Here is a 57,671-nt window from a genome sequence, read left to right as displayed (position 1 = left end):
GCGGCAGCATGACGCTAGTCTGTCTCGACGCACCACCGGCCATGTGCCGCTAAACTCATTATTGCCGGGCGCTCAAGGCCGCACCGGTCCGCTCATCAGGAGACTCGCACCATGGCATTGCCCGCCGTCCTGCAAAAACTCGCGCTGCCCGTCGTCGCTTCGCCGATGTTCATCGTCAGCTATCCCGATCTCGTGTTGGCTCAATGTAAGGCTGGCATCGTCGGCTCGTTCCCCGCGCTGAATGCTCGCCCGGCCGAACTGCTCGACGAATGGCTCACGCAGATTCAGGCAAAGCTCGCCGAACATAAGGCGGCTAACCCCGATGCGATCATCGGACCGATCGCCGTCAACCAGATCGTCCATCAGTCGAATACGCGGCTCGAGCACGACGTGCGTGTGTGCGTCGAACACAAGGTGCCGATTTTCATCACCAGCCTGCGCGCACCGGCGCGTGAGATCGTCGACGCGGTGCATAGCTACGGCGGTATCGTGCTGCACGACGTGATCAACCTGCGGCATGCGCAGAAGGCGCTGGAAGCGGGCGTCGACGGGCTGATCCTGGTGGCGTCGGGTGCCGGCGGCCATGCGGGCACGACCTCGCCGTTCGCGCTGGTCGGCGAAGTGCGGCGCATCTTCGACGGCCCGATCGTGCTGTCCGGCTCGATCGCCAACGGCGGCTCGATTCTCGCCGCGCAGGCCATGGGCGCGGACCTCGCCTACATGGGCACGCGCTTCATCGCGACCCAGGAAGCGCACGCGGTCGACAGCTATAAGCAGGCAATCGTCAATTCCACGGCGTCGGACATCATCTACACGAACCTGTTCACCGGCGTGCACGGCAACTACATCCGCGAAAGTATCCTGAACGCGGGGCTGGACCCGGACGCGCTGCCGGAATCAGACAAGACCGCGATGAACTTCGGCAGCGACAAGGCGAAGGCGTGGAAGGACATCTGGGGCGCAGGTCAGGGCGTCGGCCTGATGGACGACGTGCCGAGCGTCGGCGAGCTGGTTCGGCGTTTGACGAATGAATATAACGACGCGAAAGCGCGGCTCGGCATCGCGCGGTAAATGCCTGGTTAAGACGTTTTGCTGCGGCTCGATTCTGACGCCGCAGCATGTCCAGTACTCACACTCGGGCGTTGTACGCGGCCTCTTAAGCCTGCCTCGCATGCAGGTCTCGCATACGGGCAACACGCCTGAACTTCACATATTGCGGCGGTACTGCCCGCCCACTTCAAACAACGCGTGCGTGATTTGCCCGAGTGAGCAGACACGCACGACGTCCATCAGCACCGCGAACACGTTGTCATCGTCGATCACCGCGCGCTTCAAGCGCTCAAGCGCCGCGGGCGCTGCGTCACGGTGCTGCGCCTGAACATCGCGTAGACGCTTCAACTGACTCTGCTTCTCTTCGTCGGTGGAGCGGGCCAGCGCGATCGGCTGCGGCGCTTCATGCGGATGCGTGCTCAAAAACGTGTTCACGCCGACGATCGGATACGAGCCGTCGTGCTTGCGATGCTCGTACAGCATCGACTCGTCCTGAATGCGCCCGCGCTGATAGCCGGTTTCCATCGCGCCCAGCACACCACCGCGCTCGGTGAGTCGATCGAATTCCGCCAGCACCGCCTCCTCCACCAGATCGGTCAGCTCCTCGATCACGAAGCTGCCCTGATTCGGATTCTGATTCTTCGCGAGACCCCATTCACGGTTGATGATCAACTGGATTGCCACCGCACGGCGTACCGAATCCTCGGTGGGCGTGGTGATCGCTTCGTCGAATGCATTGGTGTGCAGCGAATTGCAGTTGTCGTAGATCGCGATCAGCGCTTGCAGCGTGGTGCGGATATCGTTGAAGTCGATCTCCTGCGCATGCAGGCTGCGGCCCGAGGTTTGCACGTGGTACTTGAGTTTCTGGCTGCGTTCGTTCGCGCCGTAGCGTTCGCGCATGGCGATGGCCCAGATGCGTCGCGCGACACGGCCGAGCACCGTGTACTCCGGGTCCATGCCGTTCGAAAAGAAGAACGACAGATTCGGCGCGAAGTCGTCGATCGACATGCCGCGCGCGAGATAGGCTTCGACATACGTCAAGCCGTTCGCAAGCGTGTAGGCCAGCTGCGAGATCGGATTCGCGCCCGCCTCGGCGATGTGATAGCCGGAGATCGACACCGAATAAAAATTACGCACGCCGTGATCGACAAAGTACGCCTGAATATCACCCATGACTTTCAGGCTGAACTCGGTCGAGAAGATGCACGTGTTCTGGCCTTGGTCTTCCTTCAGGATGTCGGCTTGTACCGTGCCGCGCACGTTCTCCAGCGCGGTGCGGCGAGCAGCGGCGAGTTCGTCTTCCGTGAGCGGATGGTCTTGTTGCTGCGCCATGCGCGCGATCTGCTGATCGATCGCGACGTTGAAGAACATCGCGAGAATCGTCGGCGCCGGGCCGTTAATCGTCATCGATACCGACGTCTCAGGCGCGCACAGATCGAAGCCGTCGTAGAGCGTTTTCATGTCCTCGAGCGTGGCGACGGAGACGCCCGAGTTGCCCACTTTGCCGTAGATGTCGGGCCGCTCGTGCGGCTCTTCGCCGTACAGCGTGACCGAATCGAACGCCGTCGAAAGACGTTTGGCCGGCATGCCCTCGGAGAGCAGTTTGAAACGACGGTTGGTGCGGAACGGGTCGCCTTCGCCGGCGAACATCCGTGTCGGATCTTCGTTTTCGCGGCGGAATGGAAACACGCCGGCCGTGAACGGAAAGTAGCCGGGGAGATTGTCGAGCATCAACCAACGCAGGATTTCGCCATGGTCAACGAACTTCGGCAGCGCGACTTTGCGGATCTCGGAACCGGATAGTGTCGTCACGGTGAGTGCGGTATGAATTTCGCGGTCGCGAATACGGACGATGTGTTCGTCGCCGGAATAGGCGGCAACGGTTTGCGGCCACGCTTCGAGCAGCTTGCGTTCGCGTTCGCCGAGGGCGGCGGTGCGTTGGGCGATGAGTGTGTCGAGTTGGGTGAGGAGGTGAGTCGCTGTAGCTGCACTTGGAATCGCTGCGGCGTTCGCGGTCGGACCTCCCGTGCCTGTGCCTGTGCCTGTGCCTGTGCCTGTGCCTGTGCCTGTGCCTGTGCCTGTGCCTGTGCCTGTGCCTGTGCCCGCATCAGCTTCGCCGAGCATCCGGCGCGCTTCGGTGAGTTGCCAGCGCTCACGCGCCACGCGTGCTTGCGCGTCGGCACGCTCGCGGTACGTGTGAACGGTCTGCGCGACATCCGCCAGATAGCGCACGCGCGCAGGCGGCACGATGGCGTTGCGGCCGCTCGAAAAACGCAGGTGGTCGAGCACCGGCAGACGGCCTCCGCCTGAACGCAAGCCGTGCGTGCGCAGCGCCTCGGCAACGTGCTGATACAGCGCGGTCACGCCGTCGTCGTTAAAGCGCGAGGCGATCGTGCCGAACACCGGCATCGCGCCGGGCGCCTTCGCGAAGTCGCCGCGATTGCGCTGCACCTGCTTGGCGACATCGCGCAATGCATCCTGCGCGCCCTTGCGATCGAACTTGTTGATCGCGACGAAGCTGGCGAAGTCGAGCATGTCGATCTTCTCCAACTGGCTGGCCGCGCCGAATTCCGGCGTCATCACGTAAAGCGATTCGTCGACGAACGGCACGATCGCCGCATTGCCCTGCCCGATCCCGGACGTCTCGACGATGATCAGATCGAAGCCCGCCGCCTTGCATAGCGTAAGCACGTCAGACAACGAGTCGGTGATTTCACTCGACGCTTCTCGCGTCGCCATCGAACGCATGTAAACGCGCGCGCCGCCGCCCCAATTGCCGATTGCGTTCATGCGGATGCGGTCGCCGAGCAGCGCGCCGCCGGATTTGCGGCGCGACGGATCGATAGCCAGTACGGCGATGGTGAGGGCGTCGCCATAGTCGAGGCGAAAGCGGCGGATCAGTTCGTCGGTGAGTGAGGATTTGCCGGCGCCGCCGGTGCCGGTGATGCCAAGCACGGGGGTCCCAGCCGCTTCAGCGAGGGCAGATAATATTTCCTGCTCTGCTGATTTGACGCGGCCCGCTTCGTATGCGCTGATCAGTTGCGCAAGGCGGCGGAAAGTGAAGCCCGCAGGGTCTGGCTGTTCGGCGGTACTGGCGGTACGGGGGGAGCTGACTGTGTCGGTAGTACTGACGGTGTCCGCGATCTGGCGGACGTAGAGGTTCTCGCCTGCCCGGCGCGCCGTGCCGGAAAGATAGTGCGCGTTGACGTGATCGTCGGCACGCGTCTCGACGTGCGACGCTGCGCGCGGCTCGAAACGCGGCAGCCCACACGCAGACAAATCGGCCACCCACTCGCCGATCGGACTCTCCCGTGCGCCAGCAGCGGCACGCGCGACTTCAACGCAGCGCGCAATCATGTCGTCGATCATGCCTTGCAGGCCGAGCCGCTGACCGTCATGCGGCGAATAGATCTTCTCGACGCCGTACCGTTCGAGTTCGGCAATTTCGTCGGGGACGATCACGCCCCCGCCGCCGCCGAACACCTTGATGCGCTCGCCGCCCCGCGCACGCAGCAGATCGACGAGATAACGGAAGTATTCGTTGTGGCCGCCCTGGTAGCTGGACACGGCGACGCCGTCGGCGTCTTCGTGCAAGGCAGCGGTGGCGACTTCATCGACCGAGCGGTTGTGGCCGAGGTGGATCACCTCAACGCCGCTCGCTTGCAGGATGCGCCGCATGATGTTGATCGACGCGTCGTGGCCGTCGAACAAGGCAGCAGCAGTGACGAAACGCAGACGCCTGCCCGCGGGTAGCTTGTGGCCACCGGCGCGCTGCGGCGTGGACAGATCGGTCATGTCTCCCCCAGATCGTTACGCGTATGGGTGCTGGCAACCAGTATAGCTAAATGGGGCCTGGCGCCTATCGCACCGCCAGCGCCTTGATCTGTTCGAGCGAAGGCCAAAGCGATTCGTTCGCAAACCGCTCGGCCAGGAAGTCGACAAACGAGCGCACCTTGGCCGACAGATGCCGACGGCTCGCGTAGACCACATGGATCGGTAACTCGCGCGGCGGCACATCGTCCACCAGCAGCGGCACAAGGCGCCCCGCGGCCAGATCGTCGCCGATCACCTCGGTGCCGAGCATTGCGATACCCGCGCCTTGCAGCACGATCACGCGCTGCGCCTCAAGGTGGTTGACGATCAGATTGCCGGTGAGGCGCACGCGCGGCGTACCGTTGCCGGTCGCGGTCGCGATTTCCAGAGGCGCTACGCCCGCGTATTGCAGATAGTTATGGCGCGCCAGATCGGCGACGGTCTTCGGCGTGCCGTGCCGGCGCAGATAGGCCGGCGACGCGCACAGCACCAGATGGGCAGTCGCAATCTGCCGCGCGATCAGCGAAGACGACTTCAGCCCGCTCGGCGAAGCCCGGATCGCGACGTCGAAGCCTTCATCGATCAGTTCGACCACGCGGTCCGAGAGGGTCATGTCGACGGTGACCTGTGGATACTGCGCGGCGTAGTCGGCCACGGCGGCCATCACGTGGCTCAAACCGAACGCCGACAGCGACGACACCCGCAAGCGCCCTTGCGGCACGACGCTCGCCGCACCGACCACCTGCTCGGCTTCTTCGAGTTCGGTGAGCACCTGGCTCAAACGCTCGTAGTATTCGCGGCCCGCCTCGGTCGGCGCGACACGCCGCGTGGTGCGGTTCAGCAAACGCGCGCCGAGCTGCTGTTCGAGGTGCATGACGTGCTTGCTCGCCATCGCCGCCGACATCTCCATGCGTTCGGCCGCGCCGACGAAGCTGCCGACCTCGACCACATGGCGGAACACTTTCATGCTGACGAGGGTATCCATCTCAATCGCTCGCTTCAGGAATCAATCGACGTCATTTTGCCGGGTTTATCAAAAATTGGGCGGCAAATCAGGTAGGAACGCGCGCCAGAAGCGACAAAGCCCACCTTCCGGAGAAGGTGGGCTTTGCAGGTGTTGCCGGGTGCGGCAGGGTTGGCGTCACGCGACACCTGCTCGCAGGTGTCGCTCGCCTTGACCCCAGACGCTTAGAACTTCGCGCGCAGACCGACGCCGTAAGTGTCGCCGCTCGACTGGCTGCTGATCTTGTCGTACATATACGCGGCGTAGATATCCGTGCGCTTGGACAGCGGATAGTCGTAGCCGATCGAAGCCGTCTGACGGGTCTGGTTGAGGCCGCCACCATCGCGCGAATAGGCGTACGACGCCATCACCGAGCCCGGGCCGGCCGGTACCGTCACGCCGCCCTGCCCCGTATTCACGTGCCAGCTCGAAATGGTTTGCTGGTTATACGTGTACATGTACTGGCCATAGAACTTCACGAATTTCATGTCGTACGAGACGCCGGCTTGCGCCACGCTCTGGCTCTTCAGGCCCGGAACGCCCGACGTATCGAAGCTACCGAGGTCGCCCGGCACGCTGTTGAAGTTCACGTACTGGTACACCGCGGTCGCCGCGAACGGGCCGTGGAAGTACAGCACCTGGCCGCTCCACTTCTTCGCGCCGTTCTCACCCGCCGTGTTGCCGAGGGCATACATCGCTTGCGCGGTCAGGCCATTGAAGTTCGGCGATGAGTACGACACCGCGTTGCTCCAGCCCGAGTCGCCGGTCACGCCCATATCGGTCGAGTAAGTCGGGAACGTGCCGAGGCCGAGATAGGTATGCCATACCATCGGCGAGAACTGGTACGAGTCGACGAACGGGTTGAACAGAATCGTCGACACGAACAGCGGCGTGGTCAAACGGCCTGCCGTTACCGTGCCGTAGGGCGATTCGATACCGACGTAGGCGTTACGCGAGAACATCGTGTCGCCCGTGAAGCGGCCATACTGGCCGTTCTGCGCGAGGAAGAAGCCTTCAATCGTGAAGATCGCCTTGTAGCCGTTGCCCAGATCCTCAGCCCCCTTCATGCCCCAGTACGACGTCGACATGCCGCCGCCGGACACCTCAGCCGCCGACTTGCCGTCCGGGAATTTCTGCGCGCCGACCCATTCGTCGACCTGACCGTAGAGTTGCACGCTCGATTGCGCAAAAGCAGACGATGCACTGGCCAGCAGGGCGGCACACGCGGTTGCCTTGAGGGTGGTCTTCAGCGCACTGCTGATGCTTGTTTTCATGGGTTCTCCTGTCTTTGTCAAAAGGGGTGTGGCTGTTCGAAAGGGGGAGCTCGCGAACCGTTGTTGTTGTCTGTGCGATCAGCGAGTCAATCTGGGCAGGATCATCTTTGCGGACCATTTTGATGGACAAAAATATCGTGGCTTATTGCGGGTATAGCGGTCTGATTAGTTTTGTCGCATATCGGCGCTGATAAAGCCCTGGCCGCGCCGTCATCGCCGCATCACCGCGGACCTCGTGGTTCGGCGCAAAGCGTTACTGACATTGCACCCGACTGGGTGATAACGGCTCAGATGACAGGCGGATGACGCGCTGCGGCAGGTGCGACCAAATTTGACGACGGGAGGGGGTTTGCTGCCGAGTGTTTTCAAAAAAGTGTGGCGTCAAAACGTCACATTGACGCGGGCTCTTTGAACGGCAGTGACGCGGAATACCGCAGCAAACCGGTTTGAAAGCCGGAAAGGCGCATTCTGCGAAGCGTGGGAGGGAAATCTGGCGAGACGAGGGGTGAGACGAGGACCGCGTATTTAGTTACGGTACGGCACTTCCTGCTGACGCGAATCGTCAGGCTGGCGCTGCATTGCACGGGAGGAGCCGCGCTCTTCGTTATAGCGGGCGACGTCGGCGCGAATCGAGCCGGTGCGAACCGGCGCGTTGGGCGGCGGCCGCGGCACCGCGCGCGATTCCGCGCTGACAGGGGTGATAGCGCCGGCGTACTGCATGCCACTGCGGCCGTTGTCAGGATACCCGGCCGGTCCGGCGACACGATGCATGCCCGGGTTGTAGCCGCCAAAGCCGTTAACGTAATTGCCGGCGGCGAAGTTCGCGCCGCCATGCGGCACGCGCGCGTAGTTGTTGGCCACGTTGTTACGGGCCGGCCTGACATTGGCGCCGCCAAAGTAATGGCCGCCGTTGCGCGCATCACCTCGCATTGCGTGGCCCGCGGCGGCACGCGAATACCCGCCGCCGCCGTGCGGCATGTCCGGCACTTTTGCGTAGGCGAACGAGCACAGCGCAGCGATAACCGCGCCCAACGCCCAGTGCTTCGTTCTCGACAACCCGTCCACCAAGTGACTCACACGCCCGAAGACTTGCCTGAAGCCCACCGTTCGAGCTGCGATGGACTTGTACTGGGACCGGCACGAGCGCTGCGTATCTGCCGCGGCGCGGGGCATCCCGATGGCCTCTGAGCAGTAATTTATGGGCGCCGGCAAAGGGTGTCGAGCCAAAAAGTGTTAGGCCTCGACCGCTGTTGTAACACCTTGTTACTGCGACGTTTTTCCGCGACAGAGCCCTTGCGCGAAAGCCCCGTAACGGCTTGATTAAACGGCTATATCGAGATTCGCCGAACGCGCCACCGTATGACGAATCCCAGCCGGATTATTCGCCGGATTGTCAAAACGGCAGTAGACCAAACAGATCCCGTCGCCAATACTGGAACTGGCCTCAGGCATTGCCCGAAGGTTGCCGACACAACGACTTGATGCGCAAAGTTCATTAATCGATTCGGCAAATGAATTTGCATATTTAATCAGTTTTCAACAACAATAGCCGTTTTCCATAGCCTGAGGCGGTGCATTCGCGCGCGCCCTCTGCTTTCCGCGTCACCGAATCGAGATTCCGCCATGGCTCGCCCGAAACTGCTTCCCGACAACTTCACCTTGTGCCTCGTGGGCACCGTGATCTTTGCCAGCTTCCTGCCAGTTCACGGGCAGGCCGCCGTCGGGTTCAACTGGGTGACGAACGTCGCGGTCGGCCTGCTGTTTTTCCTGCACGGCGCCAAACTCTCACGCGAAGCGATCGTTGCGGGCGCGACGCACTGGCGTTTGCATCTGGTCGTGCTGCTCAGCACGTTCGCGCTGTTTCCGCTGCTCGGCCTCGCGCTTAAGCCGCTCCTTTCGCCACTTGTCACGCCGGCGCTCTATGCGGGGGTCCTCTTCCTCTGCACGCTGCCGTCGACGGTTCAATCGTCTATCGCGTTCACGTCCATTGCCAAAGGCAACGTGCCGGCCGCGGTGTGCAGCGCGTCGGCCTCGAGCCTGCTGGGTATCTTCATCACCCCCGCACTCGTCAGCCTCGTCGTCACCAATCAGGCTGCGAGCGGCGGCGCTTCGCCATGGCATACGGTGGGCAACATCGTTCTGCAACTGCTGGTGCCGTTCGTGGCCGGGCAATTGCTGCGCCCACTGATCGGCAAGTGGATCGAGCGCAACCGCGGTGTGCTGAAGTTCGTCGACCAGGGCTCGATCCTGCTGGTGGTGTACGGCGCGTTCAGCGAGGCCGTCAACGAGGGCCTGTGGCACCAGATCCCGCTGTCCGCACTCGGCGGCCTGCTGTTGATCAGCGTTGTGCTGCTCGCGCTCGCGCTGGCCGTGACGATGTTCGTCAGCAAGCGGCTCGGTTTTAGCCGCGCCGATCAGATCACGATCATCTTCTGCGGCTCGAAGAAAAGCCTCGCGGCCGGCGTGCCGATGGCCAAGGTGATTTTCGCCTCGCATGCGGTGGGTGCCGTGGTCTTGCCTCTGATGCTGTTCCACCAGATCCAGTTGATGGTGTGCGCCGCGCTCGCGCAACGCTGGGGGGCTCGCGACACCAGCGGCGAAACCCACGCGGCCGCGCGCGAGCGGCCCGCCGCCGCTGTCGCGCGCCGGTGAATACGCGCGCAATGCAAACAGGACATTCATAAGCGCCCTCCCTGAGCGTCATTTGAAGAAAGCCGCCTCGTGCGGCTTTTTTGTTATTTCACGCTCAAACGCCGCCGCTGTCGCCTCAGCCGGATGGCATAGGCAAACTCCTGGCCGTGGCAGAACCCGCCAGCAGCACACCCCAAGGCCGCGACGCACCATCGCAGTGCAACGTTTCACTAAAAGTTCACTTAATTCCAGACAGGATGGGTCGATAAGCCGAAGGTCGATCGCTCCGCCTAACTGCCATGCAACCTCGTTCGCCCTCCCGATCCGCTACGCCGCGCATCGATGAGTTGATCGCCCGGCGTGAGTTGTCCGCCGTATTCCAGCCGATCATCGATTTCGACGACGGCGCGATCCTCGGCTACGAAGGTTTGATCCGCGGCCCGGCGGGCACCTCGCTCGAAGCGCCGTTCGCCTTGTTCTCGCAGGCGCTCGCCGAAGGCTGCACGCTTGATCTCGAGCAAGCCGCCGCGCGCACCTGCATCGACGCGTTCGCGAGGCTCGATTTCGACGGCAAGCTGTTTCTCAATTTCAGCGCGGGCGCGATCCGTCAGTTGGCCGAAGCACGCGACGACACGCTCGCGCTGCTGCGTCATCGCGGTGTGGATCCGCAACGGATCGTGATCGAGCTGACCGAGCAAAGCACGATTCCGGATGTCGCCAGCTTTCTGCCGGTGATTTCGGCGCTGCGCACAGTCGGCGCGCAATTCGCGCTGGACGACTACGGCACCGCGAACGCCAGCATGAATCTTTGGGTGCGCCTGCAACCGGACGTCGTGAAGATCGACCGATTCTTCATCCACGGCATCTCCAGCGATTCGCTCAAGTTCGAAGCCGTGCGTGCGATGCAGCACTTCGCCAACGCAAGCGGTGCGCGGCTGGTGGCCGAAGGCATCGAGGACGAAGCCGATCTGATCGTGGTGCGCGACATGGGGATCGGCTGCGGGCAGGGCTATTTCTTCGGCCGGCCGCATGCGCAGCCGGCCCGCCGCGTCACCGACGACGCCCATGACGCCCTGCGCGCGGGCCACATTGCGGTGTTCCCGGAGACCACACGCACGGTGAGCAGCGCGTCGCCGTCGGGCGGCACGGCGTCGGCGAAGATGATGGTGCACGCGCCCGCTCTGCCACGCCACGCGACCAACAACGACGTATTCGAACTGTTCAACCGTCTGCCCGATCTGCATGCGGTGGCGGTGGTCGAGCACGACGAACCGGTTGCGCTCATCAACCGTCGCGGCTTCATGGACCGCTACGCGCTGCCGTATCACCGCGAGCTGTTCGGCAAGCGTCCATGCTTGCAGTTTGCGAACGCATCGCCGGTGATCATCGAGCAATCGATGACCGTCGAGCAGATGGCCAAGCTGCTCGCAAGCGACGACCAGCGTTATCTCGCCGACGGCTTCGTCATCACCGACAACGACGGCAAATACGCCGGTCTCGGCACGGGCGAGAATCTGGTGCGCGCGGTGACCGAGGTGCGCATCGAAGCCGCGCGCTACGCGAACCCGCTGACCTTCCTGCCGGGCAACATCCCGATCAGTTCGCACATCGCCCGCCTGCTCGGCAACGACGCCGGCTTCTACGCGAGCTACGTCGATCTGAATCACTTCAAGCCCTTCAACGATCAGTACGGCTACTGGCAGGGCGACGAAGTGCTGAAATTCGCGGCCGCCGTGCTCGCGGACGTCTGCGACCCGACCCGCGATTTCCTCGGCCACGTCGGCGGTGACGACTTCCTGATCCTGTTCCAGAGCGAGGACTGGCAGGACCGCGTCCTGCGCGCGATCCATCTGTTCAACGAAGGCGCGCAGCGTTTCTACGCGCCCGCCGACCGGCTGGCCGGCGGCATCCATGGTGAAGACCGGCGCGGCAACCCGACCTTCTTCGGCTTCGTGACGATGGCGATCGGCTGCGTGCGCGTCGAGTCGGACGGCGGCCCGTCGTTTTACAGCAGCGAGGAAATCGCGTCCGTCGCGGCGCTGGCGAAGCGGCGCGCGAAGCACGAGACGAGCGGCTTCGTGCTGATCGATGCGGATGAGAGCGTAGCGCTGTTACGTGGACAGGCCGACGTGGTGGCGATGCCTTTCGACTGAGCGAGCGAGCGTGACGACACCAATATCAAGCTTGTTTAGCAATTTTTACTAAACAACAAAAATCAGGCCAGCGCCACTGTCTACGGGTATCTCCGGGTATGGATCGCGCGATAGCGAAGCGGCTTTAGCCAAGTTTTACTATACAATCGCCCGAACCCAAACACCGTGCGGCCCGCCCTCTTGCGGCCGCTTCATTCGATGGCCACAACCATCCGCGACGTCGCCCGCGCGGCCAGCGTGTCGATCGGCACCGTCTCACGCGCCTTGAAGAATCAGCCCGGCCTGTCCGAGGCCACCCGCGAACGCGTGGTCGAAGCGGCGCGGCAGCTCGGCTATGACGCCGCCCAACTGCGCCCGCGCATCCGCCGCCTCACCTTTCTGTTGCACCGCCAGCACAACAACTTCGCCGTCAGCCCGTTCTTTTCGCACGTGCTGCATGGCGTGGAAGACGCGTGCCGCGAACGCGGCATCGTCCCTTCCGTGCTGACCGCCGGTCCGACCGAAGACGTGATCCAGCAGATGCGCCTGCATGCGCCGGACGCGGTGGCGATCGCCGGCTTCGTCGAGCCCGAAACGCTGACCACGCTGGTCGCGATGCAACGCCCGCTCGTGCTGATCGACCTGTGGGCGCCGGGCCTGCGCTCGGTGAATCTCGACAACGCCGCGGGCGCCACGCTCGCCATGCGCCATCTGTTCGCGCAGCAGCGCAAGCGCGTCGCGTTCATCGGCGGCTCGCTCGCGCACTTCAGCATCGCCCAGCGCGCGCTCGGTTACCGGCGCGCGTTTTTCGAAGCGGGATTGTTGTTCGACCCCTCGCTGGAAGTCACGATCGACGCCGGCCTCGATCCCGACAGCGGCGCCGCGCGCGCGATGCACAAGTTGCTCGACGCGCCCGGCCCGCGGCCCGACGCCGTATTCGCGTACAACGACGCCGCCGCGCTCGCCGCGCTGCGCGCGTGCCTCGCGCGCGGCATCCGCGTGCCCGAGGACATCGCGATCATCGGCTTCGACGACATTCCCGCCGCCGCGCATGCCACGCCGCCCCTATCGACCATTTCAGTCGACAAGGAAGCGCTCGGCCGGCGCGGTGTCGAGCTGCTGCTTGAAGACGCCCCCGCCGAACTCGAAGTCCGCTTGCCCGTCCATCTCATTGCCCGTGCCAGTACTTTGGTAAAAACGCCATGACGCAATCCGATCCGCTTCACCCCGCCAACGGCGCCGCTGCCGCGCCGCCCGTCGACAGCTTCCGCAAGCGCGACTTTCTGCTCGCTCATGTGCAGGACACGCTGCGCTTTTACGCGCCGAACGTGCTCGATCCGAGCGGCGGCTTCTTCCATTTCTTCCGCGACGACGGCTCGGTCTACGACAAGACCACGCGGCATCTGGTGAGCACGTGCCGCTACATCTTCAACTACGCGATGGCGTATCGCCAGTTCGGCGACCCGCAGCATCTCGAGTACACGCGCCACGGTTTGCGCTTCCTGCGCGAAACGCATTGGGACGCTGAGCAGCAAGGCTACGACTGGGAGCTCGAATGGCGTGACGGCAAGAAACACACGCTCGACGCCACGCGCCACTGCTACGGCCTCGCGTTCGTCCTGCTCGCGTATTCGCATGCGGCGATGGCCGGCATCGAGGAAGCGAAGCCGATGATCGGCACGACCTTCGAGTTGATGGAACACCGCTTCTGGGACGCCGCCGCCGGCCTCTATGCCGACGAAGCAACGCCCGACTGGCGCGTCAGTTCGTACCGCGGCCAGAACGCGAACATGCACACCACCGAGGCCCTGCTCACCGCGCACGAAGCGACCGGACACCTGGTCTATCTGGATCGTGCGGAACGGGTAGCGTCGAACATCACGCTGCGGCAGGCGAAGCTGTCGCAAGGACTCGTGTGGGAGCACTTTCACGCGGACTGGTCGGTCGACTGGCATTACAACGAGGAAGACAGCTCGAACATCTTCCGCCCGTGGGGTTTCCAGCCGGGGCATCAGACCGAGTGGGCCAAGCTGCTGCTGATTCTGGAGCGCTATCGTCCGTTGCCGTGGTTGCTGCCGCGCGCTATCGAGCTATTCGACGCCGCGATGACGCACGCCTGGGACGAAGACCACGGCGGCCTCTATTACGGCTTCGGGCCGGACGGCACCGTGTGCGACCACGACAAGTATTTCTGGGTTCAGGCGGAGACGTTCGCGACCGCGGCGCTGCTCGGCAAGCGCACCGGCAACGAACGCTTCTGGGACTGGTACGACGAGATCTGGCGCTACAGCTGGGCGCATTTCGTCGATCACAAGTATGGCGCGTGGTACCGCATCCTCACGTGCGACAACCGTAAATACAGCGACGAAAAGAGCCCTGCCGGCAAGACCGACTATCACACGATGGGCGCGTGCTATGAGGTGCTGGCGCACGCACTGCCTGACGGCGTGGCCACTGCGTCCGAATCCGCGGAGTAAGCAAAATGAGCGCTAACACCGAATTCCCCTTCTTCGTTTCAGCCGGCGACATCCTCACCGACCTCGTGCGAACCGGCGCCTCCCAATGGCTCTCGCGTCCTGGCGGCGCCGGCTGGAACGTCGCGCGCTGCGTGGCGCGGCTCGGTTTGCCGACGGCCTGTGCCGGGTCGCTGGGCGTCGACAACTTCTCCGACGAACTGTGGAACGCAAGCGTTGCCGCTGGGCTCGACATGCGCTTCATGCAGCGCGTGGAGCGCCCGCCCCTGCTGGCGATCGTCCATCAGACGCATCCGCCTGCGTACTTTTTCATGGGTGAGAACGGCGCCGATCTGGCGTTCGATCCGGCGCGCCTGCCAGCTGGCTGGATCGAGCAGGTGAAGTGGGCGCACTTTGGCTGCATCAGCCTGGTGCGTCAGCCGCTTGGGGCTACGCTTGCCGCGTTGGCGGCCGAGTTGCGCGCGCGCGGCGTGAAGATCAGTTTCGATCCGAACTACCGGAACCTGATGGAGCAGGGGTACGAGCCCACGTTGCGGAAGATGGCCGCGCTAGCCGATCTGATCAAGGTGTCAGACGAGGATTTGCGCATGCTGTTCAAGACGGACGATGAGGCCGGCGCGCTTGCACAGTTGCGCGCCATGAATCCTGCCGCCACCGTGCTGGTGACACGCGGGCCGGAGACGTCCATGTTGATCGACGGCGCCATGGTTGTGGAGGCTCGGCCGCCTCGGGTCGAAGTGGTCGATACGGTTGGCGCGGGGGATGCTTCTATCGGTGGTTTGCTGTTCAGTTTGATGACCGCGCCTCAGCGAACGTGGCCGGAACACCTCGCCTTTTCGTTGGCCGCCGGCGCCGCGGCTTGCCGCCATGCTGGTGCGCATGCACCTTCTTTGGACGAAGTTGTCGCGCTGCTGTAGTTTTTTTGCCTTGTGCGGCGCGTATTGTTGTAGACATCGGTTGCCCACATCGGTCCTTGCCATCGGGCGCCGCGCAGGCGAACAGCCGAATCTCAATCATCGTGCTAGGATGAAAAATCCAACCCTTTGGAACAAGGAGCGTCGCCATGGATGACATCACCTACACCAAAGGCATCTATACGGCCACCGCGTCGGTAAGAGAAGTACAAAGCGACACGTGGCAGGGCTTGGTCACCCTTTCCCGCGACGAAGGCGAAGCATCCGAAGACCAGGAAACCACGGTCTACGAAGTCGAATCCTCCTCGTCCACGCCCGAGGAAGCCCTCGAGGAAGCCAAGGCCCTCGCCCATCGCATCCTTGGGGAAATCGAACTCTAGGCAACCCGGCGCCGCGCCCAGCGCACCGCGCCACTTCTGAATCAACCGGCTGGAGGCGACCATGGCTGAACAGCTCTTCCTCTACGGCGTGTACTCGATTCACGTCCGTCCGCTCGAACTCAACGGTGCACGCTGGGACGCGGAATACGAAATCCGGCATCGCGAGAAAGCCGTCAAGCCGTGGACCACCGTCGGCGGCGACAACGGCTACGCGGATGAAGCCGAAGCTATCGCCGCAGCGCACCAGCAAGGCGTCGACGACATCGAACACGGCGCCGGCATTCCGAAGCCGCGGGCCTTTCCGTAGCCCTACGGCGGGCGCATTGATGGAGGCGTGGGCGTCAAGCGAGCGGAATCGGCGCATCTCCTGCACACTCGCCCAAAGTACCGCAGGCGGGTGTTGGAAGCGCCACCTCGGCGCCCGTGCAACACGCCGTTTGCGCCACCTCGACGTCTGTGCAACCCGCCGTTGAGGCACGCTCTCCAACGTCCCTTCAGCGCGCCGACAATCCCCCTCCGCGCGCTAACCGGCGTGCTACGCTTTACGCGTTCTTCCTCTCTACGGGCACGCGATGGCGACCGAATCACCAGACCATCTTTCCAGCATCGGCGACGACGAAACGCGTACGCAAAAACGTCGCACGCGCGGCAGCCGGGAATTGCGCCTGGATGATCGCGTCGTTATCGCGCACGGCATGCCGACGCCGCTCTGGCAGGATCTCTATCACCGCGCACTCATGGTCCGCTGGCCGACTTTTTTCGTCTCGCTCGGGGTCTTGTTCCTGCTGCTCAACACCGTGTTTGCCGCGCTCTACATGCTCGGCAACGCACCGATCGCCAATCAGTTTCCGCCAGGCTTCGGCGGCGCGTTTTTCTTCAGCGTCGAAACGCTCGCGACGGTCGGCTATGGCGACATGCACCCGCAAACGGTCTACGCCCACTGGATCGCGACACTGGAGATCTTTGTCGGCATGTCCAGCATCGCGTTGGCGACCGGGCTGATCTTCGCGCGCTTCTCACGCCCGCACGCCAAGATCATGTTCGCCCGCTACGCGGTCGTGCGGCCGCTCGAGGGCCGCATGACGTTGATGGTGCGCGCCGCCAACGCACGTCAGAACGTGATCGCCGAAGCGCGTGCGAAGCTGCGCATCATGCGGCTGGAGACCACCGTCGAAGGTTTTACGCTGCGCAAGCTCTACGATCTGACGCTGGTGCGCGACCAGCATCCCGTGTTCAAGCTAGGCTGGGTCCTGATGCACGTCATCGACGAAAGCAGCCCGCTGTTCGGCGAAACCGCCGAAACGCTCAAGGGCCGCGACATGTCGCTGCTGCTCACGCTCGAGGGGGTCGACGAATCGACCTCGCAAACCATGCAGGCGCGCTACACGTGGCCCTGCGAGCAGATCCGCTGGCAACACCGGTTCGTCGACATCATGCGCGAGGAAAACGGCGTGAGTCACATCGATTACTCGCATTTCAACGAGGTCGTGCCGCTCGACTCGGCGCCGGTCGCCGCGTCCGCGGCGAAAGCGCCCGCGCCGTAGAGCGCGCGGGCGGTGCCCGCTCAGAACTTGTGGCGAATCCCAACCACGCCCACCACCTGCGTGCTCGAACTCGACGGATTGCTGATCCCTTCAACGTCCGCCACCGTATTCGACGACGAGCGCTGATAGATCGCGTTCACATACAGATCGGTGCGCTTGGACAGGTAGTACTGGACACCCGCGCTGGTTTGCAGATAGTGCACGCTCGGCTTCGTGCTTTGCGTCGTAAGAACCTGCGTGTACGTTTCGCCGATTGCGAACATCACGGCCGGCGTGAAGCGATAACGGAAGCTGCCTTCGTAGTTGTTGAAGCGCTGCGATGCGCCCGTCTGCAAGTTGAACAGCGAGCTCGTGTACAGCATGCCGAACGTCGCATTGCCGAAGTCGTACGTGCCGGCCGCGCCCCATATCTGCTGCTTCGTGATGCCCTTCAGGAACGTGTAGTAGTTGTCCGACGGAATCGCGCCGGTCGTGTCGAGCGCCGGATTGTCGAGCACCACGTAGGCAATGCCGAGATGCAACGGACCCTGCGCATACGTGCCCCCGACGCTCCAGCTGCGGTTCGCCGCGAAGTTGGTCGCGTTGGAGAAACCGTACATCGCGTTGCCCTGGAAGCCCGCGAACGTCGGCGTGACGTATTTCACCGAGTTGTCGGTGCGAAACGAGTTGTTCAGGTCGTCGGTATCGAACGGATGCAGCGCGTACTGCGTCAGCGACGTGCTCGCGCCAATCTGCAACGGCGCCAGCGAATCCTGCGCGGCGTTGTACTGGCGCCCCATCGTGAAGGACCCCCAGCGCTGGTTCGCCAGACCCACCCACGCCTGACGGCCGAACATGCGGCTATTCGCGCTCGCCGTGCCGGTCTCGATGTTGAAGCCGTTCTCCAGTTTGAAGATCGCCGTGGTGCCGCCGCCCAGATCCTCGGTGCCCACCATGCCCCAGCGCGTGCCCTGTTCGTTTCCGCCGGTCGCCTGCCAGGTCGTGCTGCCTTTCTGGTTGCTCGTGTAGGTGATACCTGAGTCGACGATGCCGTACAACGTCACGCTCGACTGCGCCGCGGCGTTGCCACTGGACACCGCGAGCACCGCGCCGATCCCCGCGCCCGCAAGCGCCATCGCCAAACCTGTCCTGTTCATCTGCGTTTCCTTGTTGTGAGTGTGTGAACCTGGTCCGTCGAAGCCGCCCGGCTGCTGCGTGGGCGCCCCGATCTCTTTGTTTTATTGAATAAAACAATGTATCGTTTATTATTCGAAACGCAAAATTACTTGGTCAAGCTGACGCAGAGATACTGGTTTGCCCGCATTGACGACACAACCCGGCGCTGGGGGTTTTACTGGCCAACACAGCGTAAATCCTTGACCAGCAAGGATTTCAAAATGAACGACCCGGATAGCAAGGCTTTCAACGAGTCACTTGACCATTCATAAGGTTCGTCGTTAAATATTGATACGCTGTTTTATTTAATAAAACACACGAGCCATTGACTCTGGCCACGACGACCTTTAAAGCGCGTCGGCCACCAGAAAGGAATTTGTTTTGACGCCCGATAACAACACTTTTGCCGCGCCCGCCGACGCGCCGTTCTTTATCGCGCAACCCACCGCGGCGGCGCTGCCGATCCTGTTCGATTCACCGCACAGCGGCATCGCGCTGCCGGCCGATTTCGGTACGTCCGCGCCGGCCGCCGCGATTCGCACCTCGTGGGATGCGTTCGTCGACGAACTGTGGGCCGGTGTGCCGGCGCAAGGTGGGGTACTGATCGGCGCGCATTTCCCGCGCGCCTACATCGACCCGAATCGCGCGATCACGGATATCGATGCGCAATTGCTCGCCGAGCCGTGGCCCGAACCGCTTGCCCCACAGAAGTACACGCTGCGCGGCATGGGTCTGATCCGGCGCGACGCGCTGCCGAACGTGCCGATGTACGACCGCAAGCTGTCGGTCGCCGAAGTCCAGCACCGCATCGACGCGTACTACCGCCCCTACCGGGCGGCGCTCAGTGCCGCAGCCGAGCGCGCTTATGCGCAGCACGGCGCGCTGTGGCACGTCGACTGTCATTCGATGAAATCGCGCGGCAACGAGATGAACGTCGATGCCGGCGAGGCGCGACCCGACTTCGTCGTCAGCGACCGCCGCGGCACCACTGCGGATCCTGCCTTCACACAATGGGTGGCGGACTATTTCAGCGGCGCGGGCTATCGCGTGCAGGTGAACGAGCCCTATCAGGGTGGCGATCTGCTCGCGGCCGTCAGCGATCCTGCGCAGCGTAGGCACAGCATCCAGATCGAACTGAAGCGCGGGCTGTATATGGATGAGGCCGAGTTCGTCAAACACGCCGGCTTCCACACGCTCAAGCGCGACCTCGACGCCTTCGTCGCCGCGCTCGCCGACTACGTCCGCGCTCAACTTGCCGCGCCCCGCCCGGCTTAATGACGCAACCTAGGAAGGAACAACCGTGAACTACATCGTCGATTCCGTCGACAGCGCGCTCAAGCTGCTGAGCCATGTCGCCGAACATCCGGGTCTCGGCGTCACCGAGCTCGCCAATCAACTCGGCATCAACAAGTCGCGCGCTTACCGCATGTTGTGCACGCTCGAATTGCATCGCTTCGTCGTGCAGGACACACGCGCCTCGACCTACGCGCTCGGTCCGCAGGCGTTCGTGATCGGCGTCGCGGCCGCGCAGCAGAACACACTGGTGCGCTCGGCGCAAAAGCACATGCTCGCGCTCAATCAGGCGATCAACGAAAACGTCGTGCTGCGCGTGCGCGAAGGGCTGGAAACGGTGTGTGTCGCGCGTTGCGAAAGCACGCACGAGATGCGTATGATCGGCGCGGTGGGCAACCGGCGCTCGCTCAACAGCGGCGCGTCCGGCAAGATCCTGCTCGCGTTCGCACCGGACGCCGTCAGGACCGAATACTTCGCGCACCTGAAGAAACTGCCGCAGCCGCCGGACCTGATGAAGCTCGTCGACGAACTCGATGTGATCGTGCGCAGAGGCTATGCGGTGAGCGTGGGTGAAGTCACGGCGGGTGCGGTGGCCATCTCGGTGCCGGTACGCGATATGAGCGGCCAGGCAGTGGCCGCGATCAGCGTCTCGGGGCCAGAGATGCGCATCAGCCGGATTGAGATTCCCGATTACCTCGAACGTCTGCAAGCGTGCAGCCGCACGATCTCCGCCGAACTCGGGTACACCGCGCCGCAGATGAATCCGCAGCCGGCATGACAGGAACCCGCCCATGACCACGCTCGCCCCACCCACGGCGCCCACCGCCGACGACGACCATCCTCCAGGCAGCCATCCCGGCAGCGGCAGCGATGAAAAGAAGCCCCACGGCAAGATGCTGCATCCGGTGGTGATGATGATCTGGGTCGTGCTCGCCGCCGTGGCGATGACCTATCTGATCGACGCCGGGCACTTCGAGCGTCACGACAAGCTGGTCGTGCCGGGCACCTATCAGGTGGTGCCGAAGAGCCACAGCCTTGCCACGCTGATCGCACCGAGCGTCACCCAAAGCACGCCCGAGCAGGCCGCGCCCGCGAGCCTCGTGTCGGCCTTCGTCGCGGTCCCCAATGGCCTCATCAAGAACGCGCCGCTGATTTTCATGGTGATGTTCGTCGGCGGCATGTTCGGCGTGATGCGCAAGACGGGCGTGGTGGATGCAGGGATCGACCGGCTCCTGCAACTCACCGCGGGCAACGTCTATGTGCTGGCGCCGCTGCTCATGGTCCTGATCGGCCTCGGCAGCACGCTGCTCGGCTTCATCTCCGAATACCTCGTGATCATTCCGATGGTGATGGTACTGGCACGGCGGCTCGGTTTATCGAACCTGTTCGCGGTGGGGCTCGTCGCGATTGCCGCGAAGGTCGGGTATATCGCCTCGGTGACCAATCCGTTGTCGCTCGCCGTCGCGCAGCCGATCGTCGGTGTGCCGCTCTTTAGCGGTATCGCGATGCGCATCGGTGTGTTCGTCGTGTTCCTGACGCTGGGCATTCTGTATCTGCTGGCTCACGTGCGTTTGAGCGGCTATCGGTTGGCCGTCGCACGCGCGAGTCTGGACGAACACCCGCAAGCTAAGCTCTCGGGCCGCCACAAGGCGACGTTAATCGTGCTGACGATCGCCGCTGCGATGCTGGTGATCGGCACGCGTGAATTGCATTGGGGCAACGTCGAGTTGTCCGCGTTCTACGTGTTCATCAGCATCGTGACGGCGGCCGTGGGCAGGCTCGATTCGCGCAGCGCGGCCGACGCTTTCGTCGACGGCATGAAGGGGATGATTCTGGCGGGTTTGCTGATCGGTCTCGCGGCATCGGTCGAACTGATTCTGCAGAACAGCCTGGTGCTCGACACGCTGATCGACCATTTCACGCGGCTCGCGCGCGGCCAATCGGCGGTGTGGGTGGCGAACGGCCTGATGGCCGTGCAGATGGTGCTCGACGTGTTCATTCCGTCCGTGTCCGGCAAGGCCGCGGTCAGCATGCCGATCATTGGGCCGATTGCGCAGTTGTCCGGTGTTAGCGGGCAAACCTCGGTGCTCGCCTTCGTGTTGGGCGGCGGCTTGACGAACATGGTGACGCCGACCTCCGGAATGCTGCTCGCGTATCTCGCCACCGCGCGGGTCGGCTTCGGTCAGTGGATCAGGTTCATCCTGCCGCTGTTCGTGGTGCTGCTGGTGCTGTCGGGTGGCGCGCTGGCGTTGGCCGTCTGGACGGGGTATTAAAAGGCGGATTTCACCCTTGCGCGGCGCACCAGGGCATACCCGAATCCGCCCGCCGCGTGGCAGATCCATCTCAAAACTTCATTAAAACGCGCGGCCCGTCGCGCTGTTTCGTTGAACGCCTGACCAAGTAGAAAAAATTCACTCCAATCGGCGCTAAAAAATAGAGTCTCTTTCGCCGCGTCACCTTTTGTGGTCCCCACCCACGGCGCGCGGATGCAAAACAATGGAGACTCACCCATGACCGCTCGCCTGCCCATCGACGGCACGCCCGCTCTCGCCGACTACAAGCTGTCCGACAACCTCACCGCCACGCGCGGCCGAATCTTCCTGACCGGTACACAGGCGCTGGTGCGCCTTGCGCTGATGCAGCGCGCAGCCGACCGCGCGCACGGCATGAACACGGCCGGCTTCATTAGCGGCTATCGCGGCTCGCCGCTCGGCATGGTCGACCAGCAGTTGTGGAAAGCGCAGAAACTGCTCACGGCGAGTGATATTCGCTTTTTGCCGGCGATCAACGAAGAACTCGGCGGCACCGCCGTGCTCGGTACGCAGCGGGTGGAATCGGACCCGGAGCGCACCGTCGAAGGCGTGTTCGCCATGTGGTACGGCAAAGGCCCCGGCGTGGATCGCGCGGGCGATGCGCTGAAGCACGGCAACGCGTACGGCTCGTCGCCGCACGGCGGCGTGCTGGTGGTGGCGGGCGACGACCACGGCTGCGTGTCGTCGTCGATGCCGCACCAGAGCGACTTCGCGTTGATGGCGTGGCATATGCCGGTGGTGAATCCGTCGAACATTGCCGACATGCTCGAGTTCGGCCTGTATGGCTGGGCGCTGTCGCGCTTCTCGGGTGCGTGGGTCGGGTATAAGGCGATTTCGGAAACCGTCGAATCCGGCTCCACTGTCGATCTGGATGCGCTGCAAACCGAATGGGCGACCCCGCAGGATTTCGAAGCACCCGCAGGCGGCCTGCATAACCGTTGGCCCGATCTGCCGAGCCTGACGATCGAAGCGCGGATGCACGCGAAGCTCGACGCGGTGCGTCACTTCGCACGCACCAACAGCATCGACAAATGGATCGCGCCGAGTCCGCATGCGAACGTCGGTATCGTCACGTGCGGCAAGGCGCATCTCGACTTGATGGAAACGCTGCGCCGGCTCGATCTGACAGTCGCGGATCTGGAAGCGGCCGGCGTGCGCATCTACAAGGTTGGCCTGTCTTTCCCGTTGGAGATGACGCGCATCGACGCGTTCGTTTCCGGTTTGTCAGAAGTGCTGGTGATCGAGGAAAAGGGCCCGGTCATCGAGCAGCAGATCAAAGACTATCTGTACAACCGCACGCAAGGCACGCGGCCGATCGTGGTCGGCAAGAACGCCGAAGACGGCACGCTGCTGCTGTCGTCGCTCGGTGAATTGCGGCCGTCGCGCATTCTGCCGGTGTTCGCGAACTGGCTCGCGAAGCACAAACCCGCGTTGGATCGCCGCGAACGTGTGGTCGATCTGGTTGCGCCGCAAATCCTCTCGAATGCGGCGGATAGCGTGAAGCGGACGCCGTATTTCTGCTCGGGCTGCCCGCACAACACATCGACCAAAGTGCCTGAAGGTTCTATCGCGCATGCGGGGATCGGCTGTCACTTCATGGCGTCGTGGATGGAGCGCGACACCACCGGTCTGATTCAGATGGGCGGCGAAGGCGTCGATTGGGCCTCGCATTCGATGTTCACGAAAACGCGCCACGTATTCCAGAATCTCGGCGACGGCACCTACTTTCACTCGGGTATTCTCGCGATCCGCCAGGCGGTGGCCGCGAACACCACCATCACCTACAAGATCCTCTATAACGATGCCGTCGCGATGACGGGCGGCCAGCCGGTCGACGGCAGCATCTCGGTGCCGCAGATCGCGCGTCAGGTGGAAGCCGAAGGCGTGTCGCGTTTCGTCGTGGTCAGCGACGAGCCGGAGAAATACGACGGCCATCACGACCTCTTCCCGAAAGGCACGACGTTCCACCATCGCAGCGAAATGGACACGGTGCAGCGCGCGTTGCGCGATATCGACGGCGTGACCGTGCTGATCTATGACCAGACCTGTGCGGCGGAAAAACGGCGTCGCCGGAAAAAAGGCGAGTTTCCCGATCCGGACAAGCGTCTGTTCATCAACGAGGAAGTTTGCGAAGGCTGCGGCGATTGCGGCGTGCAATCGAACTGTCTGTCGGTCGAGCCGCTTGAAACCGCGTTGGGCCGCAAGCGCCGCATCGATCAATCGTCCTGCAATAAAGACTATTCCTGCGTGAACGGTTTCTGCCCGAGCTTCGTCACGGTGGAAGGCGGCAAGCTGAAGAAAGCCGCAGGCGCCGCGTTCGATCCGGCAGCGCTCGCTGCACGCGTCGACACGTTGCCGATTCCTGCGACACATCTCGATGCCGCGCCGTACGACATCCTGGTGACCGGCGTTGGCGGCACGGGGGTCGTGACCGTCGGCGCATTAATCAGCATGGCCGCGCATCTGGAAGGCAAGAGCGCCTCGGTGCTCGACTTCATGGGCTTCGCGCAAAAGGGCGGCTCGGTGTTGTCGTTCGTGCGCTTCGCCGCGCGCGACGAGTGGCTCAATCAGGTGCGCATCGACACGCAACAGGCCGACGTGCTGCTCGCCTGCGATATGGTGGTGGGCGCGAGCGCCGATGCCTTGCAAACGGTGCGTCATGGCCGCACGCGCATCGTCGTCAACACGCACGCCATTCCGAACGCGACCTTCGTGCAGAACCCGGATGCAACGCTGCATGCCGACGCGTTGATCGACAAGATGCGCCACGCCGCGGGTGAAGACCGCATGTCGACGTGCGACGCCCAGGCGCTCGCCACGCGCTTCCTTGGCGACACCATCGGCGCGAACATCCTGATGCTCGGTTATGCCTGGCAACTCGGTCTGGTGCCGGTGTCGTTCGCCGCGATGATGCGCGCGATTGAATTGAACAACGTCGCGGTGCAGATGAATCAACTGGCGTTTTCAATTGGGCGTGTGGCTGCGGAAGACCCGGCCGCGCTGGAATCGCTGTGGCAAGCACGGCATCTGGCGAAGCAGGCGGTGCGCGTCGATACGCTCGACGAACTGATCGCGCATCGCGAAGGCCGTCTCCAGACGTACGGTGGCGCGAGCTATGTGAAGCGTTATCGCGCGCTGGTCGATGCGGCGCGCCGTGCCGAAACCGCGGTCGATGCAAAGAGCGAGCGCATCACGCGCGCCGTGGCGACGACGTTCTATCGTCTGCTCGCGGTAAAAGACGAATACGAAGTCGCGCGGCTGCATACGGATGCGGCCTTCCGTGAAGCGCTGGAAGCGCAATTCGAAGGCGTGGCGGGCAAGGACTTCGGCATCAAGTTCAACCTCGCGCCGCCGACGCTCACGCGTCCTCAACCGGGCGTCAATCCGACCAAGAAGACGTTCGGTCAATGGATGTGGCCGGTGCTCGGCGTGATGGCGAAATTCAGCGGTCTGCGTGGCACGATGCTCGATCCGTTCGGCCGCACGCTCGAACGTAAGATGGAGCGCGAACTCGCCGACGACTATGAAACCACGCTGCAACGCGCGTTCTCGAAGCTCAACACGAGCAATCTGGAAGACGTCGCGAAGCTCGCCGATCTGCATGCTCGTGTCCGCGGTTATGGTCACGTGAAGCTGGCGAATCTGGCGGGTGTGAAACGCGGCGAGCGCGATCTCGCTGCGCGCTTGCAGATCGAAGCAGCGACGAGCCCATCGGTGAAGAAGTCGTTGGAAGAGGTGAAGGGCGCCGGGCAGTTGCGCGGTATTCCGGTGGTCGTCGCGAAGTAGTTCTTTCGCGGGTGAATGAAGAACGCCGCTTCGAGTTGAACCTCGAAGCGGCGTTTTTTTGCCTGATGGAATGGTGACGCGTTGCGTCTGGTAGCGTTGATTTTCCGCCGGATCGTTTTGCTACGCGCTGCGTCCAATAGCGCTGGTTATCTTCCTGACGAATCAGCTACGCTTTGCGTCCAGTAGCGCTCTCACCTGCGCGACTTTCGCCGCGTCAACGGGCGCAAGACCGTTGACGCCAACGCGCACCCCCGAACCGAAGTGAACCGCTTGAACTTGCGTCGCGCTCAGGAAGCCGGCAACCGCGTCGATGGTCAAACCCGCGCCCGCCAGCACCGTGCAACGTGAGCCGGACGCTTGCCGTACCAGGTCACGCATGATCGACTCTGCCTGCAGTACAGAAGGTTTGCCGCCCGAGGTCAGCACATTCGTCACGGCATCGAAACCGAGCAGCACGTCGAGCGCTTTTTGCAGATCACGCGTTTTGTCGAATGCACGATGGAAGGTGATCGCCAAGCCATCCGCCGCATCGATCGCACGCGCGAGGCCTTCGCGATCGATCTCACCGTCTGCCGTCAGCATGCCGATCACTACGCCGTTCGCGCCGGCCGCTTTGACGGCACGCACGTCGCGCAGCATCACGGCGTAGTCGTCGGCGTCGTACACGAACGAGCGGCTATGCGGCCGCACGATCACGTTGACGGGGATATCAACCGCGGCAACCACCGCTTCGATCAACCCAAGACTCGGCGTCAAACCGCCCTCGCCCATTGCCGTGACGAGTTCGAGACGGTTCGCACCGGCCTGCGCGGCAAGCCGGGCGTCGGCAACGGTGGTGGCGATGATTTCGAGTAGGACGGACATGAGCGCGGCTGTGTGTCGTTGAAAACGACATGATCTCAGAACCGCCACTCACCGTTCCGATCTATACCATCAGAGCCACTACTCGCCCTTCCAATCTGGACCACCAGGACCGCCGCTCACCCTCCCGAGCGACCCATCAGAACCGCTATTCTTCGACCCAATCAATATCGCCGCAGAGCACACATGTCTGCTCACCGACACGCGTCGCCACCGACAGCGTCACACACGGCAATGCCTCGTTGATTGACAGATACGGGCGCGTCACATGCACGCGTTCCGGCGCATTGATCGCCGCGCGGAAATACGGACGACGCAGCCAGTTCGCCCCTTGCGCATCAGCCAGCGGCAAAAAGCGCGTCTCATGTGCCGCGCGATCGGCGCGCAATACGACGTTGCGGCCCGCCTGCTTGCCCTTCGCGTCAAGCAGGAAACAGCGCGCGGCATGGTCGAGCGCGAGGAAATTCCAGCACACTTCCTCGAGCGGTTCGCCGGCGGCGAGCCGTTCCGCTGCGCGCTCGAACGCCCGCAGGTACGGTGTGAGACGGCTCCCATTGCGGCGCTCGCGCGCTTCGGACTGGTCGCGATAGCGGTCGGTGACTTCGCTGATGCACGTCGTGGCGTGCGCTGCGTCGGCCGCGCCGGGATTCGGTCGGCCGAAGAAAAATCCCTGCACGAAGTCCGCGTCGCAGCCGAGCGCCATCTGCGCTTCATGCTCCGTTTCGACACCTTCGATCAGCACCAGCTTGCCCGCTTCGTGCAGCAACGCCACCAGCCCCGGCAGAATCGTCGCCATATCGGCACGATGTGCGGCGTGCGACAGCATGATGCGGTCGAGCTTCACGATATCGGGATTCAATTGCCAGATCCGTTCGACGTTTGAGTGGCCCGCGCCAAAGTCGTCGAGTGCGATCAGGAAACCGCGCTCGCGAAACTGGCGCACCGCGTCGACGAGCCGTTCGAGATCTTCTGCGCCCTGTTCGAGTACCTCGAGCACGATCCGCCGCGGCGACAGATCGAGTCGCTTCAGGTTGGCCAGCAAGGCGGCGGCGAGATACGGATCGGTGAGCGCGCCGGGATGGACGTTCAGAAACAGCCATTCGCGCTCGGCGCCGAGTACCTTGAAGTTCTCCAGATGCAGGGTCTGGGCGAGCCGGTCGACTTGCAGCACATCACCCAGGCGCGCTGCTTCTCCAAATACGTCGAGCGGCGAAACGGGGCGGTCGAGCGCGTCGTGCGCGCGCAGCAGCCCCTCGTAGCCAACCGCCCGCATATGCGACAGGCTGAAAATCGGTTGAAACACGCTGGTCAACGTCAGCTCGCCATGCTGCGCCGAAAAACGTTCGAGCCCCGACGTCACCTCGACATCGAAGCCATGCGGCGCAATGGCCGTCCTTTCCTGTTGCGCAATCGTCATGCAATCCTCTCACGCGAGAGCCGGGCCGGTCCGAACGCGGAAGCGAACAACCTCGGCACCGTTTCCCAAAATGTGCGTCATCGATATTCCTTAAGCAAGCTCCATGCGCACGCTGGCGCACATTCGAATGAAATTTGCAGGTCCGGTTGCACCGGTGGAAGGGACGATGCGCCGCGCACGGGCGTGACGCGCACCATAAAGGTGCAACGTCTCGCCGCGACACTTCCTGGCCGTGCTCGCGGGCGTCTTGCCGGGGTGGCGATGGCGCGATGCGTCGTCGGGCTAAACTTCGGCCTTGTTCCTTACACACACCTCACGACCGATATGCGGCGACATCGTCGACGATCGAAGAGGAAGCACCGTTATAGCGCCATAAATAGATCGATGGATATTGTCTTTACCGTACTGATACTTCTGCTCGCCGTCGCCGCTTCCGGCGTCGTTACCCGGATACTGCCGATCGCCTTGCCGCTGCCGCTCGTCCAGATCGCGATTGGCGCATTGCTCGCGTGGCCGAGGCTCGGACTGCATGTCACCTTCGATCCGGAAATTTTCATGATGCTGTTCATTCCGCCGCTGCTGTTCGCGGATGGATGGCGCATTCCCAAGCGCGAATTGTTCATGGCGCGCCGCTCCATTCTGATGCTGGCGCTCGGCCTCGTTTTCATGACGGTGCTGGCAGTCGGCTACTTCGTGCATGCGCTGGTGCCGTCGATCTCGCTGCCGGTCGCGTTCGCGCTTGCCGCGGTGCTGTCGCCGACGGATGCGGTGGCGCTAACAGGTATCGTCGGCAAGGGCAGAATTCCTGGACGGCTAATGCACATCCTCGAAGGCGAGGCGTTGATGAACGACGCATCGGGCCTTGTCGCCTTGAAGTTCGCAATTGCGGCGGCGCTGACGGGTGTGTTTTCGCTGCGCGACGCATCGATCAGTTTCGTGATCATCGCGGTGGGCGGTCTCGCGACGGGCGCGGCGGTGAGCTGGCTGTTCAGCTTTGTATCGGCGCGCTTTCTGAGTCTTAACGAAGAGGGTGATCCGGCGCCCGGCGTGGTGATGACACTGCTGATTCCGTTCGCCGCGTATCTGATCGCCGAGCGTTTCGAGTTGTCGGGCATTCTGGCCGCCGTCTCGGCCGGCATGATGATGAACTACGCGAGCATTTGGAATGCCGGGCCGGTGTCATCGCGAGTGCGCGCGAACAGCACGTGGACGATGATCGAGTTCGTCTTCAACGGCATGGTGTTCATTCTGTTGGGGCTGCAGTTTCCGCACATTCTTGGCCGCGCGTTGTTTGACGCGCACGAGACCAGCAACGCGCAGGTGTGGTTGCTGATCGGCTACATCGCCGCGGTGGCGGTGGCGCTCTACGCGCTGCGTTTCGTGTGGGTGTGGCTGCTACGCTGGTTCGCGAGCCGCGGCGCGGCGAAGCACGGCGTAGCCAACGCGGTGCCCGGCCTGCGCACGGTCACGGTGACGACGGTGGCCGGCGTGCGTGGCGCGGTGACGCTGGCGGGTGTGTTGTCGCTGCCCGAGGTTTTGCCCGGCGGCGCACCGTTACCCGGGCGGGACCTCGCGATTTTCATTACCTCGGGGGTGATTCTTTTATCGCTGCTGGTGGCCGTGGTGGCGTTGCCACTGCTGCTGCGTGGCTGGCGGCGAGGAAAGGATCCGCATGCCGCAGAGGAAGTGCTGGCGCGCACGACGGCTGCGCAAGCAGCGATTCGTGCGGTGGACGAAGTGCATGATGTCGAGTGTGCGGATCTTGATGAGTCGGCATCGGCGTATGCCGCGGATGTCACGGCGAGGGTGATGGACATTTATCGGCGAAGGCTTGCCACGCTGGGCGACGAACAGGAGCCACGGGAGTTGGCGCGCCGTGCCGATGCGCTGGAGTTCCGGATGAAGTTAGCGGCAATGCGCGCCGAGAGGAAGGCGCTGCTCGCGCTGCGCAGTTCTCAGGAGATTAATGATGAGACTTTGAATAAGCTCATGCGGGAGGTGGATTTGTCGGAAACGGCGCTGACTGTTCGGAGGAAGTAAAAGGGGTGTTGTTTGCCTGCGGCGCGCTTTTTTCTGTTTGCCTGCGGGGTTGGACTTTGCTTGGTTTTTTTGCCTGCGCGGCGCTTTTTGGTTGTGCCCTTACGGCGTTGGCCTTTCCTTGATTTCTTAATCTTACTGTGTCAGCTAAAAGCGATACCTGGTAGTATGAAGTAATAGCGACTACGGGGTATCGGAATGGCAGACGATCTCGATGAATTTGACGCGTATCTCGACCATCTGGCACAGGAGTTAGGGCACGCTAATCGCCACGCCGGCCTTAAAGGCTACTGTTCCGGTCTGGTGATGCCACTGTCACGCAAGAGCGTCGAACCAATGGCCGCGCATATCGATCCGCTTCATGCCAGTGCGAAGCATCAGTCGCTCCACCACTTCGTTGCCAAGGCCGAGTGGTCCGACAAGGCGATCATGCAGCGGGTGCGCGAATGGGTGATGCCGGCGCTAGGCGCGCATGCCGCTGAAGAGGCCGGCTACTACTGGATTATTGACGACACAGGCTTTCCAAAGAAGGGCCGCCATTCGGTGGGCGTTGCACGTCAGTACTGTGGCCAGCTCAACAGGACAACTGTCAGGTCGCAGTGAGTTTATCGATCGCAACGCAACGCGGCAGCCTGCCTGTCGCCTGGCAACTGTATGTCCCCAGGGAGTGGATTGACGATCGGGAACGTGCCCGTCGCGCCGGCATTCCTGACGATCAGGCCTTCGCAACCAAACCACAGATTGCACTGGCCCAACTGCGCGAAGCGATTGCATCCGGGATTGTGCCGGGTATCGTGCTGGCCGATGCAGGATACGGTGATGAAACGGCCTTTCGGGAAGGGATAAGCGCGCTGGGTTTGTTATACGCCGTGGGGATCCGTCCGGGCACCTCAGTATGGGCACCAGGTACGGCGCCGCTGCCGCCCAAGCCGTGGAATGGGCGTGGCAACCCACCTACACTGCTGCGTCGCGCACCCGGCCACGAACCGCAAGCGGTCAAGGCGCTGGCCATGCAATTACCTGCGAACGCCTGGCAGACCGTCACCTGGCGAGAGGGCAGCAACGCGGCACTCTCCTCGCGCTTCGCCGCCGTGCGGGTTCGTCCCGCTCATCAGGACTATTGGCGCAGTACCCTGCGCGCGGAAGAGTGGCTACTCATCGAATGGCCCGAGGGAGATAAGGAGCCGCTCAAGTACTTTCTCAGTACCGCTCCCGGGGAGGCGACACTTGAACAACTTGTATCGGTAACCAAGATGCGCTGGCGCATCGAGCGCGACTATCAGGATCTGAAGCAGGAATTCGGACTGGGTCACTACGAAGGTCGCGGCTGGCGGGGCTTTCACCACCACGCCACGCTGAGTATTGCCGCCTATGGGTTTCTGATGGCCCAGAGACTCAGGATGGGATCAGGCAGCGGCGATTAAAAAACTTCATCGAACGCGCGCTGCCTGCGCTTCCCGCGGATTACATCGCACGCGGCAGTCCAGCGCGCACAACGCCACGTTCCTGATTCCATCACTACCCTGCGTATCTTGCTCGGACTGCGCCTCACGCAACGCTTGCACCATTCATTAATGCAGTAACCTCGAAATTATATGACACAGTAGTACTAGTTAAGTCCTTGAAGAAAATCAGGGACCGCACTTCCTATCGAGGCAAGATATTCCGCCATAGCACCGGCAACTTTTCGCACGGCAGGACGTGCGATCATCCGCTCGCGCCAAGCCAGCAGGTTGGGTGTCTCTCCTGTTATCGGCGCACCCTTGCGCGCGCCGAACAGCTGCGCCATGTAAAACGCAATGTCGGCATAGGAATAGGTCTCGGCCAGAAATTCTCGATTCGCAAGAACGCGTTCCATGCGTCGATAATATTGCAACGCTTCGTTGCGCGCAGTCTGCGCCGCAGGATCATCCGGCGCATCTTCAAGACCCATCAGTCGGACAATGTGCGGAAAATAGATTTCATCGCAGCAGTGTTCAAGCTGACGCGCCATGGCGCGCGCCTTTGGATGCGCCGGCCATAAGGCGGGATTGGGCTTCAGGTCTTCAAGATACTCAAATATTTGCGTGGAATCGAAAATCTCCAGGTTGCCGTCTATCAGTACCGGCACCTGATGTTTCGGATTGACGCGCAATACATCTGGATGTTTGGGGTGGTAACCGCGCAACTGGTCAAACGGAGCCATCACCAGTTCGAAGTCGATGCCCTTCTCGTGCGCCGCGATCTCGACCTTGGCGCCGAACATGCTCAGGGGGCCGGAAATTATTTTCATTTGTCTCTTGCTCTCGTCCATGTTTGACCTTCGCATTGATCGAGCAGATTAGGGATGTGGCAGATAATAAGTCCGTTAACATGACACCTTATGTCATGTATTTGAGGTGAGGTGTCATTTATGAAAGCCAGCCGCCTTTTGTCGATCATGATGATGCTGCAAGCGCGCGGGCGTATGACCGCACCGGCTTTGGCTGAAGCACTGGAGGTTTCCGAGCGCACGATCTTGCGCGATATCGATCAGCTTTCCACTGCTGGCGTGCCGATTTTGGGGGATCGAGGTCGCAATGGGGGATTTCAATTGCGCGAGGGTTGGAGTACCGATCTCACAGGGCTCACGGAGTACGAAGCGCACGCGCTGTTTCTGGCAGGTTTGCCTGGGCCTGCGACAGAACTGGGCTTGGACGGCATGGCAACCTCTGCGCGGCTAAAGATGATTGCCAGCCTGCCTCCGGACTCGCGCGAGCAGGCTGATCGTGTCGCCAGCCGACTGCACATTGACACTGTGGATTGGTACCGTGCGCAAGAAACGCCGTTATTTCTGCGTGAAGTCGCCAATGCCGTGTGGAGCTCGTACCGTATCGAAGTGAAGTATGAGAGTTGGCATGGTTTATCCCGCCGCGAACTTGAGCCGCTCGGTTTGGTGCTCAAGGGAGGTACCTGGTACCTGATTGCCAAGGTGGTGGGCAGGCCCGGCGCACTGACCTTTCGGCTAGCGAATATTAGTGAACTCAAGTCCTCCCGCCGCCGTTTCAAGCGTCCTGCGCGATTTGATCTGGCGAAGCACTGGCGCGACGCCATGAACCGGTACGAGACCGATCTTTATCGGTTGACGGCACATATTGCCGTGTCGCCGCGGGGCGAGAATTGGTTGGCCAACGCGCGTATTGAAACCGCTCCAGTTTTGCAGGGTGCAGGTAGTGCGGAGGTGCCATCAGGATGGAAAGAGTTTTTGATGCCCATCGAATCCATCGAGCACGGCGCGCGGAAGCTGCTGGGATACGGTTCAAATTTGAAAATCGTAGGGCCGCAGGAACTTAAGAATAAATTTATGGAAGAGTTGTCACAGTTGAAAGCGCTCTATAAGAGGGGAGCATAAATTTTGGTATATGCGCAGGCAAACACTCAAGCGTCCGCTCCAGGACAGATCGCCGACTTTCGCCTATACGTGACGCAAAACGTCGTGAGCCGCCGATTCACAGGCCCTTAAACAGTTTCGCGCACATGAAATCGACGAACACCCTAAGCTTCGGCGACAACTGCCGACTCGATGGCCATAGGATCGAGAACTGTCCTGGGGCGATCCGATGTTCGTCGAGCAACGTCGTGAGCTTGCCCGTCGCGAGCGCGTCGTGTGCCAGAAAGTCCGGCATGTACCCAATGCCGAAGTCCGCGATGACAGCCTCGCGCAGCGCTTCCATGTTGTTGCAGGTGATCGCGGTGCGCAGGTTCGCAGGCTCACCACCATCCGCCAACAGTTCCCACGGCTGAAGCTTCCCCGTTGTTGGAAAACGGTAGCGCACGCACGCGTGCACTTCCAGGTCGCGCAGCGTGCGCGGCACGCCAGCTTGCGCGAGATAACCAGGCGAAGCGCACAGCATGAAGCAGAATGCGCCGAGACGGCGTGACATCAGGCTCGAATCTGTCAGCGTGCCGCTGCGAATGACGGCGTCGAAACCGCCTTCGACGACGTCCACGAGCCGGTCGTTGAAATCCAGATCCAGTTCGACATCAGGATAGAGCCGCGTGAATTCCGGCAGTGCGGGCAACAGGAATCGATAGCCGATCGCGGGTAGGCTGACGCGCAGCTTGCCGCGTGGCGTTTGTGCCGCCTCCGACAGCACATCCTGGGCATCGCGTAGATCTTCCAGTATCCGGTGACAGCGATCGTAGAAGTGACGTCCCTCATCGGTGAGCGTGACCTTTCGTGTGGTGCGGTGAAAGAGCCGCACGCCGAGCGATTGCTCCAGCTTTGCAATCGTCTTGCCGACCGCCGAAGCCGAGACGCCAAGCTTGTGGCCGGCGGCGACGAAGCTAAGCGCCTCCGCCGTGCGCACAAATGCGACGATTCCGTTGAGGTTATCCATCCCGCTCCGACACCCATTAAGCCGACTCAATTCAGGAATTTAACTCCTTTATCAGCGGAATTCCACATGGTTTTTATCTGATTGAATCCGGATTATCGTTGATCGCTCTGCCGGGAGTGCGCGTCGAGGAGACGTAGCGCGGACCGGCTTTCTTTGGGGAGCGTCGATGAGCCACACTTTTTCTTCCGTTTCATTGGGGCGGCCGGTCGCCATTCTCACGGCCGTTTGTCTCGCTGCGCTCGCGTTGCCGCTCAGTTTTTCGGCGGGTGCGCTGGCAACGCCCGCGATCGGCCGGGAACTCGCGGGTGGCCCGGTCGAGATGAACTGGATCACGAACGCGTTCATGCTGACCTTTGGTAGCTTGCTGATGGCGGCGGGGGCGCTCGCGGACCGGTTTGGACGCAAGCGCTTATTTGCGATCGGCGTAAGCGGATTCGCGCTGGTCTCGCTGTTGCTCGGCTTCGCACCGTCGATCCTGGTTGTCGATCTGCTGAGCGCCACGCAGGGCGTTGCCGCCGCGGCCGCGCTGGCGGGTGGGACGGCGGCCCTCGCGCAGGAGTTCGATGGCCGCGCGCGCACCCGGGCATTCAGTCTGCTCGGCACGACCTTCGGGCTTGGGCTTGCATTCGGGCCTGTGCTAGCGGGGTTCATGATCGAGCGCTTCGGTTGGCGAGCGATCTTCGCGACGGGTGCCGTGGTGGGCGTCCTGTCGCTGTTGTTCGGCGTGCCGCAGATGCGTGAATCGCGCGACCCGGACGCGCAGCGTATCGACTGGGCGGGAATCGCAACGTTTACCGGCGCATTGTCGTGCTTCACGTTCGGCGTGATCCAGTCCTCGGAGAGTGGCTGGTCGAACCCACTCGTCGTCGGATTTCTGTTGGGCGCGGCACTGCTGGCTGCCGCGTTCTGGATCATCGAAACGCGCGTCGCGCGGCCCATGCTTGATCTGTCTTTGTTCCGTTATCCGCGTTTTGTCGGCGTGCAAGTGCTGCCTATTGCGACCTGCTACTGCTACATCGTGCTGCTCGTCGTGCTGCCGCTGCGTTTCGTGGGTATCGACGGCTACAGCGAGATCGACGCGGGCTTGCTGATGCTCGCGCTGTCCGCACCGATGCTCGTCGTGCCGCTTGTCGCCGCGACACTAACGCGCTGTATGTCCGCCGGTGTCATCTCGGGTATCGGCCTGTTGATCGCCACGGCCGGCCTGTACTGGCTGACCATGGTGTTGGGCGGGGGTGCGAGCAATGCAGCGATCGCGCCGTTGCTCACCATCGGTGTTGGTGCAGGGATGCCTTGGGGATTGATGGACGGACTGTCGGTGAGCGTCGTGCCGAAGGAGCGTGCCGGGATGGCGACGGGTATTTTCAGCACCACGCGTGTTGCGGGCGAATGCATTGCACTCGCAACGGTCAGCGCAATTCTGGCCGCGCTCACGCAGGCACGCGTGCAGTCGACCCTGAGACCCCATGCTTTATCCGGCGAGGTGGGCGAAGCCGCTGCACGATTGGCTGCAGGCGATCTCAATCGCGCATCGGCGCTCCTGCCGGACGTCCCTCGCGCAGCGTTGCTGCACATCTATGCCGATGCGTTCGGTCTTCTGCTGGGTGGGTTGACCGTCGTTACGCTGCTGTGCGCGATTGCAGTGTTCGTCATTCTTGGCCGCACGCGTGCCGACGAGGATTCGTCGGCGGATCGCGAGGGGCTTGCGCGCGTGATGACGAGTGATCGAGAACACGCTTGATTTGTCGTCTGTTAAAAAAAGCCGCAGACGATGCTGCGGCGAACAAACACACACGCCGAACGTTGGGGACGCTGACGTGTGTGTTCATGCTATCCAAGCTCGCCGCGGGTGCAAATCGGGTATTTTGTATGAAGTGTTCGGTCGCCTTGCCGAGGCTTGCAGGACGTGCCTGTTGCCATACCTGGGCCGAAAGGACGTCGCGAAAAAGCCACACAGGATCGCGCATCGCGAACTTCTGCCGTGTCATCGAGACGACACTGCTAGTGCGGCAGGGTCCCAACTGAACCCGGATCTGCGAGCCATCGTGAGACGGCGGACAGCACCTGCGTCTCGATGCCAAGAAAGCCATGCGGCGACTGCGCCCCGCATTCATCGGCGCGACCCCTGCCGCGCTCGCTGCTTGATACCGCCAGGAACTGAAACCGGTTGTCCTCAGCGAGCGTGCGGGCTGCGCTAAACGGTGAAACCCGACAGCCGTCATTTTCGTTCGACACCACCAGGACCGGCCTAGCGCCGACGTCCCAGTGCATGCCAGAAAGTCCAGACTCGCCTCGCATGCCGATCGTGACGGGCGAGGTCAGGACATACGCGTCGGCCAGCCGTGGTTCCCGTTGGAGCACATTGCCAACCGAAATCGTGCCCCGGCTGGTCCCCACAAGCGCGATCTTTGCGGCTGGAAAGCGTTGCCTGAGCGCTGCAACAATAACGTGTAAGTCTTGAGCGTGAACTTCGCTCAGACGGAACGCGTCATTCATGCCGGATGATTGATCCGATGGCGCATCGACTATAGCCGCTGCATCGCCCGCAGAAGTCCAATATCCGGCGGTCCGGAGGAGGAAGTTTGCCTTCATTGTCGTCGGGCCGGCTTCGTCAAGGGCGACCACACCCTCATCTCCGGCAAACAATACGATGACCCATGGCGGAGCGCCGGCTGGCTGTTCGATGAAGATGGCCTGGGTCTGCGGCCCCCGGACCGGCACTTGCGTCAGTTCACCTGAATACGCCGGCAAAGCGGTGATGACCGTGCATGCGAACGCACAGACTGGGATCGCAAATCTAAGCAACGGGTTCCAAAGCCTGTCGCTGAAACAGGTCACGGGCCTTGCACGTGTGGAGTGCATATCGCGCATTCCGAAGACCGCATCATTATTTCAATCACAGCATACGTGAGTTGGATACGGGATGCAGCAGCGATGACCTTCAATGAAGCACGGGTTTAGCCGGTTGGGTCCAGTGACTCCGGCAGTGCGGCTGTGGTGGGGCCAACTGATCGAAATGAGGAACCCGGAAACGGCTGTGGCGGGCAGCACCCGACCCGCTGGTGTCGTTTTTTTGTCGGGCAATAATAACTTCGCAGGAAGGTCGTGTGGATGAGCACGACGAACTTGCGATGGCGCCCATCCTGCGTGGGAATGGGCGGTTGGCTTACGCCAGCACGCATCTCGATCAGGGTTAATCCATTCGAAACGATGCTGCAAAGCACATACAGTTCTTACATTCCCACTGGCTTCAGACGCGGGGGCAGCTCCACCCAGGAGTGCCCGGCGGTGTTTCCTCAGTTCCACGAACGCAAAGGAGATGACAGATGGAAATCCGCGATCCTTCCCCCGGCCTCTACAACGAAGATCTCGCGCCCGCCAGGCAGCGCAACTGGGGGGCCTTCAGCATCTTCAACGTCTGGACCTCGGACGTGCACAGCCTCTGGGGCTACTACCTCGCCGCCAGCCTGTTCCTGCTGTGCGGCAGCTTTATCAACTTCGTGCTGGCGATCGGGCTCGGCTCGCTGGTGATCTTCGCGCTCATGAACCTGATCGGCTACGCCGGCGAGAAGACCGGCGTGCCTTATCCGGTGCTGGCGCGCGCCTCCTTTGGCGTGTGGGGCGCCAACCTGGCAGCCATGGTGCGCGCCGTGGTGGCCTGCTTCTGGTACGGCGCACAGACGGCCGCCGCGTCGGGCGCGATGGTTGCGCTGCTGATCCGCAGCGACAGCCTGATGGCGTTCCACAAGGGCACGCAGTGGCTCGGCCACTCAGGGCTGGAGGTGATCTGCTACGTAATCATCTGGGCGCTGCAGTTGCTCATCATCCAGAAGGGCATGGAGACGGTGCGCAAGTTCCAGGACTGGGCCGGTCCGGCAGTGTGGGTCGCGATGCTGATCCTGGCGATCGGCTTATGCGTTAAGGCCGGCGGCTTCTCGTTCACCCATGGCATTCCGATGGACGTGCTGCTCCAGAAGACCGGCGACGCCGGCGTTAGCGGCGAGCCAGGCTCGTTCTGGGCGCTGATGGCAGTGGGCGCAACCTGGATCACCTACTTCGCGGCGCTATACCTGAACTTCTGCGACTTCTCGCGCTACGCGAAAAACCGCGACGCAGTGAAGAAGGGCAATCTGTGGGGCCTGCCGATCAACCTGATCGCGTTCTCGCTGGTCGCCGGTGTCACCACCATCGCGGCCTTCAAGGTGTACGGCGAAGTCCTGCTCCACCCCGAACAGATCTCGGCCAAGTTCGACAGTTGGGTGCTGGCGCTCATCGCGGCGCTGACCTTCGCAGTCGCCACGCTGGGCATTAACGTGGTGGCCAATTTCGTCTCGGCCGCGTTCGACATCTCCAACACGTTCCCCAAGCAGATCAGCTTCAAGAAGGGCGGCTACATCGCCGCGGCCATCGCGCTGGTGCTCTATCCGTTTGCGCCATGGGAAGGCAACGCCGCGCACTTCGTCAACGCGATCGGCGCCACGATGGGCCCGCTGCTGGGGATCATTCTGGTGGACTACTACCTGGTGGCCAAGGGCAACATCAACGTCGCGGCGCTCTACCAGGAGTACGGCGAGTACCGCTACGAAGGCGGCTGGAATATCAACGCGCTGGTGTCCGCGGCGGTCGGCAGTGTGTTTTCGACCTTCCTGCCTAACTTCACCAACTTGCTGCCGGTCTGGTGGAATACCTATGGATGGTTCTTCGGCGTGGTGATCGGCGGCGGCATGTACCTGATCATGGCGACGCTGCGGCCACGTGCCGCGATCGCACCGACCCGTGCTTGAGGGTTTTCCTGGGGAGCGGGCGGGGATGACGCCCGGCCGCTAGCGCGCGGAACAGGCACGGCAACAATGCTGATGGTTGACTGTCGGCGGTCATGCTAGGATTTCTCGCAAACAACTCCGGAGACTGCTATGCCCTTCATCTGCGAAAACGTTGAATGTCGCGCTGTGCTGGCCCGCGGGCAGGTCAGATCCGTTCAAGAGAACGAAGGGTGGTGCTTCTACTGCCCAGACTGCAAAACGAGGAACGCGTTGAACGATATCGGCGCGCCGGGCGGTCCTGTTGAGTTGGTTCAACCGGAGCGATCGGATCTCCCACACAAAGTGATTGCAACGGCCCGACCTTTGGAGGACGGCAAGTACGCGGCGCAATTGCGCGTACAAAGGGCTCTCGGTACCAGGGGGACTTACGCGGTCGAAGAGCATTGGGAAGAGCTCGGTGTCTTCCCTGATGCGCACGAGGCCGTCGCGCATGCGAAGTCTATTGCGGCGGACTTGCTGGACCGGAAGTCATAGCCTCGAGGGGAACGCTGGATTCAGCCGTGCGCACTGAGCGCTGATGTTTACGGCCGCGCGCTGGCCGTAAACATCACTCACGAAGCTTCGGCGGGCGTGAGCTTGATAAATAGTTTGGCTGCTTCGTTGCCATGGGACAAAGCGCGCAGTGCCAGGGTGAGCGCTAGCTGCGCGTCGTGGGCGACTGCGCTGCGGTCCTGATCGAAGAGCTTGACGGCGTGGCGCATATGCTGCGCCGCTTGATCGTGAAGCTCCGCTGCCGTTGCGTGAAGTTTTGCCGCGTTTGCACCGTCTGCGCCCGAGCCGGTTGCTCCAGGCGATGCCGGTGGTACAGGCGGCGTACCGGCGCTGTGTGCCCCCGCGTCGTGTGCCTGATCGATCGCGTGCAGGGTGTGGCCGTGGGCCATCATCGCCTCGTGTGCGGCATGGGCATAGTCTTTACCGGCTTCGAAATGCCGCGACGCAGCGCGGTGATATCGCGAGGCCTGCTCGTGATGTGACGCCGCGGCTTCAAGATGTTCTTTTTTGCTGTGCTTCGTGCTCATACCGGCTCCTGTAACACTTTAGGACCGACTCCAATGACGACCGATTCGACGACGCAGTGGCGGGTCGGAAGCCACCGCATCCAAATTTACACGCACTTGCCGCTATCGATGACGTTTTCGAGCGGTCGTCGGTGCTGACAAGGTGTTGTCCGCCACGATCTCCATCTGCTCAATGGCGGCCTCGACGAGTTCAAGCGGATCACGAAAGGCATCGGTCGCATCCGCGAGACGCGTGAGGCGGTTGTCGATGAGCAACGAAGCGAGCCCGTGGACGTATGCCCACACGGCGGTCATCGCCACCGCCTGCGCGGCACTGAGTTCGGCAAACGCATCGTGCGCGGCGGACGGTTCGTTCAATGGCGGATCGAAAACACCGGCCAGTCCGCGCGCCGACATCCGTCGCGCCTCCACCAAAGACGGCCGCTCGGGATCCAGCAACTCATTGCGCGACATCAGGCGGAAGAGATCCGGATTGTTCAGCGCGAAGTCGATATAGCCGCGCGCGGTCGCCTTGCGGCGCACTTTCCCTTGCGGCATGTCGTGCGCGTGATCGGCCATCGCGGCAGCGAGACGCCGGTGGCCGATCGCTGCGAGTTCGCTGAGCACACCTGCCGTGTCGCCAAAATGATGCTGGGGAGCCGTGTGCGACACGCCCGCTTCGCGGGCAATCGCCCGCAGCGTGAGGCCGCGCAGCCCGTCGCGCCGCAACACCGCTTCGGCTGCCTGCAATAGCGCGTCGGGCAGCGAACCATGATGGTAGGGCCGGGCGGGCTTCGGCTGTTTCGCAGCGTGGTTCGTTCGGGACGGCGTCGCTTCGTGTGCGGGGGCCTTCTTCTGCATGATTGGAGTCAACGGCACGATTGATTTTTACAATGGAAAAATATGTTGACCGTGTTTGGCGACCAAGTCAAAATCTTTCCACTGGAAACATCATCTTCATCTGCAACTGTTCGGTGCATGGCCCACGCGGATAGGTCTCAGGCGCCTATGCAAATCGTTAACGCTCGAGGAGACGGGTATGGCTGTATTCGGACCAGACGTGAAGTTGCATGAAACCGCCTATGCCCATGAAACCGTGCATCTGTATGGCAAGGTGACCGTCCACGAACATGCTTCCATCTGGGTCAACGTTGTTGCGCGCGCAGAGCACAAGGAAATCGTGATTGGCGCTTATAGCAACATTCACGACTTCGTGATGCTGCACGTTGGAGAGCGCACACCCACTCTCATCGGCAGCCACTGTTCGATCACTCATCACTGCACGATCCATGGCTGTTCGATTGGGGACAATTGCCTGATAGGCATCAATTCGACCATCATGGACGGCTGCGTCATCGGCGAAAACTGCATTATTGCCGGCCATACATTCCTGAAAGAGGGGACCATCATTCCGGCGAATTCCGTCGTGATGGGCACGCCCGGCAAAGTGGTTCGCACAGAGAATAACTACGTGCATGGGCGCTTGAACGCCTATCTGTACCACCAGAACGCACTCGCGTACGCGGTCGGAAATTATCGCGCCTGGGATGCCCCCGATTTTCCGGCGCAGGTCATGCGCGAAATGCACAGACTGCACAACGAACTGGAACAAAACGACCGTTGAGGCGGGCGTGATGGCCCTGCGGGATCAACGCGATCCGCAAGGCGCCCGATCGAGCGGTCGTCAGTAGCGCCCCACGCGCGGTCGCGACAACTGCACAGTGCCGGCGGACCGAAAGAAACCAGGAGATTCCCGTGGCTTTGCCTTTTCCCATCGACGAACCTTTTCTCACCGGCTACTACGCGCCAATTCACATGGAGTGCGACGCGCCCAATCTGCCGATAACCGGCGAGGTGCCCAAGGCATTGCGCGGCACCCTATACCGTAACGGTCCGAATCCGCAGTTCGCGCCGCGCGGCCCGTACCATTGGTTCTCGGGAGATGGCATGCTGCACGCGTTTCATTTCGACGAGGGGCGCGTCTCTTACCGTAACCGCTGGGGGTCCGCACACCCAAATGGATCATGGAGAACGCCAATGGCGAAGGCATGTCCGGATCGCTGACCCATCGGCACCTGACAGACCCGGCCTTGCTCGAGTTGAACTCCACACTGGCCAATACCAATGTCATCTGGCACGGCAACCGCTTGCTGGCACTCGAGGAAGCGCACGCGCCGTTTGAAGTGGATCCGTTCTCGCTGGAGCCCCGCGGATACCATCATTTCGAGGGGAAGCTACCGGGCAAGATGACGGCGCATCTCAAATGCGATCCCCTTACCGGCGAGTTGGTCTTTTTCGCTTACGCAGCGCACGGCCCCTTTACGCGCGATTTGATGCTTCACGTGGCCGATCGCGAGGGGCGGTTGCAGCGTAGTCTGCATCTCGCGGCGCCGTTCCCAAGCATGGTCCACGACTTCGTCGTTACCCGCACGCATATTATTTTTCCGATCTTCCCGCTCACCGGTTCAATGGAGCGGGTACAGAGCGGTCTTCCGCCTTACGCCTGGGAGCCGGACAAAGGAACGCATATCGGCATCTTGCCGCGAAACGGGACGGCCGCCGACGTGCGCTGGTTCGTCGGCGATCCCTGTTATGTTTTTCACGCGATGAACGCATTCGATGACGGCGAGCATATCGTCTGCGACGTGATGAAATACGATGTTCCGCCCTTGTTTCCGCGGCCTGACGGCACACCGGTGGGCAACGAGCCACCGCACGCGCGACTCGTGCGGTGGACCTTCGACCTGACCGGCAATACAACGCGCTTCTCGGAGCAACTGATGGACTCCCGCTCAGGCGAATTTCCACGGCTCGACGAGCGGTTTGCCATGTCGCGATACAGGCACGGCTACTTCAATTCCGCGCCGGTGACCGAGGGCGTCAAGGGTCACGACGCGCGCGGAGGGCTGGCTCACATCGACCTGACCACCGGCCGTACCGCCGAATGGCTCCCGGGCATTGGTGATTACTGTAGTGAGCCGATCTTTGTCGAGCGCCATGCCGATGCGCCGGAAGGCGACGGCTGGCTACTCAGCGTGGTCTGGCGCGGCAGCGAGAACCGCAGCGATCTTGCGGTATTTGATGCAGCCGATATCGCGGCGGGCCCGATTGCATTGGCGCATTTGTCCCATCGCGTTCCTGCGGGTTTTCATGGCAACTGGCGGAACGCTTTGAGTTGAGCGCCGTTCGTAGATGACGACTATGCATGAAGTTCTCAAGCAAAGTCGACCGGTTTAGCAATCATGCATCGCGCGTTTGCGCAGGCGCTCACGCCGGCTATCTCCGGGGTGACCTGATCTGAGGCATTCGACAATGTCACGTCTATTGGCTTCAATCTTGTCCGGCCGCCAAATGGTTAAACTAGGGCATCTAGACCCTTCGAACCTAACTTGGCTATGTCCCTGTCAGTTGAGTTGCAGTGTTTCATATCACGCTCCGCCTGGTCGGCGAAATTGACACAGGAGCAACTCGCTCGCGTCCAGAAAGATACCTTTCAACGGTCGTATTCTGCCGGCGCCCTGATCTGTCATCGGGGAGCGCCTGCGGATCATTGGATAGGCGTGATCGAAGGCTTAGTCAAAGTCGATACGGTCTCGAAAGGTGGGCGGGCCACGACCTTCGCCGGCGTGCCGGCGGGTTCCTGGTTCGGCGAGGGAGCCCTATTAAAAGACGAGCCTCGCCCATACTCGGTGGTAGCGCTGCGCGATAGCGAAATCGGGTTTATTCCGCACAGCACATTTGAGTGGCTGCTTGACAATAGCCATTCGTTCAGTCGATTTGTCATCGATCAACTCAATGCACGGTGTGGATATTACGTCGGTCTGGTCGGAAATCGCCGTTTGCAGAAAGCGTCTGCAAGAGTCGCTTTCTGTCTCGCTGAACTGTTCAATCCGCAACTCTTTGGCGTCACTGATCTGACGCTGGGTCTTTCGCAAGAAGAAATTGGACGTTTGTCCGGCCTTTCCAGGCAGAACACCAACCGGGCGCTTCACGAGCTCGCTGATGCGGGGCTTTTAACAATCGAATATGGCTCAGTCCGAATTCTTGATCTGGCAGGGCTTCGAGATTTTGCCCACGCCGAAGATTGATAGCGCCGTGGATGCAAACCGCGTTGCAATAGAAAGCGTCGTTGTACCCGTGACAAGTGGCTTAGCGTATTACTCACGTAAGCAACACTGTGGTTTTCTGCCCCGCATTCCGAAGGACTGGCGCGTAGGCCGCATACGCGGCTATGCGTGAGATGGCTTCGTAATGGCATCCCGGCTGCCAGCCTGCGCTCGAAGTCGAAATTTCTGAATTTTTCCTGTGCCTGTCTTTGGCAGGATGCCGTACACGATCCTCACAGGACACTTGTAGTGAGCGAGCCGCTCTCGACAGAACGTAATCAGCTCCCGTTCGGACGGTGCATCGATACCCTGTTTCAATTCGACAAAGGCGCAAGGCACTTCGCCCCATCTGGCATCGGGCTGCGCCACGACTGCCGCGATGAGGACTGCCGGGTGTTGGTGCAAGACTTCCTCTACCTCTACCGACGAAATATTTTCGCCACCCGAAATGATGACGTCTTTGGAACGATCCGTGATCTGAATGTATCCGTCCGGGTGCGCCACGGCAATATCGCCAGTGTGGAACCAGCCACCCTCGAAGGCGTCTCGGGTAGCCTCGTCGTTCTTCAGATAACCTTTCATCATGACATTGCCGCGCAGCAGTATCTCTCCCTCGGTCTTTCCGTCAGCAGGAACTGGCTCAAGCGTAGTGGGATTTGCTACTCGCATGGCTTCGAGTCCGGAGGCCCGATGACCTTGCCGCGCCTTCAGGCGCGCCTGCTCCTCGTTGGCCAGTGCGCGCCAGTTTGTCTGGATGAAGCAACTGATTGGCGTGCCGGAGGCTTCGGTGATGCCGTATACGTGCTCAACTTCGAATCCCAGCTCGCTTACCGATTTCAACACGGTTGCCGGGGGCGGTGAGCCCGCCGTGCGCACGCGAACGGCGCGAGGCAACGGGCTACGCTCACTGGCGGGCGCGTCGGCCAATGCGGCCAGGACGATGGGGGCCGCACAAAAATGATCGACGCCGTACTCGTGGATGGCTCTAAATATTCCAGCGGCGTTGACTTTGCGCAGACAGACATGGGTGCCTCCAGCTGCCGTGACTGCCCAGGCGAAGCACCATCCGTTGGCGTGGAACATTGGGAGGGTCCAGAGATACACCGGCCCGCGCGGTATGCCCCAGTCAATCAGCTGGAGCATGCTCATAAGATGAACCCCACGGTGACTGACCACGACCCCTTTCGGGTCGGAAGTCGTCCCGGACGTATAGTTCAATGCGATCGCATCCCATTCGTCCGCGGGCCATACGCCTTCGAAATCTGGATCACCTTCTCCGAGCAATTGCTCATAGTCGAGCTCACCTATTGATGACCCCGGTGGCGCTTCGAGATCGGCAATGTCGATCACGAGTGGCCTATCCGGAACGTGCTCGAGTGCGTCCGCAGCAAGGGCGGCGAATTCACGATCCACAAAAAGAACCTTGCATTCCCCGTGAAGCAGGATGAACCGAATACCGTCGGCATCCAGCCTGCAATTGATCGTGTTGAGCACAGCTCCGCTTAGCGGCACCCCGAAATGTGCCTCCACCAACGCGGGCGTATTAGGCGCAATGATCGATACGGTGTCGCCGCGCTTGACACCTCGCCGGACGAGCGCGCTGGCCAGTCGGCGGCAGCGGCTGCGCGTCGCCGCCCAGGTCTGGCGCATCGCACCATGCACGATAGCGATCCGCTCAGGAAACAAGTCGGCGCATCGATCCAGTGAGTGCAGTGGTGTCAGCGGCACATGGTTGGCTTCATTTCGATCGAGTCCGTGCTCGTAGATTGGGGTGGGCATGTTGTGTCTCCTCGTCTGATGTGAAAAGTGTCCGGATATAAGCGGTGCCTGGGTGCAGCCTCTGAATCGGATCGCTCAACCCCTGCGGTACCCCATCAAATCTAAACGTCGCGCGGGCTCGGAACTGTCCCGAACAAGACACTCCTTCGGTTCAGAGGGGACGATTGGCTATCCGAGGTCGATTGTCATGTTCGAGACAACACGCCCTTTTCTGCCCCGCTAATCTTGCTCACAAGGCAATGCTGCTGTGCAACGGAGTTGCTCGGGTTTGCCGACCTTGAAGACAGATGGGGTGACAGATGAAGAGAAGTGACACACCACCGGCGATGGATGCCGATGCGCTGCGCAAGGCCATCGAATGGGCCATCCTGTCGCGTCGCAGCGTCAGGGCGTTTCTGCCCACGCAGGTTCCGCGAGCGACGGTGGAATCGATATTGGACATAGCGCGGTTCGCCGCCACGGGCGTCAACATTCAGCCCTGGCGCGTACATGTCGTCACAGGACGCGCCAAAGACCGCATCTGTGCCGCGATCCAGCGGGTTAATGACGATTCGGCATTAGACGAGACATGCACGGACGAGTGGGACTATTACCCGCGCGAGTGGATATCGCCATACCTTGAAAGAAAACGCGCGGTGGGTTGGACGCTATATGGGTTGCTTGGAATCGAAAAGGGCGACAAGGCGCGAATGCAGGCCCAACACAGCCGCAACTATCAATTCTTTGACGCACCCGTCGGCTTGTTTTTCACAATCAACCGCGTCATGCAGCCGGGTAGCCTGCTCGACTACGGCATGTTCCTGCAAAACATCATGATCGCCGCCCGCGCTCATGGCTTGAGTACATGCCCTCAAGCGGCATTTATGAAGTACCACAAGGTCATTGCCGATCAACTTCGATTGGAGGCAAGTGAGATGTTCGTCGTCGGCATGAGTCTTGGATTTGCGGATACCTCATGCATCGAGAACACCTTCGTCACGGAGAGAGCGGAGGTTGGCTCGTTCACAACGTTTTATTCGGATTAGCGGCGCGCATCGGATGCGCGTCCAGACGCTAGTCAGCGGTCCGCGTACCGAATGCTTCAGCGGAGCTTCACATGAAAGGAAAACGGACATGCAGATCAGAGACAACGTATTTGTGGTGACTGGGGCCGGTTCTGGCTTGGGAGCGGCCACAGCGAACATGATCGTCGAGCGAGGCGGCAAGGTCATCCTGGCGGACGTCAACCCCGACACGGGTGAGGCCATTGCCGCCCAGCTAGGGCCCAATGCCCGGTTCGTTGCCACCGACGTCGCCAGCGAACACAGCGCCAAGGCAGCTTTTGCAGCAGCCATGGAAATGGGACGCCTCCGGGGACTTGTCAATTGTGCAGGCGTTGCGCCCGCCGAAAAGATCATCGGCCGTGAAGGAATCCACAAGCTGGAGTCGTTCGCTCGAACGATCAATATCAACTTGGTGGGCAGTTTCAACATGATCCGCATTGCGGCGGAGATGATGAGTGCCTGCCCGCAAGAAACCTCCGGCGAGCGCGGCGTCATCATCTGCACAGCGTCGGTGGCCGCGTTTGAGGGGCAGGTGGGGCAGGCAGCCTACGCCGCTTCCAAGGGCGGGGTTGTCGCGATGACGTTGCCACTCGCGCGGGAACTCTCCCGCTACGGCATCCGGGTCATGACCGTTGCGCCAGGCATCATGGAAACCCCAATGCTGCTCGGCATGCCCGCTGAAGTACAGGCGGCGCTGGGCAAAACGGTGCCGTTTCCAGCCCGAATGGGCAAGCCAGCGGAGTACGCCGCTCTGGTAGAGCACATCCTTTTGAACGAATACCTGAACGGCGAGGTCATCCGCCTCGACGGCGCCATCCGTATGGCCGCCAAATAAACCGCATCCCTATTTTCAGCGAATAAGCCATGTCTAAAGATCCTGTTGTTATCGCCTCTGTCGCACGTACTCCTATTGGCAGCTTCCAGGGAGAGCTTTCCAGCTGCACGGCGCCGCAGCTCGGCGCCGTCGCCGTAAAGGCCGCTATCCAGCGCGCCGGCATTAGCGTCGACACGGTGCAGGAGCTCATTCTGGGTTGTGTGCTGCCCGCTGGCCTAGGCCAGGCCCCGGCGCGCCAGGCGGCAATCACCGCCGGGTTGCCGCTGTCGGTAGGCTGCACCACGGTCAACAAGGTGTGCGGTTCCGGCATGAAAGCTACCATGCTGGCCCATGATTTACTGATGGCCAACAGCAACGAAGTTATCGTCGCGGGCGGCATGGAGTCCATGACTAACGCTCCCTACTTCATCCCGAAGGCACGAGGGGGTTTCCGCCTTGGTCACGGACAGATCCTCGACCATATGTCCTTCGACGGCCTGGAAGATGCCTATTTCGATAAGGGCCGTGCTATGGGGACATTCGCTGAAGAGTGCGCCGAGTCCTACCGTTTCTCGCGAGAGGATCAGGATGCCTACGCAATCGAATCCACCACCCGCGCCCAGGCCGCTATTCGGTCCGGTGCTTTCGCATGGGAAGTCGCCCCCGTGATGACCTCCAGCAGAAAAGGCGAAGTCGTGGTGGAGCACGACGAGCAGCCGTCCAGAGCCAAACTGGACAAGGTCAAAAGCCTGAAACCCGCTTTCAAGACCGATGGTACGGTTACAGCGGCCAACTCCAGTTCGATTTCCGACGGTGCTGCCGCTTTGGTGCTGATGCGCCGTTCAAGTGCCGACAGACTTGGAATCAAGCCGCTGGCCACTATCGTCGGGCATGCCAGTCACGCTCAAGAGCCGAGACTGTTTACCACCGCTCCCGCGGGCGCGATGGAGAAACTCCTGTCCAGGATTGGATGGGCGACGTCCAGCGTGGATTTGTGGGAAATCAACGAGGCATTTGCGGTCGCCGTCATGGCCGCCATGCGGGACATGGCGCTCGATCACGGCAAGGTCAACATACACGGCGGCGCCTGCGCCATCGGTCACCCCATCGGCGCTTCCGGAGCACGCATTCTGGTCACCTTACTTGCGGCCCTCAGACTAACGGGCGGAAGCCGCGGCATTGCTAGCCTTTGCATCGGCGGCGGCGAAGCCACTGCCATGGCTATCGAGATGATTTAACGTAAGTGGCGGTGGACGGCAAAGTCCGTTCACCCGCGCGCTGACTCTCCAATTTCGGCGGCCGAAACAGCCGACGACACGCCAGATGCCGCTAATTCTTCTAGTCGCCAGCGGGCTTCGGGAAGAAGGCCGCGCGCTATGGTTTCACCGCGTAACGCACCAGTTCGGTTGCGGTCGTCGCGGGTGCGCCCTTTCCGGCCATGCGGCCTTGAAACTCCTCGCGGACAACGCGCTTGACGGTCGGGGCATACCACAGTGTCTCCTCCATCGGTCCACCCCCAACGCCAGATTGCGGCGACCAGACCCCCGTCATCCTGATCCTGATCGCGGAGAATGAGCCTGCCCTTGTCTTGATCTCCTCCACACCTTGCACTTCGCACTGGGCTCGCCGCAGCACAGTCGTGCCCGCTTCGCCGGAGGCCTGGCAGTCCGCCTCATAGCGCGTTCCGGCTCGCAGCGGAAAATGAAGCGCGATACCGCAGGCGTGCTGGGCGGCCTCGTTGGGAATCACGTTTGCTTCAGAGGTCAGTTCTACGTGCCCGCCTCCGGGTCCTATCTGAAGAGATGCACTCCCATCGGCATGGACGGACGTCACGGTTTGCGTGATGGTTTTACTCTTTCCGGACAGCAGGTCGGACCACAGATAGGTCCAGTTGTCTCCGGTCCTGTAGTGCGGCGCATCCTGAGGCAGAAGGATGGACTCTGCACCGGCCGCGGAGCTGGTTGAAGCGGCAAACCCCGCCGCCAGCAGGCACACGGCCGCCCGCGAGCCAATATGCATGGACGAACGCATGCTTTCGATTGCTTTCATGTCTACCCCTCGTGTTGACGAATTCGGGTTGAACAGGCGCGAATCGAGTTCGACCATTTGCGAAATCAACCGTTCCGAGACGAATGAACTGCGTCACATATCGGTAGAAATTTCGCCGTCCCAAAGGACGGCATCTCGCGGCGGCTGTCACTGCCCGATGGGTTACTCCGAAAAGACGTACTTCCCATTCATTTTTTTAGGTGCAGTGAAATTGAAATCAGGGAAGATCCGGGTTCTGACGTACCAGATATAGGCGAACAACGCCAGACCGATCAGACAACCAATCAACGTTGACACTGGACGTTCCGCAAAGTCCGTGAACTGCCTTGGCAATTGCGTAATCGCCAAGATCAGATAGGCGTTGTAGGCGCCGACATTGTTCTTCGAAAAACCCCAGACGAACAACAGGGAAATCGCCACAGCCACCCCCGCGACGATCAACCCCGCCACCGCAGATATCTCGCTGCCAACAGCATATCCCGCCAACAGACCAACAATCACCTGCAGCCAGGCGATGACCCGAACGGCAATCAGATGGCGGCGGTTTGCACGGCATCGCTGAGGATCTGCGTGCGCAGCGATTAAATATGCAAGCAGGCGATCCTTGACGCCTTGTCCCGCCAGCCTGGTGAACACTTCGGATTTCGCAACGCCATCCGATAGAAGCTGCACGACCTGGGTTTTGATTTCTTTTCGATTCATTGAGTCCACCCCTATGTTCTTTTGGTAACGGTCAAAACACCCTGATTCATTCGCTATGCATAGCGATACGCCAGGACAACGCGAAATATTACCTGTTGCGCGCGAAGGAGAGGGGAGACCGCAACTCACGTCCGCATGGAAAGTCGCGGTGCGGCTTGTAAAGGCGCAATGAGTTGCTTATGGTCATACGTGGGTCACCGATCACGAATTTGAAATCTGGCTGGCCGACCATTCACGTGAATGATCACTACATTCTGGAGAGCATCAGTCATGGTCGAGAAAAAGCGAATTCGTGCTGCGCTCTTCGCCGCAGCGATCGCCACGATTGCGCCGGCCTGTCAGGCAGGAAACACCACCGACTGGTTGGCGAATACCTATGGCACCCTTGCCGCCCATGTGGGTAACACCGCGCGTTCCATGTGGATCGCCCCCGAGGGCGTCATCTATACGGCCTCCATGTGGGACGAGTACGAGGGTGGCGTTGCTATCTACCAGAACGGCAAGAGCCTCGGCTCGATCGGCGCGCACGGCGAGTTTCAGGGCGGTGCGATCACGGGCAACGCGACGTCGATCTTCGTGGCACTGCAGCCCGGCGGGACGTACGGAAGTGGTGCGGTGGGACGATACAACCGCACCACTAGGACCCGCGATCTTTTGATTCAGGTCAGTGCGTTCAACAACCTGCCTCGGGTCGACGTCGTCACCGGACTCGCCACGGCGGGCTCGCTCCTCTATGCGAGCGACTTCTATGGCAATCGCGTCCGGATCTTCACGACCGACGGTGTCTGGAAGCGGGACATCAACGTCTCGGGCCCAGGCGCTCTCGCACTGGATGGCACAGGCAACGTCTGGGTCGCGCAGAAGAGTGAGGGCTCGATCGTCGGGTTCAGCCCGACCGGCGCCCTGTTGAACACCATCCGGATGCCCAGCGGCTCGCAGCCATCGGCGCTCTATTTCGATGCGTCGTCGGGGCAGCTCATGGTCGGGGACGAGGGCCCCGACATGAACAGCAAGCGCTACAAGCTCTCGGGCACGCCGACACTGGCCGGTACATTCGGCATTCAGGGCGGTTATCTCGACACCACGACGGGAATCAAAGGCCAGGTTGGTGACAAGCGCTTCACCCGCGTCGCTGGCATCGGCAAGGACACTGCAGGTAACCTCTATGTGCTCAACAACCCGTGGGGCGGCGCCTGGGACCTCGGTCGGAACGGCGGCACCGACATTCACTCCTACAGCAGTTCGGGTCACCTGCAATGGAAGCTTCAGTCTCTCAACTTTGAGGGGATCGCCGCTCCGGACCCGGGTACCGACGGCGTCTACTTCTATGGCGGCACCAACATCTACACCGGCACCGCTGGGGGAACCTTCGTAGCGAACACTGTCGATCCGTTCACCTACCCGTCGGACCCGCGCATCAACATGAACGATCGCGCACGAGATGAACACTTCGGTCAACTTGCCACCGTCGGTGCGAACCGAATCCTCGTGGCGACCAGCCAGAATCCCGATACCTTCTACTTCTTCCACTTCAATGCTGCGAATGGCTACATCGCAATACCGGACGCCACGCTTCCCGGTACGGCATTCAATACGACCGCATCGGTCAGGGACGGATTCTGCATCGACAGCAAGGGGGGCGTGTGGGCTGGCCTCGACAAGACCGGTTACATCTACCACTACCCACTGACCGGCTTCGATGCCAGCGGCAAGCCAACATGGGGACCCGGTATCCCCATCCGCATTCCCGAGAGCATCAAGCCGTTGACGCGCATCGTCTACCTCGCGGACAGCGACACCATGATTCTCGGACAGGGCATTGTCGGGAGTACGGACTGGACGTCGATAGGCACGCGGATCGAGGTGTATCACGGCTGGAGCGCGGGCAACACCACGGCACCCAATCCGGTGATTAACCTCACCCACGCCGGCGCCAAGTCGATTGACGCGGCCGGCAGCTATCTCTTCGTCGGCTACTGGTTCGGCACCGGGCAAGCTTTGCCGAACATCGACGCCTTCAATCTCGCTACAGGCAACCTCGACGCCACGCTGGTCAACACCAGTACCGGTACCGTGGACGCCAGCAGCGCCCTCGATTCGATGTACGGCATCAGGGCATACCTTCGATCGACGGGCGAGTACGTGGTCACGAAGAACAACGTCAAGGGTTCCAGCATCACCGTTTATCGCTGGACGCCCTGATCGGGCGTTTCGTCCGCGAGAGAGGTTTGGCCGGATTGGTCATTGTGCTCCTCCGACCACCATTGCGAATCCCGGTCATATCGCTCTTCGCCGGCTCACGCTGCAGCCGGATCGCTGATCAGATCCCTGCCGTTCTCTAACCACCCTGCGAAGCGACGTAAGAACGTAGATTGCACATCGACCGTGACACTGAAGTCGTACCAGTTGCCGCTCTCCACGACAGACCAGTTCGTGCGACACCGCAGGCTTTTACCGAAAACGTCCACGGCCCGTCCTTGCGATATGCATTCGACGCCACCGTGAACGTGCACGGCCCGCTGCAATGACACAGGTTAGCTTGGTTCAGAGGTTGCGCCTCGATCTCCCAGCAAAACCTCCGTTACTCCCTCAGAAAACCGTTTGGGCTGACCTTCGATGAGTAGCCGTTCCGGGTTTGACGGATCCCGCTCCATCGTGGGAAGTCCGTGAGCGACCAGCGCGCGAGCACAACCGATCCAGTCGGGGTTCTCTGGCCCGGTTGGCTCGTTCACGGAGCCCCAGGACAGCGTGCCGAGCACATCGTCTCCGAAGCCTTGCGTCTCACGCCAGCTAGCTCCGCGAGAGAGCAGAAAAGCCGTCAGCTCCGCGTCGCCACGAAAGACAGCGTGGTTCAGCGCCGTCGCGTCCCAGTCTCCTCCACGCGCGGCGATGGGCCAGCCGAGTTCGACCATGACTTTGACCGCCGCGCTGGATCCCCATGCCGCGGCGTCGGGCAGTAGCCGAAACCGGTCTTCCGGCAGCGAGCCTGGCAGGTCCGGATGTCGTGCCTGGATGCGGCGCGCCTCGGTCGCGTCAGCGCGGGCACACGCCGCCACGAAGTCATCCTCGGCGGAGAGATCCTCTTCCACCCCGTAGCCGCGCAAGAGTTCCACGACCTCGGGTAGACCGACCTGCGTCGCCAGCCGCCAGGCACTGACGCCGGCGGGCGTCCGCGCCGTGGGATCGGCGCCGGCCGCAAGCAGTGCGGCAATATGGCGAGGCGATCGGCTCACAGCGATCGCACGCAGCAGCGGAGCCCCCCAGACTTTCGTGGGTCCTTCTCCAGCCGGTTCGTTAGCGTCACCGCCATGAGCCAGCAGCAGTTCGAGCGGGGCCGGGTCCGGCATGTCAAGCGCTCGCCGCAACGCATTCGTGCCTGTCACGCGCGCGCCGTACCGGAGCAGCAGGCGCGTGCAGTCGGGGTTTTCCAGCGAGTGATAGAGCGATTCGCCGTCATTGGGGTCGGCGCCGGCCTTCAGGAGCATCTCCGTGAGAGCCGGATCGCGGACCACGCCAGCCGCACCGTAAAGGGCGGACAGTGGACCCATCTCGTCGGGGGTTGCCAGTGAAGCCGGTGGAAACCGGTTACCGATACGCTCGTTGGGGTTGGCCCCGGCTTGCAGAAGATGCTGCGCGCACTCGCGTACTCCTGAAATGAACTCCGGCAGTAGTCCCAGGCGTGAGTGTGTCACGGCGACCAGCGGCGGGAGATTTAGTGTTCCTCCCGCACGGTTCGTCCAATCCGGATCGGCTGTGATTGTCCGGGCCACCACCTCGAGATGCCCCGCTGCGCAGGCGACGTAAGGGTCGGTTGCGAGAAGGTCGGGGTGTTCCTGCAGGAGCTGAACTGCGACGCGTGGCCGTGCCGCGTCATAGGTGCCGGTGACGTCGCCACCATAGGCGAGGCCAAGCCAGCGGTGTATCAGAACCGCCTGTTCGTGATGGGCGAATGCGCTTGTTTCGACATACAGGGCGAGATCGGCCCAGGAAGAAAAACCATACTCGCGCGCGATGCAGGACTGCGCATCGTGCAGACGAAGTTGAAGCGCAGCCACTTCACTATCCGTGCGGTGCGCGGCGGCGGGAAGATGATGGACGAAGCGCGCGATCGCTGTTGCGTTGCCGTTGCGGTAGAGACGCAACAACTCTTTCGCCTGCTTCTTCAAATGGTCAAGATTGGCCTTGGGAGGCAGCTTCTTCATGTCGGATCCTCGTGCATTTGATGGCCGAAGGTCCGCAATACCGCCAGCACAAAGGATGGTGAGATAGGTGACGCGCTGCGACAGGTGGGTTCAACCCTTTCCGCGGACCCGGAAGCGGCCTGCACCGCTATTCTGGATGCTATGCGATGGCATGCAACGCGGTCAACCCGGCTGCGATCATATTGGGGCGGGTACCGATGATCGCTTGGGACGGAGGTCGGCTAGAGGCAGCCAATCGACATTTCAGCGTGAATCGTTGACACCCATTAGCGAGCCCGGTGTCAAGTGAGCGAACAATACCCTCGACTGCCTGAGCAGCCGATTTCGATTCCACTGACCGAATGCAGCAGCCTATCGCATCCGGTTGGCGCTATAGTTCAGACGTATTACGACTCAAGCAACCCGTCGCGCTCCGTGCTGGATCGAGTGACGTTTGACTTGAAGGATGCTATAAACGCGTCGATCTTTATTCTGGTGCTTGCCAATGTTGTGGACTTAGTGCGCACTGGGCGGCGGCGTGCTGGGAACCATTCCACGTGATCTGCTAGCGTCCGTGCCCCTGGTACGTATGTGCTGTCATTCGGCAGCTATCAAATGGCTGCTTTCGGTCATAGCGAATGTCCCTTCAGGGGCGACTACAGCCGGTCGCGAAGATCACAAGTTAGATGCGCAACGTGATCGGCGGGAACTGCTCGACAAAGATTTGTAATCCGTTGGCGATCGGGCGTGTGCACAAAATCGACACGCGGAAGGAGTCGTGTGCTGTATTTGCAACAGGCGGCGTGAAAATATTATTTAACACACGCCTTCGCCGGATTTTGATAGCCTTAGTCGTGGCAGAGGAGAGCATCCAACGACAGGAGGATTTCGCCATGCTGAGGTGGATTGCAAACTGGGCTTTGCACAATGCGCTCACTCCGGAGAAACAAGCCGAAAGAGCGTTGCGAGAACTGCGTCTGGAGCTTTTCCAGGCGGAGCAACGCATCCTTGATGCGCAGTTACATGCGGATTACTACCGTGCCCGTCTGGCCTTTTGCGAAGACGTCATAAAAAACGGCATCGAGCAGGTGGCGGATCAGCGCAAAGGTCAACAGGACACCTCACAGGTGTCGCGGCCGGGACTCAAGCTCACAGCAGCTCAATAGTGAGTCGGGCAGAGACATTCAGTCCGCACGCCGCGTGCAGGGCGTGAAAACGGCCGCACATAAGCGGCTGCACCGGTCGAGGTGTGCGCCCCTGCGCGGAGCACCTGCCACAGACAAGCACAAGCGCAGTCGCGCCGTGTGCGCGTGCCGGCAGCAGGATCGCCGCGAGTGCGTCGATCGAGTAGAACACGCTACAGACGCAGACGTCGTCACCGCGACGATGCTGACCGAATAGAAGTCCGAACTATATGCGGTCGTCGCGCGCGAGCGGTAGATTACGCGCGCACCTCGAACACACGCTCGCCAGCGATGACATACATCGCCTCGCCGCGCACGCCATTGCCTTTCTCCAAGTTGCCTTAGTCTCTTTTGGGGTCGAGCTGAGCCCGCGAAGGTCTTTTTGGGCTCGGATCGAGGCCGACTGAACTACTGAACGAGATCCGAACGTGGCTCAGTACTACGTGATTTCGGAGGTCGATTTTAGCCGGTCATTACATCGAGAACATCGAAATGCGATGGTACGATTACCCGCCTTCATCCCTGCGTCTCGCCCAGAATCCATGCGTAACCTCGCCTATCTGCTTCTCTCGATCACGCTCGCCTCGCCGCTCTCGGCCCTGGCGCTCGGCACCGACAATCCAGACTACGATCAATGCATCCTGCAATCGCTGAGGAACAGCCAAAGCAGCATGGCGGCAGGCGTGATCAGACGCTCGTGCGAAGCGCTTTACAGAAACGGCGAGCAGCTCTTGCCTCGCGAAAAATCGTATCACGTGTGTGTCCTGCAGAATGTGCAGAACGTGAGAGACGAATTTGCGGTTCAACAGATCCTGCGAGCATGCCAACGCCAGAATCAGATGTGAACTATTTCGGATTGCTGATGCTGCGCAGCGCGTCGTAGTGCGTTCCCAAGCCGAAAGTCAATGAATTCCTGACTGGACGCCCTAATGCGTCGGAGAACATCGGTCCACAGACAGGTTGCAATGAACCTATCCTATTGATTGAGGTTTGCACATATCCTGCCAGATGATAGTTCCATACCGAAGAAGTTCGTTGCTCCGTGAGCCGACCCATCGGGAAAGGTACTGTTATGGTCGGCAAAATGGCCGCCGCTGCCAATGCGCCGATCGCGCGAGCCGATGCCGTTGTTTAGCTAGACTTTCTCTCCCTGGTAGCACCACAATTCGATCTCCCCATGATCGACTGCTGATAACAGAAGGGTGATTATCAAGTAAGGCGACGGAATCTAAGATGCCTCCATGGTTCGGGTTCAACCCGAATCGATCCACTACCGTGCCGTTGGCACATCAGATCAAGGAGCATCGCAATGGACATCCGTACGAGAGACACAAGGATTAACGTCAGGGAGCAGGGGGACGGCAAACTGGCTCTCGTGTTTCTTCACTACTGGGGCGGATCGTCCCGTACATGGGACGGCGTTGTCGACGAACTAGTGTGATGCGTCACAAATAATGCAACTTAATCGCGATTTGTGAGTCTCCATGTACATGGAGGGAGAACTCATGAGAATCGCGGCGAAAGTTGAGCTGAGCGAAGCACAGCGCAAACAGTTGGA

General features: G+C 61.4%; 46 protein-coding genes and 1 pseudogene. 29 read left to right on the top strand and 18 right to left on the bottom strand.

Annotation, left to right across the window (positions count from 1 at the left end):
* Positions 1 to 111 precede the first annotated feature (111 nt).
* Entirely contained in the window at positions 112 to 1,071 is a 960-nt protein-coding gene (locus tag GNZ12_RS38555; RefSeq protein WP_172309552.1) for an NAD(P)H-dependent flavin oxidoreductase, read from the top strand.
* Positions 1,072 to 1,206: 135 nt separating this feature from the next.
* On the opposite strand, the gene GNZ12_RS38550 is transcribed toward GNZ12_RS38555, so the two are convergent.
* From GNZ12_RS38550 to GNZ12_RS38535, 4 genes are all read right to left on the bottom strand, one after another.
* The gene (locus GNZ12_RS38550; protein ID WP_172309553.1) at positions 1,207 to 4,845 is read right to left on the bottom strand and encodes a methylmalonyl-CoA mutase family protein; all 3,639 of its coding nucleotides are present in this window, start codon (positions 4,843 to 4,845) and stop codon (positions 1,207 to 1,209) included.
* 64 nt (positions 4,846 to 4,909) lie between these two features.
* Entirely contained in the window at positions 4,910 to 5,848 is a 939-nt protein-coding gene (locus tag GNZ12_RS38545; RefSeq protein WP_172309554.1) for a LysR family transcriptional regulator, read from the bottom strand.
* Between the two features lie 203 nt (positions 5,849 to 6,051).
* On the bottom strand, positions 6,052 to 7,140 hold the full coding sequence (locus tag GNZ12_RS38540) for a porin (protein WP_172309555.1): 1,089 nt from the start codon (positions 7,138 to 7,140) through the stop codon (positions 6,052 to 6,054).
* A 525-nt stretch (positions 7,141 to 7,665) separates the two neighbouring features.
* The gene (locus GNZ12_RS38535; RefSeq protein WP_328805960.1) at positions 7,666 to 8,205 is read right to left on the bottom strand and encodes a hypothetical protein; all 540 of its coding nucleotides are present in this window, start codon (positions 8,203 to 8,205) and stop codon (positions 7,666 to 7,668) included.
* 558 nt (positions 8,206 to 8,763) lie between these two features.
* Here GNZ12_RS38535 and GNZ12_RS38530 point away from each other — a divergent pair.
* The 8 genes from GNZ12_RS38530 to GNZ12_RS38495 all read left to right on the top strand — a co-directional run bounded on the left by GNZ12_RS38530 (position 8,764) and on the right by GNZ12_RS38495 (position 17,215).
* Positions 8,764 to 9,792 carry a bile acid:sodium symporter family protein gene (locus tag GNZ12_RS38530; protein ID WP_172309557.1) on the top strand — a complete coding sequence of 343 codons (1,029 nt, stop codon included), beginning with the start codon at positions 8,764 to 8,766 and terminating at the stop codon, positions 9,790 to 9,792.
* 278 nt (positions 9,793 to 10,070) lie between these two features.
* Entirely contained in the window at positions 10,071 to 11,924 is a 1,854-nt protein-coding gene (locus GNZ12_RS38525; protein WP_172309558.1) for an EAL domain-containing protein, read from the top strand.
* A gap of 198 nt (positions 11,925 to 12,122) precedes the next feature.
* Positions 12,123 to 13,109, top strand: coding sequence for a LacI family DNA-binding transcriptional regulator (locus GNZ12_RS38520; protein WP_172309559.1), 987 nt, complete (start codon positions 12,123 to 12,125; stop codon positions 13,107 to 13,109).
* Positions 13,106 to 14,380 carry an AGE family epimerase/isomerase gene (locus GNZ12_RS38515; RefSeq protein WP_172309560.1) on the top strand — a complete coding sequence of 425 codons (1,275 nt, stop codon included), beginning with the start codon at positions 13,106 to 13,108 and terminating at the stop codon, positions 14,378 to 14,380. Before GNZ12_RS38520 ends, GNZ12_RS38515 begins: the two co-directional genes overlap by 4 nt.
* Positions 14,381 to 14,385: 5 nt before the next feature.
* A complete protein-coding gene (locus tag GNZ12_RS38510) occupies positions 14,386 to 15,294 on the top strand; it encodes a carbohydrate kinase family protein (RefSeq protein ID WP_172309561.1) in 909 nt (302 codons plus the stop codon).
* Positions 15,295 to 15,440: 146 nt separating this feature from the next.
* The gene (locus tag GNZ12_RS38505; protein ID WP_172309562.1) at positions 15,441 to 15,671 is read left to right on the top strand and encodes a hypothetical protein; all 231 of its coding nucleotides are present in this window, start codon (positions 15,441 to 15,443) and stop codon (positions 15,669 to 15,671) included.
* Between the two features lie 61 nt (positions 15,672 to 15,732).
* Positions 15,733 to 15,978 (top strand): hypothetical protein, encoded by a 246-nt coding sequence (locus tag GNZ12_RS38500; protein ID WP_074285658.1) that lies wholly within the window; start codon positions 15,733 to 15,735, stop codon positions 15,976 to 15,978.
* 265 nt (positions 15,979 to 16,243) lie between these two features.
* Positions 16,244 to 17,215 carry an ion channel gene (locus GNZ12_RS38495; RefSeq protein WP_172309563.1) on the top strand — a complete coding sequence of 324 codons (972 nt, stop codon included), beginning with the start codon at positions 16,244 to 16,246 and terminating at the stop codon, positions 17,213 to 17,215.
* A 20-nt stretch (positions 17,216 to 17,235) separates the two neighbouring features.
* Here the strand turns inward: GNZ12_RS38495 and GNZ12_RS38490 are convergent, their stop codons facing one another.
* The gene (locus GNZ12_RS38490) at positions 17,236 to 18,351 is read right to left on the bottom strand and encodes a porin (RefSeq protein ID WP_172309564.1); all 1,116 of its coding nucleotides are present in this window, start codon (positions 18,349 to 18,351) and stop codon (positions 17,236 to 17,238) included.
* A gap of 400 nt (positions 18,352 to 18,751) precedes the next feature.
* Between GNZ12_RS38490 and GNZ12_RS38485 the strand changes: the two genes are divergently transcribed.
* From GNZ12_RS38485 to GNZ12_RS38475, 3 genes are read left to right on the top strand one after another with little or no spacing between them, the layout of a single operon-like run.
* Positions 18,752 to 19,645 carry an N-formylglutamate amidohydrolase gene (locus GNZ12_RS38485; protein ID WP_172309565.1) on the top strand — a complete coding sequence of 298 codons (894 nt, stop codon included), beginning with the start codon at positions 18,752 to 18,754 and terminating at the stop codon, positions 19,643 to 19,645.
* A gap of 25 nt (positions 19,646 to 19,670) precedes the next feature.
* Positions 19,671 to 20,441, top strand: a complete 771-nt coding sequence (locus GNZ12_RS38480) for an IclR family transcriptional regulator (RefSeq protein WP_172309566.1) — start codon at positions 19,671 to 19,673, stop codon at positions 20,439 to 20,441.
* A gap of 13 nt (positions 20,442 to 20,454) precedes the next feature.
* On the top strand, positions 20,455 to 21,936 hold the full coding sequence (locus tag GNZ12_RS38475) for a YfcC family protein (RefSeq protein WP_172309567.1): 1,482 nt from the start codon (positions 20,455 to 20,457) through the stop codon (positions 21,934 to 21,936).
* Here GNZ12_RS38475 and GNZ12_RS38470 read toward each other — a convergent pair.
* Positions 21,933 to 22,175 carry a hypothetical protein gene (locus GNZ12_RS38470; RefSeq protein WP_172309568.1) on the bottom strand — a complete coding sequence of 81 codons (243 nt, stop codon included), beginning with the start codon at positions 22,173 to 22,175 and terminating at the stop codon, positions 21,933 to 21,935. The genes GNZ12_RS38475 and GNZ12_RS38470 overlap by 4 nt on opposite strands.
* On the opposite strand from GNZ12_RS38470, the gene GNZ12_RS38465 reads away from it, so the two are divergent.
* Complete coding sequence (locus GNZ12_RS38465; RefSeq protein WP_172309569.1) at positions 22,174 to 25,761, top strand: indolepyruvate ferredoxin oxidoreductase family protein; 3,588 nt, start codon at positions 22,174 to 22,176, stop codon at positions 25,759 to 25,761. The two genes, GNZ12_RS38470 and GNZ12_RS38465, sit on opposite strands and share 2 nt — an antisense overlap.
* 162 nt (positions 25,762 to 25,923) lie before the next feature.
* On the opposite strand, the gene GNZ12_RS38460 is transcribed toward GNZ12_RS38465, so the two are convergent.
* Positions 25,924 to 26,625 carry a copper homeostasis protein CutC gene (locus tag GNZ12_RS38460; RefSeq protein WP_172309570.1) on the bottom strand — a complete coding sequence of 234 codons (702 nt, stop codon included), beginning with the start codon at positions 26,623 to 26,625 and terminating at the stop codon, positions 25,924 to 25,926.
* A 145-nt stretch (positions 26,626 to 26,770) separates the two neighbouring features.
* Positions 26,771 to 28,039, bottom strand: coding sequence for a sensor domain-containing phosphodiesterase (locus tag GNZ12_RS38455; RefSeq protein WP_172309571.1), 1,269 nt, complete (start codon positions 28,037 to 28,039; stop codon positions 26,771 to 26,773).
* Between the two features lie 384 nt (positions 28,040 to 28,423).
* Here GNZ12_RS38455 and GNZ12_RS38450 point away from each other — a divergent pair, with 384 nt between their 5' ends.
* The gene (locus tag GNZ12_RS38450) at positions 28,424 to 30,079 is read left to right on the top strand and encodes a Na+/H+ antiporter (protein ID WP_172309572.1); all 1,656 of its coding nucleotides are present in this window, start codon (positions 28,424 to 28,426) and stop codon (positions 30,077 to 30,079) included.
* Positions 30,080 to 30,274: 195 nt separating this feature from the next.
* Positions 30,275 to 31,586 (top strand): annotated as a pseudogene (locus GNZ12_RS38445) (IS701 family transposase).
* Positions 31,587 to 31,685: 99 nt separating this feature from the next.
* On the opposite strand, the gene GNZ12_RS38440 reads toward GNZ12_RS38445, so the two are convergent.
* Positions 31,686 to 32,348: a glutathione S-transferase family protein gene (locus GNZ12_RS38440; RefSeq protein ID WP_172317562.1), complete on the bottom strand. Its 663-nt coding sequence runs from the start codon at positions 32,346 to 32,348 to the stop codon at positions 31,686 to 31,688.
* A gap of 120 nt (positions 32,349 to 32,468) precedes the next feature.
* Here GNZ12_RS38440 and GNZ12_RS38435 point away from each other — a divergent pair, with 120 nt between their 5' ends.
* Positions 32,469 to 33,446, top strand: a complete 978-nt coding sequence (locus GNZ12_RS38435) for a helix-turn-helix transcriptional regulator (protein WP_172317512.1) — start codon at positions 32,469 to 32,471, stop codon at positions 33,444 to 33,446.
* Between the two features lie 97 nt (positions 33,447 to 33,543).
* On the opposite strand, the gene GNZ12_RS38430 is transcribed toward GNZ12_RS38435, so the two are convergent.
* The gene (locus tag GNZ12_RS38430; RefSeq protein ID WP_172317510.1) at positions 33,544 to 34,434 is read right to left on the bottom strand and encodes a LysR substrate-binding domain-containing protein; all 891 of its coding nucleotides are present in this window, start codon (positions 34,432 to 34,434) and stop codon (positions 33,544 to 33,546) included.
* A 166-nt stretch (positions 34,435 to 34,600) separates the two neighbouring features.
* Between GNZ12_RS38430 and GNZ12_RS38425 the strand changes: the two genes are divergently transcribed.
* Positions 34,601 to 36,175: an MFS transporter gene (locus GNZ12_RS38425; protein WP_172317508.1), complete on the top strand. Its 1,575-nt coding sequence runs from the start codon at positions 34,601 to 34,603 to the stop codon at positions 36,173 to 36,175.
* A gap of 260 nt (positions 36,176 to 36,435) precedes the next feature.
* On the opposite strand, the gene GNZ12_RS38420 is transcribed toward GNZ12_RS38425, so the two are convergent.
* A complete protein-coding gene (locus GNZ12_RS38420; RefSeq protein WP_172317506.1) occupies positions 36,436 to 37,296 on the bottom strand; it encodes an alpha/beta hydrolase in 861 nt (286 codons plus the stop codon).
* A 464-nt stretch (positions 37,297 to 37,760) separates the two neighbouring features.
* Between GNZ12_RS38420 and GNZ12_RS38415 the strand changes: the two genes are divergently transcribed.
* Both GNZ12_RS38415 and GNZ12_RS38410 read left to right on the top strand, forming a co-directional pair.
* Positions 37,761 to 39,218 carry an NCS1 family nucleobase:cation symporter-1 gene (locus GNZ12_RS38415; RefSeq protein ID WP_172317504.1) on the top strand — a complete coding sequence of 486 codons (1,458 nt, stop codon included), beginning with the start codon at positions 37,761 to 37,763 and terminating at the stop codon, positions 39,216 to 39,218.
* Between the two features lie 129 nt (positions 39,219 to 39,347).
* On the top strand, positions 39,348 to 39,731 hold the full coding sequence (locus GNZ12_RS38410) for a hypothetical protein (protein WP_172317502.1): 384 nt from the start codon (positions 39,348 to 39,350) through the stop codon (positions 39,729 to 39,731).
* A gap of 77 nt (positions 39,732 to 39,808) precedes the next feature.
* Here the strand turns inward: GNZ12_RS38410 and GNZ12_RS38405 are convergent, their stop codons facing one another.
* Entirely contained in the window at positions 39,809 to 40,276 is a 468-nt protein-coding gene (locus tag GNZ12_RS38405) for a hypothetical protein (RefSeq protein ID WP_172317500.1), read from the bottom strand.
* Positions 40,277 to 40,378: 102 nt separating this feature from the next.
* Complete coding sequence (locus tag GNZ12_RS38400; RefSeq protein WP_172317498.1) at positions 40,379 to 41,116, bottom strand: TetR/AcrR family transcriptional regulator; 738 nt, start codon at positions 41,114 to 41,116, stop codon at positions 40,379 to 40,381.
* A 178-nt stretch (positions 41,117 to 41,294) separates the two neighbouring features.
* On the opposite strand from GNZ12_RS38400, the gene GNZ12_RS38395 reads away from it, so the two are divergent.
* The 4 genes from GNZ12_RS38395 (at position 41,295) to GNZ12_RS38385 (ending at position 44,343) form a co-directional block, all read left to right on the top strand.
* Positions 41,295 to 41,879, top strand: coding sequence for a gamma carbonic anhydrase family protein (locus GNZ12_RS38395; RefSeq protein ID WP_172317496.1), 585 nt, complete (start codon positions 41,295 to 41,297; stop codon positions 41,877 to 41,879).
* A gap of 131 nt (positions 41,880 to 42,010) precedes the next feature.
* Complete coding sequence (locus GNZ12_RS45170; protein ID WP_328806138.1) at positions 42,011 to 42,319, top strand: carotenoid oxygenase family protein; 309 nt, start codon at positions 42,011 to 42,013, stop codon at positions 42,317 to 42,319.
* Complete coding sequence (locus tag GNZ12_RS38390) at positions 42,280 to 43,434, top strand: carotenoid oxygenase family protein (RefSeq protein WP_268959092.1); 1,155 nt, start codon at positions 42,280 to 42,282, stop codon at positions 43,432 to 43,434. The genes GNZ12_RS45170 and GNZ12_RS38390 overlap by 40 nt, the downstream gene beginning before the upstream one ends.
* 216 nt (positions 43,435 to 43,650) lie before the next feature.
* Positions 43,651 to 44,343 (top strand): Crp/Fnr family transcriptional regulator, encoded by a 693-nt coding sequence (locus GNZ12_RS38385; protein WP_172317560.1) that lies wholly within the window; start codon positions 43,651 to 43,653, stop codon positions 44,341 to 44,343.
* A gap of 141 nt (positions 44,344 to 44,484) precedes the next feature.
* Here the strand turns inward: GNZ12_RS38385 and GNZ12_RS38380 are convergent, their stop codons facing one another.
* Positions 44,485 to 46,140, bottom strand: coding sequence for an AMP-binding protein (locus GNZ12_RS38380; protein WP_172317493.1), 1,656 nt, complete (start codon positions 46,138 to 46,140; stop codon positions 44,485 to 44,487).
* Between the two features lie 299 nt (positions 46,141 to 46,439).
* Between GNZ12_RS38380 and GNZ12_RS38375 the strand changes: the two genes are divergently transcribed.
* The 3 genes from GNZ12_RS38375 (at position 46,440) to GNZ12_RS38365 (ending at position 49,235) form a co-directional block, all read left to right on the top strand.
* Entirely contained in the window at positions 46,440 to 47,165 is a 726-nt protein-coding gene (locus GNZ12_RS38375; protein ID WP_172317491.1) for a nitroreductase, read from the top strand.
* A gap of 88 nt (positions 47,166 to 47,253) precedes the next feature.
* Positions 47,254 to 48,018, top strand: coding sequence for an SDR family NAD(P)-dependent oxidoreductase (locus tag GNZ12_RS38370; protein ID WP_172317489.1), 765 nt, complete (start codon positions 47,254 to 47,256; stop codon positions 48,016 to 48,018).
* A 29-nt stretch (positions 48,019 to 48,047) separates the two neighbouring features.
* Complete coding sequence (locus GNZ12_RS38365) at positions 48,048 to 49,235, top strand: acetyl-CoA C-acyltransferase (protein ID WP_172317487.1); 1,188 nt, start codon at positions 48,048 to 48,050, stop codon at positions 49,233 to 49,235.
* Positions 49,236 to 49,371: 136 nt separating this feature from the next.
* On the opposite strand, the gene GNZ12_RS38360 is transcribed toward GNZ12_RS38365, so the two are convergent.
* Together GNZ12_RS38360 and GNZ12_RS38355 are read right to left on the bottom strand one after the other, a co-directional pair.
* Positions 49,372 to 50,046, bottom strand: coding sequence for a hypothetical protein (locus tag GNZ12_RS38360; RefSeq protein ID WP_172317485.1), 675 nt, complete (start codon positions 50,044 to 50,046; stop codon positions 49,372 to 49,374).
* Between the two features lie 162 nt (positions 50,047 to 50,208).
* Positions 50,209 to 50,748 carry a hypothetical protein gene (locus tag GNZ12_RS38355; RefSeq protein WP_172317483.1) on the bottom strand — a complete coding sequence of 180 codons (540 nt, stop codon included), beginning with the start codon at positions 50,746 to 50,748 and terminating at the stop codon, positions 50,209 to 50,211.
* 270 nt (positions 50,749 to 51,018) lie between these two features.
* On the opposite strand from GNZ12_RS38355, the gene GNZ12_RS38350 reads away from it, so the two are divergent.
* A complete protein-coding gene (locus tag GNZ12_RS38350) occupies positions 51,019 to 52,950 on the top strand; it encodes an SMP-30/gluconolactonase/LRE family protein (RefSeq protein ID WP_172317481.1) in 1,932 nt (643 codons plus the stop codon).
* A 95-nt stretch (positions 52,951 to 53,045) separates the two neighbouring features.
* Here the strand turns inward: GNZ12_RS38350 and GNZ12_RS45420 are convergent, their stop codons facing one another.
* Complete coding sequence (locus tag GNZ12_RS45420; RefSeq protein ID WP_328806140.1) at positions 53,046 to 53,168, bottom strand: phospholipase domain-containing protein; 123 nt, start codon at positions 53,166 to 53,168, stop codon at positions 53,046 to 53,048.
* A gap of 114 nt (positions 53,169 to 53,282) precedes the next feature.
* The gene (locus GNZ12_RS38340) at positions 53,283 to 54,950 is read right to left on the bottom strand and encodes an ankyrin repeat domain-containing protein (protein ID WP_172317479.1); all 1,668 of its coding nucleotides are present in this window, start codon (positions 54,948 to 54,950) and stop codon (positions 53,283 to 53,285) included.
* A 665-nt stretch (positions 54,951 to 55,615) separates the two neighbouring features.
* Between GNZ12_RS38340 and GNZ12_RS44805 the strand changes: the two genes are divergently transcribed.
* Together GNZ12_RS44805 and GNZ12_RS38330 are read left to right on the top strand one after the other, a co-directional pair.
* Positions 55,616 to 56,095, top strand: a complete 480-nt coding sequence (locus GNZ12_RS44805) for a hypothetical protein (RefSeq protein WP_235994032.1) — start codon at positions 55,616 to 55,618, stop codon at positions 56,093 to 56,095.
* Positions 56,096 to 56,655: 560 nt separating this feature from the next.
* Positions 56,656 to 56,958: a VF_A0006 family four-cysteine protein gene (locus GNZ12_RS38330; RefSeq protein WP_172317556.1), complete on the top strand. Its 303-nt coding sequence runs from the start codon at positions 56,656 to 56,658 to the stop codon at positions 56,956 to 56,958.
* Positions 56,959 to 57,671: the final 713 nt, after the last annotated feature.

Source organism: Paraburkholderia solitsugae, assembly GCF_013177695.1.
Classification (GTDB): Bacteria; Pseudomonadota; Gammaproteobacteria; order Burkholderiales; family Burkholderiaceae; genus Paraburkholderia; species Paraburkholderia solitsugae.
The sequence above is the reverse complement of the archived record's forward strand: the minus strand, read 5'-3'. Positions and strand labels throughout refer to the sequence as shown.

Bases quoted from the DNA above. Each gene is read 5' to 3' on its own strand.
- GNZ12_RS38410 (WP_172317502.1), top strand. From the start codon at position 39,348: ATGCCCTTCATCTGCGAAAACGTTGAATGTCGCGCTGTGCTGGCCCGC.
- GNZ12_RS38510 (WP_172309561.1), top strand. From the start codon at position 14,386: ATGAGCGCTAACACCGAATTCCCCTTCTTCGTTTCAGCCGGCGACATC.
- GNZ12_RS38400 (WP_172317498.1), bottom strand. From the start codon at position 41,116: ATGCAGAAGAAGGCCCCCGCACACGAAGCGACGCCGTCCCGAACGAAC.
- GNZ12_RS38505 (WP_172309562.1), top strand. From the start codon at position 15,441: ATGGATGACATCACCTACACCAAAGGCATCTATACGGCCACCGCGTCG.
- GNZ12_RS38425 (WP_172317508.1), top strand. From the start codon at position 34,601: ATGAGCCACACTTTTTCTTCCGTTTCATTGGGGCGGCCGGTCGCCATT.
- GNZ12_RS38540 (WP_172309555.1), bottom strand. From the start codon at position 7,140: ATGAAAACAAGCATCAGCAGTGCGCTGAAGACCACCCTCAAGGCAACC.
- GNZ12_RS38390 (WP_268959092.1), top strand. From the start codon at position 42,280: ATGGAGAACGCCAATGGCGAAGGCATGTCCGGATCGCTGACCCATCGG.
- GNZ12_RS38395 (WP_172317496.1), top strand. From the start codon at position 41,295: ATGGCTGTATTCGGACCAGACGTGAAGTTGCATGAAACCGCCTATGCC.
- GNZ12_RS38555 (WP_172309552.1), top strand. From the start codon at position 112: ATGGCATTGCCCGCCGTCCTGCAAAAACTCGCGCTGCCCGTCGTCGCT.
- GNZ12_RS38550 (WP_172309553.1), bottom strand. From the start codon at position 4,845: ATGACCGATCTGTCCACGCCGCAGCGCGCCGGTGGCCACAAGCTACCC.
- GNZ12_RS38405 (WP_172317500.1), bottom strand. From the start codon at position 40,276: ATGAGCACGAAGCACAGCAAAAAAGAACATCTTGAAGCCGCGGCGTCA.
- GNZ12_RS38450 (WP_172309572.1), top strand. From the start codon at position 28,424: ATGGATATTGTCTTTACCGTACTGATACTTCTGCTCGCCGTCGCCGCT.
- GNZ12_RS38385 (WP_172317560.1), top strand. From the start codon at position 43,651: ATGTCCCTGTCAGTTGAGTTGCAGTGTTTCATATCACGCTCCGCCTGG.
- GNZ12_RS38360 (WP_172317485.1), bottom strand. From the start codon at position 50,046: ATGAAAGCAATCGAAAGCATGCGTTCGTCCATGCATATTGGCTCGCGG.
- GNZ12_RS38415 (WP_172317504.1), top strand. From the start codon at position 37,761: ATGGAAATCCGCGATCCTTCCCCCGGCCTCTACAACGAAGATCTCGCG.
- GNZ12_RS38465 (WP_172309569.1), top strand. From the start codon at position 22,174: ATGACCGCTCGCCTGCCCATCGACGGCACGCCCGCTCTCGCCGACTAC.
- GNZ12_RS38475 (WP_172309567.1), top strand. From the start codon at position 20,455: ATGACCACGCTCGCCCCACCCACGGCGCCCACCGCCGACGACGACCAT.
- GNZ12_RS38545 (WP_172309554.1), bottom strand. From the start codon at position 5,848: ATGGATACCCTCGTCAGCATGAAAGTGTTCCGCCATGTGGTCGAGGTC.
- GNZ12_RS38440 (WP_172317562.1), bottom strand. From the start codon at position 32,348: ATGAAAATAATTTCCGGCCCCCTGAGCATGTTCGGCGCCAAGGTCGAG.
- GNZ12_RS38340 (WP_172317479.1), bottom strand. From the start codon at position 54,950: ATGAAGAAGCTGCCTCCCAAGGCCAATCTTGACCATTTGAAGAAGCAG.
- GNZ12_RS38515 (WP_172309560.1), top strand. From the start codon at position 13,106: ATGACGCAATCCGATCCGCTTCACCCCGCCAACGGCGCCGCTGCCGCG.
- GNZ12_RS38455 (WP_172309571.1), bottom strand. From the start codon at position 28,039: ATGACGATTGCGCAACAGGAAAGGACGGCCATTGCGCCGCATGGCTTC.
- GNZ12_RS38525 (WP_172309558.1), top strand. From the start codon at position 10,071: ATGCAACCTCGTTCGCCCTCCCGATCCGCTACGCCGCGCATCGATGAG.
- GNZ12_RS38430 (WP_172317510.1), bottom strand. From the start codon at position 34,434: ATGGATAACCTCAACGGAATCGTCGCATTTGTGCGCACGGCGGAGGCG.
- GNZ12_RS38370 (WP_172317489.1), top strand. From the start codon at position 47,254: ATGCAGATCAGAGACAACGTATTTGTGGTGACTGGGGCCGGTTCTGGC.
- GNZ12_RS38375 (WP_172317491.1), top strand. From the start codon at position 46,440: ATGAAGAGAAGTGACACACCACCGGCGATGGATGCCGATGCGCTGCGC.
- GNZ12_RS38470 (WP_172309568.1), bottom strand. From the start codon at position 22,175: ATGGGTGAGTCTCCATTGTTTTGCATCCGCGCGCCGTGGGTGGGGACC.
- GNZ12_RS38500 (WP_074285658.1), top strand. From the start codon at position 15,733: ATGGCTGAACAGCTCTTCCTCTACGGCGTGTACTCGATTCACGTCCGT.
- GNZ12_RS38350 (WP_172317481.1), top strand. From the start codon at position 51,019: ATGGTCGAGAAAAAGCGAATTCGTGCTGCGCTCTTCGCCGCAGCGATC.
- GNZ12_RS38380 (WP_172317493.1), bottom strand. From the start codon at position 46,140: ATGCCCACCCCAATCTACGAGCACGGACTCGATCGAAATGAAGCCAAC.
- GNZ12_RS38495 (WP_172309563.1), top strand. From the start codon at position 16,244: ATGGCGACCGAATCACCAGACCATCTTTCCAGCATCGGCGACGACGAA.
- GNZ12_RS38530 (WP_172309557.1), top strand. From the start codon at position 8,764: ATGGCTCGCCCGAAACTGCTTCCCGACAACTTCACCTTGTGCCTCGTG.
- GNZ12_RS38490 (WP_172309564.1), bottom strand. From the start codon at position 18,351: ATGAACAGGACAGGTTTGGCGATGGCGCTTGCGGGCGCGGGGATCGGC.
- GNZ12_RS38435 (WP_172317512.1), top strand. From the start codon at position 32,469: ATGAAAGCCAGCCGCCTTTTGTCGATCATGATGATGCTGCAAGCGCGC.
- GNZ12_RS38355 (WP_172317483.1), bottom strand. From the start codon at position 50,748: ATGAATCGAAAAGAAATCAAAACCCAGGTCGTGCAGCTTCTATCGGAT.
- GNZ12_RS38520 (WP_172309559.1), top strand. From the start codon at position 12,123: ATGGCCACAACCATCCGCGACGTCGCCCGCGCGGCCAGCGTGTCGATC.
- GNZ12_RS44805 (WP_235994032.1), top strand. From the start codon at position 55,616: ATGCGCAACGTGATCGGCGGGAACTGCTCGACAAAGATTTGTAATCCG.
- GNZ12_RS38420 (WP_172317506.1), bottom strand. From the start codon at position 37,296: ATGCACTCCACACGTGCAAGGCCCGTGACCTGTTTCAGCGACAGGCTT.
- GNZ12_RS38330 (WP_172317556.1), top strand. From the start codon at position 56,656: ATGCGTAACCTCGCCTATCTGCTTCTCTCGATCACGCTCGCCTCGCCG.
- GNZ12_RS38365 (WP_172317487.1), top strand. From the start codon at position 48,048: ATGTCTAAAGATCCTGTTGTTATCGCCTCTGTCGCACGTACTCCTATT.
- GNZ12_RS38460 (WP_172309570.1), bottom strand. From the start codon at position 26,625: ATGTCCGTCCTACTCGAAATCATCGCCACCACCGTTGCCGACGCCCGG.